The sequence below is a fragment of the Psychrobacter sp. Arc29 genome, assembly GCF_041431175.1.
Taxonomy (GTDB): Bacteria; Pseudomonadota; Gammaproteobacteria; order Pseudomonadales; family Moraxellaceae; genus Psychrobacter.
The window spans coordinates 370,461-428,131 of record NZ_JASMRR010000002.1 but is presented as its reverse complement, the minus strand read 5'-3'; the positions used below and the strand labels follow the sequence as shown (position 1 = coordinate 428,131).

The window sequence follows — 57,671 nt, the reverse complement described above, 5'->3', positions numbered from 1 at the left end:
GACCTGCCGCGATACGCTTTAGAATATCTTGGCTGGTGGTGATGCAGACATTCTCTGAAATCGCAAAAGAAGACGCCCATTCAGGCTGACCTGTATGCAGCACAAAGCCCACCTCAGGATACATAGGGCCACCTTCTAAAGCCACATCTTCCATCACTTGCGGATCGGTCACCTCAATATCCAAATCTTCTAGCAGTTTACCCACTCGCGCCTGCTCTAACGGACGATTGACCATTAGACCTAGTGCACCGTGATTGTCATGGCGACAAATATAAATGAGTGCCTGTTCAAACCTTGGGTCTGACAGCTCTGGTGCCGCAATTAAGAAATGATGGGTCAAATTGGTTTTAGACATAGAAACAAACGCAACCGAATAATAAGGGTGAGAGACCACTATATGGTGATAACCAATAGAAAAGCAAGATTCACGCCAACTGCTATTGATAGCCACAAAGATTTAACAAGTACTTTTTTTGATTAATAGTGCTGGATAATTTAACGACAATTAATATGTTATTTGACATCAGATAGCAAGCTACGAGCATGATCGCGAGTCACATCAGTGATCGTAACGCCACCAGACATACGCGCCAGCTCATCTACCTGCGCGCTGTTGGTCAGGATGATCAGCTCACTTTCGGTCTGTTCTTGATGGTGCTTTTGTACCAGGATGTGCTGGTGCGCTTGCGCCGCGACTTGTGCTTGGTGAGTGATCGCGAGCAATTGCTGCGTTTGCCCAAGCGCGCGTAGCAACTCGCCAACCACTTGCGCAGTACCGCCACTGATACCGACATCGACTTCATCAAATACCAACATAGGCTTGGCGGCATTGTTATCAGCGTTAGTTGCCTGCAAGACTTGCATGACCAACGCCATTCGTGACAGCTCACCACCTGAGGCGATTTTATGTAGTGGCTGCATGGGCATACCGACATTGGCACTGAATAATAAATCAATATCGTAGCAGCCGTGTGCATTGTACTGGCTAGACTCTGTCTTTTTGGTAAAAACAAACTCGCAGCGCGCATTGGGTAGCGCAAGCGGTTGTAGTTGCTCGATAAGCTGTTTGCTAATGGTTGGTGCCGCTTTTGTACGCTCTTGATTTAGCTGGGTGGCCAGTGCTAGATAATTCTGCCAAGCTTGCTCAATTTGTGCGGCCATCGCATCACTGCTCGGCTCGTTTTCTAACTGCTCTAATTGCTCTTGCCACGCTTTTGCTTCATCAATCAAATCGCTCGCTGGCAAGTTGTGCTTACGTGATAAGCGATGACCCAAACTGATAAGATTGTCTAGTGCTTGCAAGCGCTCAGGGTCAGGTAGTTGCTGCTCGGCATAATCTGACAGTAGCGCCGTCACCTCGGTGATTTGTTGCTGTGCCAAATGTAGCTGCTCAGAGGCTTGCTCAAAGGTTTGGCTGACACCAACTTGATGATCGCAAAGTTTGATTGCTTGCCCGAGCAAGGTCATCACATCTGGCTCATCAGTATCATTGTCGAGCAGATGCAAGCCATGGCTGGCCTCTTGCATTAAGGCTTCAATATTAGAGAGCTCTTCGTGCTCAGATTCAACTTCTGCATAGTCCACGGCCAATAGAGGGGTGATGTCTGCTAGTTGGCTTTGTAAAAGTTGAATACGGTCTTGACGCTGAGCCTCGCGACTTGCAATATCATCAGCGCGACGCTTTAGCTGCTGATACTGCTGATAGCTACTGGCTGTCTGACGCGCGAGCGGCGTTATTTGTGCCATCTCATCGAGCCAATTCACCACAAATTGCGGCTTAAGTAAGGCTTGCTGAGCATGTTGGCTATGAATATTGACCAGTAATGCGCCCAAGCTTTTTAGCTCAGCCAAACTGGCGGGCGAACCATTCAACCATGCTTTTGAGCGACCAGTATTGCTCAGCTGCCGCCGAATAAGTACTTCAGGCTCGTCTAGCGCCCGATCGTTTTTGGCAAACCATTCGACAATGACGTTGTTGTTGTCTACATCAAACTGAGCATAAATGTCTGCATTTTCTGCGCCATGTCTGACCATCGCGCTGTCTGCGCGTGCGCCGACACACAAGGATAGGGCATCTAGCAATAACGACTTGCCAGCCCCTGTTTCACCAGTGATGACATTGAAGCCTTCAGCGACACTCAGCTCATGCTGAGCGATCAACGCAAACTGATGTAAAGTTAATGATACTAGCATCAACGCCTCTCATGACAGACAATGAACTTCGTATAAATATTAAGAAGCCATCTATAAAATAAGGTAAATAAAGAAATGAATTTATCTATTTAACGACACTAAATAGATAAATATTGTAGGCAAACAGTATGGTGCTAAATGTGCTTAAATACAAACGTTAAGGGAGTGTATAATCGAATTCGTGGTTGGAAGATTACCACAAAATCATCAAAAACTGGCAATGAGTAATCGCTGTAATATCAATCATTAAGAGGGTTGATTATAGCAAAACCATGTCTATATACTAAGCGCGATTTCGGACAAAATTCATAAAAATAGATTCAGTATCACGATGCGTTAATGGTACAAAAGCAGATAAATAAGTCCATTTGAGCTCAGCATTAAACAGTATTTTCCTAGTCGCTTTAACAAACTTTATAGAGATAATGTGGTAGCATAATCTCACATAATGATAAACTCTTCTTGTTATATTGATGAAATACGGTGCATGACAACGAGTCATGATTTTGTAAAATTACAGGCGTATAGTGAGAAGAGTATGCCAATCAATCATTATTCCAAAGCGTTTTCATAGAACCTGTGGCTACTCTTAGCACGCAGATATCTAGTAGAGAAGGATACCGTACTTAGTGCAGAGAGGTGTGTCGATGATGCAGCTCTAGCGGTAACCAGTTACTTATTTTTTAGTTTTACCATAATTATTTGATAAGGAAGCCACTATGACAGCGGCGCAATTTACTAACGTAACAGTTAATGCCCAAGCGACAGTATCTTATGATGGTCGCTGTTCCAGCCATACCATTATGTTTGAAGACGGTCGTCATAAAACCTTGGGCGTGATCTTACCTTGTGATAACTTGGTTGAGCATTATCACTTTAGCACCAATACATCCGAGCGTATCGAAATAACCGGCGGCGAGTGTGAAGTGAAAATCAATGGTGATGACGAGTTCAGCTACTACCGTGCTGGTCAGTCGTTTGTCGTCGAAGGCAATAGCGGTTTCAATCTACGTACCGAAGAAATCGTCCAGTATGTCTGCCATTTAGAAGGTTGATATTATCAACAATGCGATTAAGTTCAAATTGGGCGTGGTTAAGCTAGTACCATCAGTGAACAGCTAACGCCATCAAATATTAATGACCAAACAATAAACAATATCAGATTGATATTGTTTATTTCTGTTTTTAGTGCTGACTTAATCGCTCCCTTATTGGCAACGAGTTGCAGTACTCAACGTCGATAATATTCTTCTTATTCCATCGCTTAGCGCGATATCCACCTGATATTTAATAGGCCTATTATGGCAAAACCCATTTATTTTTACGGCATTCATGCCATTGATGCGTTACTTAAACACCGCCCTTTGGATGGTCTTAGCTTGTTTGTGCAACAGGGACGCGAGAGTGACAGCCATGTACAAGCCATTATGGCTGAGGCGGAAGCTAATGGTATCAGTATCCAGCCGACCCAAAAAGATAAGCTGACACAGCTATGTGGTAGCCCGCAGCATCAAGGCGTGGTACTCAATGCTCGTCCGCTAGGTTTTGCTGATGAAGGTCTACTTGATACCATTATTGGTCGCGAACAGTGCTTATTATTAGTGTTAGATCAAATCACAGACGCACATAACTTTGGCGCTTGCTTGCGTACAGCCGTAGCAATGGGTGTGGATGCCGTGGTTTGTCCGAAGCATCATGCAGCAAGTCTGACGCCCACAGTCGCTAAAGTATCCGTTGGTGCCGCAGAAATGATGCCGATTATTAGTGTCACCAATTTGGCACGTACACTTTCGCAAATCAAAAACGCAGGAGTATTTGTGTTTGGTACAGCACTCAATGCCGATGCTAAGCCTATACACGCCGCTGATCTGACTGGTAAAACCGCCATCATTATGGGGTCAGAAGGAGAAGGGATGCGTCGCCTGACAATGGAGAGCTGCGATGAGCTGGTCTATATTCCGATGTCAGGAAACGAGCACGGTAACCTACAAAGCCTAAACGTAAGCGTCGCTACTGGTATGGCTCTATATGAGGTTAATCGCCAGCGAACTTTAGCTGCTGGGCAAGCGTAAGGTACTCTTGGTGTAAGGGTTCTAGCTGTGAGTATAGAGAGGCAAGGTCGCTCTCGTTGAGTATGACATCATCTGCATGACGATTGCGCTCTTCACGACTGAGTTGGTTGGTCATAATGGCTTTGATTTTTTGAATACTTTGATCATCACGCTGACTGGCACGCGCAAGTTGCGTGTCTTCGGTGGCATCCATCACAAGGATACGTTGGCATAAATTGGCAAGACCCGCTTCAGCTCCCTCAATGAGTAGAGGTGCGGACAATACCACATAAGGTGAGGTACTAGACTCTAACTGTGCTTTCGCTGTCTCACGTATCGCTGGATGCGTGATCGCCTCAAGCTCAATAAGCGCTTCAGGGTTTGCAAATACATGCGTGCGTACAGCGGCTCTATCCATTGACCCATCACTATTTAATACCCAATCACCGAATCTTTTTTGGATTTTGCGCAGCGTATCGCTGCCTTTAGTAACGATCTCATGAGCAATCACATCGGCATCGATAATATCGATCCCTTGCTCAGCAAACCAAGTACTAGCAGCGGATTTGCCACTACCGATCCCGCCTGTTAAACCAACGACGAGTGTCTTGTTTTTTGTCTGTAGACTTTGTGATTGACGCGAATAAGATTGTGCGGCTTTATTTGACATAATGATGGCTTATTTGACAGAGATAGTAAAAGCAGTGACCAGTAAAGAAATTGCTTATTAATAATTGTGCTTATAGATTAGGGTAAAAAACTTACTATCAAGACTTAGTAAGTATACATACCAAGATACCAGCTGACGATATCTGAGCCGTATAACAAAGCAACAATGCCTGCGATAGCAATGTAAGGACCAAAGGCAAAAGGCCTGCTCTCACCTTGTTTTTTCATCAAGATTATCCCGACGATTGAACCAAGCAAGGATGATAATAAAATAATTAATGGCAACATCATGGGTCCGAGCCAAGCACCTAATACTGCTAATAATTTAAAATCACCTTGTCCCATCCCATGTTTCTTAGTGATTAAATAGAATACTTTGACGACGATCCATAGTGATAAAAATCCAAAGAGTAATCCCCATATCGACTGCGTTGGTGAGACAAACCAGCCTTGTGAGTTGACCGTCAATCCTAGACCTGCTAGTGGAAAAGTTAGGCGATCGGGTAATAGCTGCGTATCAAAATCAATACCGGTTAGAGCCACTAGTGTCCACACTAAAACGAGCGCTGACAATCCAGTTGCATTGACGCCGAATTTGTAGATCACGAGCACCGATAGTAAGGCGGTTACTAGTTCAACTACAGGATAACGCAGACCAATCGCAGCTTTGCAGTTTGAGCAGCGCCCTCTTAATGCCAGCCAGCTGATTAAGGGTATGTTTTCATACCATTTAATCTTATGGGCGCAATGGGGGCAGCGTGAGGCAGGTCGACTCAAAGTAATAGGTTGGTCAGCAGCTACGATATTCGCTATGGGTAGCGTATGCTCGCGTGGCATATCTGCCTGTTCAATCATAAATTGGCTACATTCTTGTCGCCAACCATAAATCATCATCAGCGGTATACGATGAATCACAACATTTAAAAAACTGCCAATACAAAGACCTAATAAACCAAATACGACCAAGGCTAAAGTTATATTTTCTTGTAGTAACGCTATAAATTGCATCAAATCATTATCCTACTACTGAGCCCATTTGGAAGATTGGTAAGTACATTGCAATGACTAAGCCACCAACCAATACACCCAATACTGCCATGATCATAGGTTCCATTAAGCTGGTCAAACCATCAACGGCGTTGTCGACCTCATTCTCGTAATAGACAGCGACTTTATCTAGCATTTCTTCCAAGCTACCAGACTCTTCACCGATACCGACCATTTGAATGACCATGCTTGGGAATAAGTTGGTTGAGCGTATTGAGAACTGTAGCTGCTGACCAGTCGAGACATCGTTTTTAATTTGCTGAGTGGCATTGTAAAACACGACATTGTTGGTCGCACCAGCAGTAGAATCTAGCGCATCAATGAGAGGTACACCAGCGGCAAAAGTTGTAGATAGGGTACGAGCGAAACGCGCAATAATTGCTTGATAAGCAATATTGCCAAAAATTGGCGCTTTTAATACCGCACGGTCTAAAAAGTCACGGAATTTTTTTGAGCGTTTTTTGGCTTCTGAAAAACCAACAATCGCCCCACCGATCAAGATAATTAAAATAAACCACCAAGACTGCATCCATTCAGACATACCCACTACCATTTGTGTAAAGGCAGGCAGCTCTGCACCAAATGAACTAAATAAGTCCGAGAACACAGGAACCACTTTTATTAATAGAATCATAGTAACAATAATAGCCACCACGATAACAGCAATGGGATATTTCATGGCTTTCTTAATCTTTGCTTTGAGTAGTTCGCTTTTTTCTTTGTAAGTCGCTACACGCTCGAGCATCGTCTCTAGCGCACCAGATTGTTCGCCAGATTCGACGAGTGAGCAGAATAGATCATCAAAGTAACGAGGGTGTTTGCGCAAAGCGGAAGCAAAGGTACCACCTGCTTCGATATCGGCTTTGATTTGTAGCACCAAGTCCTTCATACTTGGGTTATCAAGCGAATCTGCCACAATTTCAAAGGACTGAGTCAGTGGTACACCTGCTTTCATCATTGTTGCCAACTGCCGAGCAAAAATCGCAATATCAATGGCTTTGATGGATTTTTTGAAGGTATAGAGCGGTTTTGGTTTCTTTTTAATACCTTTAACCGTGATCCCTTGCTTGCGTAAAGTTGCTTTGGCTAACTCTAAGCTACGACTAGTGGTTTCACCTTTCACCTTTTGCCCGCGTCGGTTCACGCCATCATAGACAAAGTCCAACAGCATGTCAGTCTTAGCTTTTGCCATATTACTACCCTCGAAATTGCCTAATATAGATATTGCAAACATAAAGCAGGATACCAGACAAAATCATTGGCTGGCATACTTTATTTTAGCGCAAAAAACCAGTGCCTATCTGTTTTATTTTTAGATATATCTATTAGATAATATTTCTAATTTTGGAGTTTTCAGAAAGCAAAATACTAGAAGATTAACAGTTTCATATACGGCTTAATATTTATACGGTTTATTCAGAAGTAACACGCATCATTTCTTGAATACTGGTGACACCTTGTAGAACTTTTAAAACCCCAGAACGGCGCAGATCTCGAAAACCGTTTTTGAGCGCCGCATCTTTGATATCTATGGCATTGCCATCTTCCATAATGATACGTGAGATGTCGGGGCTGACCTTCATCACCTCATAAATACCCACACGACCTTTATAACCTTCACGGCATTCATTGCAGCCTACTGGCTCATAAATTACATTGTCTGAATTGTCCAAGTCTGTATCAGTAAAGCCGATCTCTAGTAGGCTTTGCCGTGGAATATTAATCGGTTTCTTACAGTTTTTGCATAACCGCCGCGCCAAACGTTGGGCAATGACTAAGTTGACTGACGTTGCAATGTTAAAAGAAGCCACACCCATATTACGCAAACGCGTCAACGTCTCGGGTGCTGAGTTGGTATGTAAGGTCGAGAGTACCATGTGTCCTGTTTGTGCCGCTTTAATAGCGATCTCGGCAGTCTCCAAGTCACGAATCTCACCAACCATGACAATATCAGGATCTTGACGCAAAAAAGACTTGAGCGCATTAGCAAAGGTTAGACCCACTTTAGCGTTAACATTGACCTGATTGATACCCTCAAGGTTAATCTCCACAGGGTCTTCGGCGGTTGAGATGTTGGTGGCACCAGTGTTTAAGATATTGATACCCGTATAAAGAGAGACTGTCTTACCAGAACCAGTGGGACCAGTAATTAGCAGCATACCTTGCGGCTTGTGCAGTGCCTCTAAAAACATCTCCTGCTGATCAGGTTCATAACCTAATGCATCAATGCCAAGCATCGCTGATGAAGGATCTAAGATACGCAAAACAATTTTTTCACCGAACAAAGTTGGTAACGAGTTCACACGGAAGTCAATGGCTTTAGTTTTAGAGATTTTGAGCTTGATACGTCCATCTTGCGGTACTCGGCGCTCTGAGATATCCATCTGTGACATGACTTTTAAGCGAGCTGCGATTTTGTTGGCCAGTTGGACTGGCGGATTGGCTATCTTTTCCATCACGCCATCAACACGAAAACGTACTCGGAAAGATTTTTCGTAAGGTTCAAAATGTAAATCGGAGGCACCCATGCGAATGGCATCGACCAGCATTTTATTGACGAATTTTACGACAGGCGCTTCATCGATACCATCACTAAGCTTGGTTTCGTTCTCTTCTTCTTGGCCATCATCAAAATCAACATTTAAATCACTGTTGGAGAAGCTGTCAAAGCTCTGCATCGTATCAGCGTAAACGCTTTCGATACGCTTTTTTAGCTTGTTTTCTTCAACAACAATCGTTTCAATAGATAAGCGAGAATTAAAGGCAATGGCATCAATAGCATCAACACGAGTTGGATCACTGAGCGCTACAAATAAGCGTTGTCCGCGCTTAAATAGTGGCAATGCATTAAACTTACGGACGATTTTCTCATCGACTAAATCCTTTGGAATGACATCAGTGCTGAGCGCATCAAGATCGAACAAGGGATCGCCAAAGGCTTGTGATAACATTTGGGCAAGGTGATAAGAATCAGCCAGTTTATTGTCTACAAGGTACGGCACCAATCCTATTTGCTGCTGCTGCGACTCAATCTGTGCCGTTTTCATATTTGCTTCGCTAACGACACCATCACTGATGAGCTGCTGCGCCAGACCACCATATTTACTGGTTGTAATAGACATTATGACCTCTCCTTGATAAAGGGTTTGCACACCGCTTTAGAATACAGACTACTATATATGTTTTAATATATTTGCGGTAATCGATACGTATTTTGATTCAGCAAGTTATTTTTACTTCTTTCGTAATAACTTAGAAAGCGTTTAATAATATTTAATTTCTGTTGAACACAATATACGACTTTACTTGATTTTAGTTTAAAGGCTTTCTACAAATGATTAAACAATCAATACATCAAAATCTCTGCTTTTAGCTGTCATTTTTGAACATAGGTATTGAAAAGCGCTGCTGCTTCTGGCAGCACACTACTATAGCACTTACGAATTATTTGTTATACTGGCGCGCATATGAGCCGAATTGGCGCGAATACATGAGACAAGGTAAATAAGTATGCAAGCTTGGGTGATCGGTAATTGGAAACAGAATCCAGCAACTAGCCATGATGTTGATGCGCTGTTAGATGACCTGCTGACTAAGGTTGATGCTAAAAATCAAGCTAAAACGCCAACCTCTAGTAGTCAATGCAAATTGATGGTAGCACCAAGCTGTATCCATTTGGCCGCAGTCAGTGCACGCTTAGCAAATAGTTCAATAGTCAGCGCTGCTCAAGACGTGAGCGCTCATAGTGCAAGCACAGGCGCTTACACCGGAGACTGCTCAGCGCAGCAAGTCGCAGATACAGGAGCCACTTGGACGATACTTGGTCACTCTGAGCGTCGCCAGTATCATAAAGAATCTCATGACTGTCTAATAAATAAACTGTCTCATGCGTTTTCTCAGAATCTTGGCGTGGTGTTCTGTATCGGCGAAACGCAAGAACAGTATGATAATGGCCAAACACTTGACGTTATCAATGAGCAACTCTCAGTGATTAAAGATATGCTTGCTCAGCAACCAGATTTAGCAGCATCGTTATCTGAAAAGCTACTCGTCGCTTACGAACCTGTTTGGGCAATTGGTACAGGTAAAGTGCCGACTGTGGCAGAAGTCAGTAAGACTCATCAGCATATCAAGCAAACCGTTGCGGGATTTGCTGACATAGCAGGTGCGATTACCGTACTGTATGGCGGTAGCGTTAATGCTGGTAATGCCGATAGCTTTGCTGCTGACGCTATGATTGATGGTGCTTTGGTTGGCGGGGCCTCATTGAAAGCAGATAGCTTCTTAGCGATCGCTGATGCTTTTAGTCAAGCGAATGCTGAATCAAATAAATAATGCTCAGATATCAGTATCATAGCTGACAGGTAGTATGGTTTTATCAGTTGGTAAAAGTAGGTTTAACAGTACCCTTGCAATCGTGTACAATGCGCCTTATTTATATAATCGATTTGGCATCATGAGATGTTAGTCATTATTTTTATTAACTTTACGTTTTATTTTCCGTTATCAGTCGTCATTACGCGGCAAAAGAGGCCACCATGTTTACGTTTATATTAGCCCTGCATATTATCGTGGCCATTGCCATGATCGGCTTGATTTTGATACAGCATGGTAAAGGGGCAGATGCTGGGGCTTCTTTTGGTGCCGGCTCATCAGGTACGGTATTTGGTGCAGCGGGAACCGCCAACTTTTTGACGCGTGCGACTGCAGTATTGACGGTCATATTCTTTATTACCAGTATGACGCTGGCTGTTCATGCGCGTAAGCAAGCAGAAGATCAATTTCGTTTAGATGCACCAGTATCAGTACCGCAAACGCCACGTCCATTGACACAAAATCCTGAATAAGTGGCTTTTGAGTAGTCAGCGCTTGCTATTTTGGTAGGTTACATTTACAATGCTTTTCTGTTTTCGCAAGTCCTTATCTATTAATGCCTACCTTACGCATTATATATAGTAGATAGGAAGTTAGAAAACAGAGTAGCAAAATGCGATTGTGGTGGAATGGTAGACACGCCATCTTGAGGGGGTGGTGGCGAAAGCTGTGGGGGTTCAAGTCCCCCCAATCGCACCAAGTTTCACAGACGCAGCATAGCGTCAGGTTGGATTTTTAGTAGCAACCACTTAATTTATAATTATTTTAAATAAAGTGTTGACACTTCTATATTATCTCCCTATAATATGCGTTCTAGATTGATGCGGGGTGGAGCAGTCTGGTAGCTCGTCGGGCTCATAACCCGAAGGTCGTTGGTTCAAATCCAGCCCCCGCTACCACTTTTTATACTGATGTTTTGTACACTAAATTTGTCAGTACCGATTAACCCACCATAACGTTTGTGGGTTTTTTTGTATCTGAAGGTCAGTGTTATCGCGGTATCTATCCTACTTATGCTAAGCTCTAGGTCTATAGAGTACGATATTACTCGTCACTGGTCATCATCGGCCGCCACTGGCACGATGCTCCTTAAGCAACACTATCTTTTATTCCTCACGCTTTTATCGATAGTAGTGCTTTATAACTAATAAAAGCATTGTTTGGCTGAGCTTGATGTTTTTTAGGCTCGTCCCTATATAAACGCACAACACCTGTTATATGTTTGTGGTTTACCATTATATAATGACCGTAATTCTTACTATATATAAGTACGAAAAGAGCAAAGCTTTGATACGGTTTACTAAATACGATAGATAAGCGAATAGGAAAATACAAAGAGATTATGAAGCTTTCGACTAAAGTTGCAGAACTGACTAATATTATTGCCCCTGCTGTGGCCGCTTGCGATGTGTCGCTATGGGGTATAGAATTTGCGCCACAAGGCCGCCGCTCTTTATTGCGTATTTATATTGAGGCATTGCCAGAAGAGCAAGCCCAAGATAAGCACGTCACTATCGAAGACTGTGCCGCAGTGAACCATCAAGTAAGCGGTATTCTCGAAGTCCATGATCCTATCGCTGGTGAATATATTTTAGAAGTGTCTTCACCTGGTTTTGACCGTGCATTTTTCTCAGATGAGCAGATGCATGCCTATGTTGGTCAAACAGTAAGCTTGCGTTTGATTCAAGCTATCGGCACAGGTGATCAAAAACGTCGCAAAGCAACAGGTACATTAGATAGTATCGATGAAAACGCTTTAAAACTGACGTCAAGCGATGGTGAGCAGTTTGAGATTGCATTAAGTAATATCGATAAAGCCAACTTAGTTTACGAAGATGCCTAAATATATGATGCCTAAATATATGATGCCTAAATATATATTGTTAGGCAGCTGCTCATAGATTAGCAGTGTCATCTTCAAATAGCTTATGTGGCTTATAGCAACTATATAATAGCAACACCCAAATTATAAAATTTAAGTCAATTAAAAAATGATAGGACAGGTATAGCATGAGTCGTGAAATCTTAACGGTAGTAGAAACTGTCAGTAATGAAAAGGGCTTAAATCCTGAAGATATCTTTGAAGCCATAGAAGACGCTTTGGTGGTATCGACCAAGAAAAAAGTATATACCGAGCAGCCAGAAGTGGCTGTGCGAGTAGCCATCGACCGCGCAACTGGCGATTATGATACTTATCGTTACTGGACCGTGGTTGCAGACGAAGATCATGAAATGCCTGCTTGTCAGCTTGCTATCACAGATCTTGATCAAGAAGAATGGTCAATTGGTGATATCAAAGAAGAACAAATTGAATCGATTGAATTTGGTCGTATTGCAGCCACTCAAGCAAAACAGGTCATCATCCAAAAAATCCGTGAAGCTGAGCGCGCACTTGTTGCAGACGCTTTTGAGCCACGAGTTGGTGAAATGATGTATGGCGAAGTCAAGAAACAGACACGTGATGGCTATATTATTGACTTGGGCGACAATGCTGAAGGATACTTGTCACGCGATCAAATGTTGCCACGTGAGCAGTTACGTGCAAAATCGCGTATCAACGCTATCTTATATCATGTAAACCGTGAAAACCGCGGTGCACAATTATTGTTGTCTCGCACGCATTCTGAAATGCTATCAGCATTGATGCAAAAAGAAGTACCAGAGATCGCAGAACAAATTATTGAAATTCGTAACGTCGCTCGCTTGCCTGGCACCCGTGCTAAAATAGCCGTGAAGACCAACGATCATCGTATTGATCCAGTCGGTGCCTGTATTGGTATGCGTGGTACACGTATCCAAGCAGTACAGCAAGAGCTAGATGGTGAGCGTATCGATGTCGTGGTGTGGTCAGATGATCCTGCTCAGTTCATCATCAGCTCTTTAGAGCCAGCTGATGTCAGTAGCATCATCTTAGATGAAGACACTCAAACAGCAGATATTATTTTTAGCACCAATGATCAGTTGGCCCGTGCTATTGGCTCTCAAGGTCAAAACGTACGTTTAGCTTCTGAGTTGACTGGTTATAAGCTAAATATGATGCTTGAAGAAGAGTACAAACAGCGCCAAGAAAACGAATCAAAAGCATTCATCGAATTATTTTATGAGCGCTTAGAAGTTGATCAAGACTTAGCACAGGCATTGGTTGATATTGGTTTCACCAGTATCGAAGAAGTCGCCTATGTGCCAGTTGAGACCTTCTATGATATCGAAGGCTTAGATGATGAAGCAATCGATATGATTCAAGAACGTGCTAAAGATGTCGTCATCGCTGACGAGTTGGTCAAACAACAGAACATGAAAGAGCCAAGTCAAGAGCTCCAAGAGCTTGAAGGTATGACAGTCAGCTGGGCCTATAAAATGGCACAAAAAGACATTATTACCGTTGATGATTTGGCAGAACAAGCCGTCTTTGATCTAGAAGATATCGAAGGATTAGACTCTGAAACTGCAGGAAAACTCATCATGAAAGCTCGGGAATCTTGGTTCGATGAATAAGCGGTAACTGCATATCGCTGTCTTTTGGTGATATGCTATTGAGAATAAAGCGCTGATATCTATTTATAAATATCAGCCTTAACCCAATCATTTGTAGCCAACAACTGAATTGAACATATAGCAAATAATAGACAGTAGGTGATAATAAATGGCAGATAAGACCGTCAAAGAACTGGCAGAAATGGTAGGCAAAACTACAAGTGCTGTAAAGCAGCAATTAGTAGATGCTGGCCTGCCTGCTCGCGCAGAGGATGACTTAGTCACCGAGCTTGAGCAAGAAAAGCTGGTGACGTATTTAAAACAAAGTCATGGTCAACAAGAAAAGCGTCGTATTAGTCTGAAGTCTAAGACCACTAGTACCGCGCGTGTGACTGGCTCTTCGGGCAAATCTAAGAGCGTCAATGTTGAAGTGCGTAAAAAGAAAGTATTCGAAAAGCCTGATCCAGAAAAAATGGCTGAAGAACTAGCAGCGCGCGAGCAGGCTCTCATTGAGTCTCAAGAACGTGCAGCGAAAGAAGCCGAAGAACGTGCCGCTACTAAGAAAAAAGCGGAAGAGCGTCAAGCAGCAACTTTAGCAGCGATGCGTGCAAGCCTAGGCTCTAGCAAAAAATCAGACGACAAAAACGATGATGTCTCTACCTCAGTTGTCGTTAAAAAAGGCGGTAAAGCGAGCAAAGCCACTGTTGAAGTTAAGCCTAAAGAGCAGCCAAAGAAAAAAGTTGCTGCTACGAAGCCTAAAGTGGAAACCGCTGCTGAGCGTAAAGCTCGCGAGACTCGTGAGAAAGAAGAAGCGCGTTTGCGTGAAATCGAATTAGAGACTCGCCGCACTCAAGCTGAAGAAGCACAAAAACGTACACTTGAGCAAATGCGTAAAATGGCTGGTAAATATACTGACCGTGAGCCTGTTACTGAAGTGCGTAAAGATGAACCATTGGCTGAAGGTCTGGTCGGTGATGCATTAGAAGAATCATTTGAAAAAGAACGTCGCGAAATCAAACGTGGTGCAAATAGCACGGGTACTCGCGGTCGTCGTCGTAAGAATCAAGATGAGCGTGAGATCAAAAACCGTAAAAATGGTTTGCGTTCAACACAAGCATCACAGCATAAGTTTGAAAAACCAGTCGAAAAAATCGTCTATGATGTTGAGATTAGTGAGCAAATTACAGTTGCTGATCTTGCTCAGCGTATGGCGGTTAAAGCTCGCGAAGTCACTAAGCTACTCATGAAAATGGGCGAAATGGCTCGTGAATCAGACACGATTGATCAAGCAACTGCAAGTTTACTGGTTGAAGAGATGGGTCATAACCCAGTACCAGTCAGTGATACTAAAGTGGAAGACGATCTACAAGATGCCGTTGATGAGCGTAGCAGTAACGTTCAAACTCGTCCGCCAGTAGTGACGATCATGGGTCACGTCGATCATGGTAAGACATCACTGCTTGATAAAATTCGTGAAACGAAAGTTGCGAATGGGGAAGCGGGTGGTATTACTCAGCATATCGGTGCTTACCACGTAAAAACCGAGCGCGGTGTTATTACTTTCCTTGATACCCCAGGTCACGCGGCCTTTAGTGCGATGCGTTCACGCGGTGCTCAGGCAACTGATATTGTTGTACTTGTCGTCGCAGCTGATGATGGCATGATGCCACAAACGGCAGAAGCGATTGATCATGCACGTGCTGCTGGTACGCCGATTATTGTCGCTATTAATAAAATGGATAAGCCAAGTGCTGATCCTGACCGTGTTCTCAATGAATTGACAACGAAAGAAGTCATCTCAGAAGAGTGGGGCGGTGACACACCAATGGCACGTATCTCTGCCAAAACTGGTGAAGGTATTGACGACTTACTAGAGTTTATTAGCTTACAAGCTGAGCTAATGGAGCTAGAAGCGCCACTAGACGGTGCTGCACAAGGCGTGGTTATTGAATCAAGACTTGAAAAGGGTCGTGGTCCTGTTGTTAGTGTCCTAGTTAAGAAAGGTACATTGAAACAAGGCGACTTGGTTCTAGCTGGTGAGCATTATGGTAAAGTTCGTGCACTAACTGACGAGCATGGCCAACGTATCAAGTCGGCGGGTCCGTCTATTCCTGTAGAGATTTTGGGCTTGCCTGAAACACCTGCTGCTGGTAGCGAGTTCCTAGTTGTGACGGATGAGAAAAAAGCTCGCGAAGTTGCGGACTTTAGAACCAACCGTGAGCGTGAGCGTCAACTGGAACGTCAGAACGCCATGCGTCTAGAGAGCATGTTCGATCAGATGGGTCAAGGCGATGTGTCATTTTTGAACATCGTATTGAAAACAGATGTGCGTGGTTCACTTGAAGCTCTACTAGCTGCCCTAAATGAATTGTCTACTGATGAAGTAAAAGTCAGAGTCATCAGTTCAGGCGTTGGTCCTATCTCTGAGTCTGACGTAACACTTGCAGAATCTAGCGAAGCGGTATTGTTAGGCTTTAACGTTCGTGCAGATGCCACCGCACGCCGTAAAGCAGATACTGCTAACATGGATATTCGTTACTATAGTGTCATCTATGGTTTGATCGATGATGTGAAATCTGCAATGAGCGGTATGCTGGCTCCTGAACATCGTGAGAAAATCCTTGGTGTTGCAGACGTTCGTGAAGTATTCCGCTCTAGTAAGTTTGGTGCGGCTGCTGGTTGTATGGTGGTTGAAGGTACAATCTATCGCAACAAACCTATCCGCGTATTGCGTGATGACCAAGTTATCTTTACTAGTCAATTGCAATCATTACGTCGCTATAAAGAAGACGTCAATGAAGTACGTACTGGTATGGAATGTGGTCTGGCCGTTCGTGGCTATGATGTCGAAGCTGGCGATAAGATCGAAGTCTTTGAAATTCAAGAGTTCGCCCGTACTATCTAAAGCCGCTGTTCGATAGCAGAGTATGTAGCAATGCAATATGCCAAATGTGCTGAGCATGCTAAATACTCTGTCGATATTCAGCTGTACTTAGGCCTATCAGGTACACCCTGCTAGGCCTTTTTTAGCAAATATCATTACTACATTTTTTAGCAAACAGTTCTATATATTAATAACAATAAGCCCATTAAAGTAAGGTAACAACATGAACCAACGTCTACAACGCTTATCCGATCAGATCCAGCGTGAGCTTGCTGTTCTTATTCGTGATGAAGTCAATGATCCTCGTCTGACAGGTTTTGTCACAATCTCCAGTGTCAAAGTTAGCCCAGATTTAGGTTATGCAGATATCTATGTCACTATCATGGAGCCTGAGCTCAATGATGCCATGACTAAGACCAATCACGAAGAAAGCGTCAAAGTACTGAATAAAGCCGCAGGGTTTTTGCGTACTGAGTTGAGCCATAGTCTAAAAACACGTACTACGCCGCGTCTACGCTTTCACTATGATGAAGTGACTGCTCGCGGTAACTACATGATGGACTTGATCAGCAAAGCCGTCACCAAAACTGAGCAAAACGAGAATGACGAGTAAGTTATTATTATGTCTATAGCGTCTAAGCAACCTAACAAAAAAGCCAGCAAAGCACCTGAAAAAATAAAAGTTTCAGGGGTTATCTTGGTGGACAAACCCAAAGGTATGACTTCACAGCAAGTTGTGTCAAAAGTGAAGTATTTGTTTAAGTCACCGATACACGATAGCAAAAAGGCTGGTCATACTGGTACGCTTGATCCGATGGCAACTGGTTTACTGCCGATTTGCCTAGGGGAAGCGACCAAGTTTAGTCATTATCAACTGGATGCTGACAAGTCCTACCAAGCAACGATTTTGCTGGGTAGTCAAACCGATACGGGTGATGCAGACGGTCAAGTGGTGGCACAATCATCTATTCCAACATTTGATGATGCTTCATTGGTTACTATTGCACAGCAGTTTCTGGGCCCTCAGCAGCAGATACCACCGATGTATTCAGCATTAAAAAAAGATGGCAAAAAACTGTATGAGTATGCCCGTGCTGGTATTGAAATCGATAGGCCACCGAGAGATATCACTATTAAGGCTATCGAGCTGCATGCGATTGACGATATACAGATTCGTTTGACAGTCACTTGTACCAAAGGGACTTACGTACGTGTGTTAGCAGAGGATATCGCGAAAACATTGGGTACGCTTGGACATTTAACGGCATTGCGTCGCACGCAAGTCGGTAATTTTAGTATTGATGAGTCTATTGCCCTATCGACTTTAGAAGAGAAAGACTTAGATAGCCGACACTCTCAGTTATTGCCTGTCGATGCGTGCATTGATATCGACGCTGAATTGATATTGACTGAAGAACAATGCGCGCGCGTACATATGGGACAGCGCTTAAACGTATCCGATAGCTTGACAGGTAAGCTTAGAGATTATGTTGCAAGCAATGCTGCTTATCAAATATCCAATGCCAGTGAAGCAGAAACTAGTACTGTTGGTTCTGATATTTGTAATGAAGGCAGCATTGATATCTCGCAGCCTTTAGAGCACGAGCTACCTGTTGATATACGCTTGCTAAGTGAGCAAGGAGCATTTCTTGGATTAGGGGCCGTTAGCCTTAATGGTCGATTACAGCCTAAAAAATTGATTCAGCGCTGATAATAGAGTGATTGCTATAGCTAATCTGTTAACTGAGTCCTATTCAATTTACTAATAGTTTACACTAATCACATACCGTCACATTTTATTGCAGGTTTCACCTATGGTGAAACCTGTTTTTTCTGTACAGTGGTTACACCAGCTAGGGAAGGCTGGATCAAAAATAAAGTGGAAGAATGATATAACAATAGAAAATAAGAATAAAAAAGCATGTAGAAAGGATATTCTTTAATAAGAAAAAATACGTCAGAGGATGACTATTATTAACGCAACAATCATTTATCAAATAATAATAAATAACAAAAACTATAGAATAATAATAAATTCGATTATAAAAACTCAAATGTAAATAAACAGAAACAAGTATAAATAGAAAAGGAATATCATGAAAACGATCGCTTTTTTACTACACAATAACTTTGAGCAAGCAGAATACGAAGACGTTAATAATCAGTTAAAAGACAAAGGTTATAAGACCCTTCTGATCACTACTAATAAAGACAAAGAAGTGCAGGCTATGCAGCAGGATGTAGATAAAGGTGATACCTTTACTGCTGATATTTTCGTAAAAGATGCAAATGTTTCTGATTATGATGCACTGGTATTACCAGGTGGCACGGTTAATGCGGATACGATCCGTGGTAACAAAGAAGCCCATAACATCATCAATGCCATCAATGATGCAGGTAAACCATTAGCTGTCATATGCCATGCTTCTTGGGCACTTATCAATACAGGTATTGCTAAAGGCAAAACACTGACCGCCTATCACACGCTGCAAACCGATCTAGAAAATGCTGGTGCAACGTACGTCGACAAGACTGTACAAGTCGATGGCAATTTAATTACTTCGCGTAATCCAGATGACATCAGTAACTTCGTCGATGCCATTGATAAGGCATTATCTTAATTTTTTCTTCATCTATTAAAAGATGAGGTATCCAAACCTTTCAACTATTTATAACTACAATTAAGGAAAATATTATGTCTAACTCTAACCCAAACGATACCAAACTTGAGCAACAACGTGCTGAATCGGCAACCGCCGCTCTTAAGAGTCAAACTGAAGATAACCATACTGAAAACAGCGAAGCAGCAGCAGACCGCATTGCTAGCAATGTAGAAAATGCTAAAGAAGAAAAATAGTATTTCTGTGTGTCATTCACTTTAGGATGGCACAGCTGCATTTGGTTTCAGCTTAGTAGCAATAATTATCTTAGTATCAGCAACTGTAAAGTAGATATCTCGAAAAATAATAATGTAGGAGCTAACATGAGTAACTCAACAGATAATATGGATGCGCAAGAAAAAGAAATTCAGCAATTATCAGAAGACATTAATCCTAGTGAGGATGCTACTCCTGATAGTTTGGCAGAAGTCACTACAGCGTCACCGCTTGACGATGATGAGTTAGGTGGCAATGCAACACAAGACGATGTCAACAAATAAGCAAATCTTATGATCTGTTGATGAATTGCACTCCTATTAGTACCAAAGCCAAATTTACAAGTATTATGAAAAACTGCTGCTAGTTCAGCAGTTTTTTGTTATAATTGCCCTCACATTTAAATCAGGTTTTGGATAATGTATGTTGGTTAGATCGACACCTTAACTAGGTATTGGCTTTGACTCATATAATGCATACGTTCAAACGTGTTAAATGGTCGTTATCTTTAACTGAATTTGTCGTACACTAGGTCAACTCTAGTAATGCAGGGTTGTCCTGAATGGCGCGCAAGTTATTTTATTTATTATTCTATTGCTTTTAATCTGACTCAAATTGTAGTCTGTTTTTAAAGTTTTTAGCATTGCCGGAGATATTTATGCTAACTAATACCGATCGTGAACAAATCATCGCTCAATACCAACGTGGCGAAAATGACACTGGCTCTCCAGAAGTTCAAGTAGCTTTGTTGAGCGCTCGTATCAACGATTTGCAGAACCATTTCAAAGCACATAAAGCTGACCATCATAGCCGTCGCGGTCTTATCCGTATGGTTAACACGCGTCGTAAATTGCTTGATTACCTAAAAGGTAAAGATCTTGGTCGCTATACCACTCTTATCAGCCAGTTAGGTCTACGTCGTTAATCCAACGACAATAGTACGAGTGGGTGATAAAACAAAATATGCCATTATATGGCAGAATTTTAAAATTTTTGCTAACCGCTTGGAACTTGTTTGTTGTTATCGATAAAATAGATTTTTCTAAAAACGGTGTGGAATAGTTTCACGCCGTTTTTTTATGCTTATTCATTTTGAAAGCTATGTTTAGATAGCACCATTTGTCTAAAACACATCAAGGTCGACAAACATAAGCTACCAAAAATAGTGATAATGATGCTGATTAGGCGTTAAAATCAGTATTTCCTATCGATAACAGCCCTGTTCTGCAATTAATTGGTCAATGGCTATAAATCACTGTAAAATAATGCCTTGTGAGTTCGATAGTATATCTACTGAATATATAGCGACTACTGATAAAGTACTTGTCTCTTAGCTTGCTGCGTAAATCTCTGATTCTTAAAAGCGTAGAAATAGCCTAGACGGTTTTTAGCGCCGAAGTCTTTTGACTTAATGTCTGTTTGATAGTATTTATAGTAAAGCCAAAATTGAACGACCAAATATACATAATAGTACGATGTCTAGCACGAAAAGATATATGAAATAATTAGGTAAAGTTATTGGCATTGATTGAGATGATTTCTAATAGAGAGATTGTCAGTTAATGATCATATACACAGAATTTTAATGACAGATATCAGGTTTTTTGAAGCTGATATCACTTTTGTCAGTCAACATTAGGAAGATTATATGACAATGTTTAATACCATTAAGCGTAAATTTCAGTATGGCGACCAGCAGGTTGTTATCGAGACAGGACGTATTGCTCGTCAAGCAAACTCTATTTTAGTACACATGGGCGGCGTGACCGTACTTGTCGCAGCAGTCGTAAAATCAGAGGCCAAAGAAGGTCAAAACTTCTTTCCATTGACCGTAAACTATCAAGAAAAAATGTATGCAGCGGGTAAAATCCCAGGTGCTTACGGCAAACGTGAAGGCCGCGCGAGCGAGTTTGAAACGCTGACCTCTCGCTTAATCGACCGTCCGATTCGTCCGTTGTTTCCTGAAGGTTATGTAAACGAGATTCAAATCACTGCCACCGTTGTATCATCAGATAAAACGCAGTCTGCAGACATCGCTGCATTAATCGGTGCTTCAGCCGCATTGGCTATCTCTGATGCGCCATTCAATGGCCCTGTCGCTGCCGCTCGTGTTGGTTTTATTAACGGCGAATACGTACTAAACCCAACGACTGAGCAGCTTGAAACCAGTGATCTAGATTTGGTCGTGGCTGGTACTAAGTCAGCGGTATTGATGGTTGAGTCTGAAGCAGCTGAGTTGTCAGAAGATCAGATGTTAGGTGCGGTATTATATGGTCATCAGCAGCAGCAAATCGTTATCGATAATATTGCATCCATGGCAGAAGAAATTGGTACTGCTAAGCAGCAGTATTCTGCGCCTGAGCGTGATCAAGCACTGACTAGCAGCATGAAAGAGCAGTTCGGTGAACAAGTTGCGGATGCATACACCATCACTGATAAGCAAGAGCGCTACACGAAGCTTGATGAGATCAAACAATCAATCATTGACACGCTTGCTGGTGATGCTGAGTCAGAAACTTATGCCGATACTGTGTCTGAGCTAAAAGAAATCTACAACGACCTTAAATATCGTACCGTTCGTGACAATATCTTGTCAGGTAAGCCGCGTATTGATGGTCGTGACCTTGAGACGGTTCGTGCGCTTGACGTACAAGTGGGTGTATTACCATATACACATGGTTCAGCGCTGTTTACCCGCGGTGAGACGCAAGCACTGGTTACTACCACGCTTGGTAACAGCCGTGACGTCAACATGATTGACTCATTAGGTGGCACGATTCGTGACCATTTCATGTTGCATTACAACTTCCCGCATTTCTCAGTGGGTGAGACAGGCCGCGAAGGTATTCCAAAGCGTCGTGAAATCGGCCATGGTCGCCTTGCACGTCGCGGTGTCCAAGCGATGCTGCCAGATAGCGAACGCTTCCCATATGTGATCCGTGTGGTATCAGAAATCACTGAATCAAACGGTTCATCTTCTATGGCGTCTGTTTGCGGTGCAAGCTTGGCGTTGATGGATGCAGGCGTACCATTAAAAGCACCAGTTGCTGGTATCGCGATGGGTCTGGTTAAAGAAGGTGAGCGCTTTGCTGTCTTGTCAGATATCTTGGGTGATGAAGATCATCTAGGTGACATGGACTTTAAAGTAGCCGGTTCTAAAAACGGTATCACTGCACTACAGATGGATATCAAGATTGAAGGTATTACCCCTGACATTATGGAGCAAGCGCTTAAGCAAGCCCACGCTGGTCGTATCCATATCTTGGACGCAATGAATCAAGTATTGCCTGAGAGCCGTACTGAAATCAACGCTCATGCCCCGAACTATGCTGTTATCGAAATCAACCCAGACAAGATTCGTGACGTTATCGGTAAAGGCGGCGCAACCATCCGTCAGCTAACCGAAGAGACTGGTGCGGTTATCGATATCGATGACGCTGGTACTATCCGTATCTTTGGTGAAAACAAAGCAGCGACCAAAGCCGCTATCGGTAAAATCGAAGCAATAACTGCTGAAGTTGAAGTTGGCAAAACTTATGAAGGTACGGTTGCTCGTATCGTCGACTTTGGTGCATTTGTGAATGTTTTACCAAACACTGATGGTTTAGTACATATTTCACAAATCGCAGAAGAGCGCGTAGAAAATGTATCTGATTATCTGAAAGAAGGTCAGGTCGTTAAAGTGCTTGTGCAAGACGTTGATAACCGTGGTCGTATCAAGCTAACTATGAAAGGTGTTGAGCAGAACTAAGGCTCAGTATTTGATATAGTTTACGTAATAAAAAGCCGCCTTGGGATGCTCTTATGAGTGCCCAAGGCGGTTTTTTTATGGGCGCAAAAAAATGATGATGATCTAGCCAAAAGTCACTTATAAATCGATATTTTTGGGCACATGTATATCGATACGCAGCTTTGGCAGACCTTGTAAGTGCTCGGTCAGTAATGGCAATGTATCAGTCTGCCAATCTAGAGGCAGCGAGTTTATACTCTCATTTGTATTAGATATAGCATCACGCGGATTGTCGGAGATAAGCGGACGAGCGAGTAGCGCAACTCTGCGTATGCCTTGGTAGCGTATAAGCGGAATTAATTGCTGCTGCAGGTCAATCAAAGCCGCGATGAGCCAACGCGACCGCGCAGGATGGTATGGGTGGTTTGATATAACGAGGTTGGCGATATAACTTGGTTGATTGCCGTTACTACTGATGCCAAGACCAGCTTGCTCACGTATGCGCTTATGCAGTAAGCAGCTACCAACACTCAGACTGCCATCACGGCAAGCGCTATGATAACGATGATAGTTATCAGGAAATAATGTTTTGGCTCGCGCGAGCACAGGGTCTAGAATGACACCAGCGTTATTGACAGGTAAAACAAGCAGCTGTGCATTGCTATTCAAAATAGAGGCATGCGTAAGTTGGAGAATTGCCATTATAGACCTCTTTTTGAAAATCCTGCGTTTATTGTGTCGCTGTACTAGCAGGGCTATCCACTTCTAACTGTGCTATTTGCTGTTCAAGTAGAGCGATTTGTTCTGCTTTCATATCGGTTAGCTGTTTATTCATTGCCAATTGCTCAGCAGCCAACTTTTCTTGTTCAGCTAAGCGTTTACGTTCGTCCTCTAAACGATCAATTTCTTCTTTGGCTAAACTGTCCGTCTTTGGCAGAGGCGCATTTAAAATAGCTTTAGGATTTGGCTTTTCAACACGCTTATCATCGTTTGCATTGGCGCTTTCATCAGTGACACTGCTGTCAGTGAGTACAGTGTCAGGCTCATCAGTTATGACGTCTGGAGTCGAAGCCGCTTGAGCCGCCTCGGTTTGCTCATTCATCGTAGGTGGTTGACTGACAGGTAAAACCACTTTTGGCTCGGGTTTTACCCAAAGTAAGTAACCAATAGCAATGAGTATCACCGCAATAACAAGCACTACCCAAACGCGTCGACCTGCTTGCGCAGTTTTTGCTTTAGAAGACTTGGTCGATACAGGGCGCATTTTTTTACGGTTCATATTGTGATCAATTGATGGCAAGAATATAAGTAGACCTACTATAGCAAACTCAAAATAAAAAGCCTATCTATTGATAGATAGGCTTAAGTCAGTGTTAAATAGTGAGTTGCTTAGGTGGTAGTCTAGAGACAACACTGGATAACTAGGGTTTGAACTTGACTGTACCACTGGTGCCTGTTGTCATGGCATCGCGAGCAAGCTTATCCTCAAGATGGTTTTTGGCGCTGATGGCATCAGGGTCAGGGCGATGTTCCGAATGTCCACACTTTGTGCATTCGATGTATTCATCTGGCGCCGGCGTGACAATATTTACTTGTACCACAGCATCCATTTCTTGGCATTTTGGACAGCGCACCCCTGCTAAAAATCGACGCTTAGGGCTTGATGACTGATAGCGCATTTAGATAGCCTCGCGTGTCGTTTGAGCATTGGCAGCATCAGTATTTTTTGCATCAGTGAAACCGTTATGGCGTAGCAACGCATCTATGCTCGCACTACGGCCACGGAAGTTTTCGAAATTGGTTTTGGCTGGAAAACTGCCTCCAACAGACAAGATCAACTCACGAAAGGCTTTACCCGTTGCTGGGTTAAAAATACCATCTTCTTCAAACTTACTAAACGCGTCAGCTGATAGCAGCTCAGCCCATTTATACGAGTAATAACCTGCGGCATAGCCACCTGCGAATATATGGCTGAAGCCATTGGCAAAGCGGTTATAATCAGGTGTTTGCATGATAGCGATATCGCTACGCACAGCATTTAGTGTCGTCAAGATACCTTCATAATCAAGTGCTGGTGTATGGGCATGAATCAGCAAATCAAACAGTGCAAACTCAATCTGGCGCAGCGTTTGTAAGCCGCTTTGGAAGTTTTTGACGGCCAATAGTGCATCAAGTTTGTCTTTAGGCAATGGCTCGCCAGTGTCGACATGACTGCTAATAAGGGCAATGCCTTCAGCATCCCAAGCCCAGTTTTCCATAAACTGACTAGGAAGCTCGACGGCATCCCATTCGACACCATTGACACCCGCAACATCACCGACTGTCACTTGCGTTAGTAGATGATGCAGACCGTGACCGAACTCGTGGAACAAGGTCAACACTTCGTCATGGGTCAATAAGCTTGGCTTGCCATCAAGTGCGGGCGTAAAATTGCCAACCATAAAGCAAACAGGTAGCTGCTGATGGTTTTGTTGCTCATAGCTATAACGAGATTGAAAACCACTCATCCATGCACCGCCGCGCTTACCGCTGCGCGCAAATAAGTCAAAGTAAAACCCGCCAATCAAGCGATCATCAGCGTCAAATAGCTGATAAAAGCGCACATCATCGTGCCAGCGTGATACGGAATGGCCATCTGCACCCTCATAGCTTTGCTCTTGTACTGTAATACCGTATAGACGTTCGACGATGGCAAACAAACCGCTAATCACTTTTGGCAGTGGGAAGTAAGGACGAATCTCCTCTTGCGACAAGCTAAATTCACTTTGTTTTACTTTTTCAGCGATATAAGCGCTATCCCAAGGCTGCAATTCATCAATGCCATAGTGCTGCGCACATCTCTGTAACTGTGCTAAATCTTTCTGCGCGGCTGGGGTCGCTTGGGCTGCCAAGTCACGTAAGAATGTCTCTACTTCCAAGACACTGTCTGCCATCTTAGTCGATAGAGATACTTCAGCATAATTATCAAAGCCCAATAATTTGGCCTTTTGCTCACGTAAGGTGAGAATTTGGCTCATGATGTCGGCATTGTTTAATGACTCACCTTTAGCATTGGTATGCGTGTCAAATTCAGAGGCGCGCGTGACATAAGCGTGATATAGCGTTTCCCGTAAGCTGCGGTCATCAGCGTGGGTCATCACCGCTAGATATACAGGAATGTTCAAGCTTGCCACATAATAAGGCGTCGGAAGCGCATCTATATCGGTTTGACTCAGAGTGCCATTAGCAAGCTCACGAGTCTTGTACTGTTCACCTGCATCTGCCAACAATGCCAAACCGCTCTCCGTTAAGCCTTTTAGCTGACTTTCTTCTAAAGGCAATGCAAAGGCTTGGGTTGCATCCAAGATATGATCTGAGAATGTCGCAGATAAGGTAGATAGCTCACTTTGAATAGCAGCAAATTTCTCTTGCTCAGCCTTAGGTAGTGCCACTCCTGATAACTCAAAGCTACGTAGAGCCAGCTCGATCGCCCGCGCACGTGCAGGCTCAAGTGCCGCAAAAAACTCGGTATCATCAACGATCGTTTGATAGCGGGTAAAAAGTGGCTGATGTTGACCAACCCGTGTTCCGTAAGCCGATAATTTGGGCAGCAGCTCGTGGTGGATATGACGAATCTCATCGTTACTCATCACGCCATTGAGATGCGATAAGATTCCCCAGCTACGATCTAGCGCTAGATTGATATGATCAAACTGCATCACATCTGCCAGTGCTTGCTCAGCGTTTAATTTTGCAATGTCAGTGCTACTGTCAGCCACCGCCGTCAAGTTATCTAAGAAACTATTGGCATCGTCGATAGCATTGATGACTTGGGTTTGTAATGTACTTGGCGCAGCATTGGTAAAGTCAACAAGGCGCAAATCTGAAGAAGGAAGAGTCATAAAGGTATCCGATATTAATGATTATTATGAAAGAAACATTGGGCGAACGTAGCTTTTAAATCGCGCTTGATACGAGCTAAATTTACGACGTACTACGATTCGCGCCATTTAAAATTTATATTTAGTTATATAAAAGATGGGTTCATTTAGCCAAAATACAACCTGAGTGCTTATAAACTAAGAGTGAACGCTTAAACTAAAAGTGAATACTCAAAGGAAACAATAAATAATATAGTAAGCTGAGATAGTAGAAATATTTAACAATACAGATTGCTCTACTTACAAAGCGCTATCATTTGCTTGCAAATTAACCCTATAGCGAATGTGGGGGAGCTGTTAGCATCAATGTAAAGGAATTCAAAAATTGTACGCCGACTAGGTGTGCAAATAAAAGATGGACAAAAACTATAGATGAATTGATAGCATGATTTGTTGTTTACAAGCAATGATCAGAGCTGCTATTAATAAAAAATAAGACAAGATGCCCTAATATCGTACTCATAAAAGAATGTATAAAATCGAAAGTAAATGATAATAAAACAAGGAGCAATATATGAAAGCGACTCTTAAAAGCTTACGTGAAACCAAAGCCAATCCAGCGGTAAGTATCTTTGTTAAGACTCACCGAGCACATCCAGCCAACGAGCAAGATCCTATCGCTCTAAAAAATCAGTTGAAAGTTGTCGAAGACCGCCTAAACAAAGAATATGATAAGAGCACAGCGACGACCATCTTAGACAATATTTATGCAAAGACTAAAGAATTAAACCATAACTATAATCTTGATACCTTAGCGATATTTGCTAGTACAGATGATGTGCAAATCGTTCGTATGCCAATCGATACGACCGAGCGCGTTGTGATATCAGACAGCTTTGCCACTCGTGATTTGGTGCGTGATATGGCCAGTGCGGTACATTACTACACGGTCGTCCTAACCCGCGATAATTCTCGTCTGATTGAAGCATCGAATGATCGCGTCATTAGAGAGTTTGATAAAGACGATGACATACAAAACAACATGGAAAATATCCAGTTCCCTATTGAGAATAACGGGCTATATACCACGGGTGACGGTGGGTCAGATCGCTCATCAAATAATGAAAGTAGCCACTTAAAAGAATACTTTAATCAAGTCGATAAAAGCGTACAAGAGCTATGGGGTGAGCATAAGATGCCACTCGTGATCGTCGGTGACGCCAAAAACATCGGTTACTATAAAGAAGTCTGTGATCGTCCGGATAACATCATTGCTACCGTATCGAATGCCACCAACCTAGAAGATGGTAGCGCTCAACATATCGTTGATAGTGTACAAGAAGCGGTAGAAGAATATCGTACATCATTACATCATGCTGCTTTGGGCGAAATCGATAAAGCCCGCGGTGCAAATATGCTGCAGACTGATCTACAGGAAGTATATCGTAGTGCATTCCAAGGCGCTGGCGAGACCCTTTATGTACGTCGTGGCTATATCCAATCTGCTAAAATTGATGAAAAAGCGCAAACTCTAAGCCTTGCAAGCGACGCTAGCGCAGAAGGCGTGACTGATGATGCAATCGGTGAAATCATCGAGCATGTTATCCATAATGGTGGTGAGGCTGTATTTATGCCACAAGATATCATGGGCGAAGATCAACCAATCGCCTTGGTTACTCGTTACTAATTCGGTCATATACTGATGAGTATCATTTGATTAAATGAATTTATAAGTCGAGTCACTGATACCTTATAACTGACATCGTATAAATATAACAAAAAGCGCTGGTTCATATTGAACCAGTGCTTTTTTAGTGTCTGTTATTTGTATGGTATAAGATAGAAGAGAGCTTACGTAAGTTTTGTAAGATTCAGAATAGGGCATTGTTTATCACTATGGTGCACAATGTTTCAATGTAGTGCGTGCCTTATTTCTTCTATAAATTCATTTATGATTGATCTGTAGGGTTACTATATACCACGTCGACTCTCTATTTTTAGTACTGTATAAATATCACTAATGTTTGGTACAGCCTATATATATCAGTCTATGAGCGAACCAATAGGATAAATTGTCAAATAACAAAATGCAGCTAATGCTATCGGATTTTTGATAAATAGCGCTTATTTTTATGAAATATAATAAACAATTGGAGAGCTATCAATTCTGCTTGGCATAAGGCTTGCACTATAGATAATACACGGTTAATTACCGTTTATTACCAATCTAAGAGCTGAAAAAATGCCGTCTAGGGTTCCGATATAGTAGAGGGAGCACATCTTCCTATACTGTATGACTGGTCCGAGAGATGGCGGTTCGAAAGAACTACACGGAGGGATAAAAGCCCGGGAGACTCTAAGTGACACTGATCACTTAAGCTCATAACTGTGGAGTTTTTCTTATGTCATATCCTGCAAGCACTACTGCCAATACGCCGTCTTCAGATCGCTTCATCACGCCACTACCAGGTGGTCATCATTGGTGTGGCCGCATCAACAAAAACCATGTACTCACACTCAAGTCATTGGCAGCTAACGCCAATGCCAGCCTATATGTGGTCAATGCTGACGAGAAGCTTGAACGCTTCAATATGCCAGATAGCCTAAAAGCGCAGTACACGCTGTACTTATCTGAAGGCCATGTACTGTATTCTGACATGGGCCGAGTGATGGCTTCTATCATCAGCGATGACCATGGCTGGAATGATGCTATTTGTGGTCCTAGCACCGCTGCGATGGTCAGCAGGCAATATGGCGAAAAAACCTTTCAAGATGCTCGCAATGAGCGCTATCAAAACGGTCTTGACGGACTACTAACAGAGATGTCGAAGTTTGCGCTAAATGAGAGCGATCTTACGGCAACTGTCAATCTATTCTCCAAAGTCACCCCTGATTTACAAGGGCAGCTGTCTTATATCACAACTGACAATACTGACCAGTCCATTGCCCTACGCTTTGAGATGAACTGCTTAGTATTTATCTGCAATGCTCCGCACCCCCTTGATCCCTCACACATTTACGATCCAGCCGACATTGAGCTTACCATCAGTCAGGCAGCCCCTATTTTGCCAAAAGGCAAATCGGATATCTGCCGCGACTCTTGTGAGCAAAACCAGCGTGGGTTTGAAAATAATGCCCGTTATTTTGGTGACTATGAAAATGCTTAATCAGCGTTGTGTTTAGTAGCCGCATACGCTGATTTAGTGATTGTAAATTCCGAATTTTTGACTGACAAAACGCTTTTATATAGATCCATTTGATTTATATCTGGACTCATCATGTTTAAAAACAGTCATACCAACTAAGATAAGAGAGCACGCTCATGACAACAAATAATGACATCAAGAACAAAAATGAATCTACGCAGAATTCAGCGTCAATTGATCTCAAGCACATCAAACAGCGCGAAATTTGCGCGGCTGGAGAGGGCTGGATGGCAGAGGTCAAACAAGGACAGACATTACGTATTGTAGATACCAAAGGCAATCAGGCAGTTGATACGTTATTTATCAGCTGTGCGGATACGGCCGAGCGCTATAGCGCCACGGACACGTTGGCACAAAACCAAAAGCTGTTTTTGGAAAAAGGCAGCCAGCTGTTTACCAATAAAGGGCGCGTTATTGCCACCATTACCGATGATACTTGTGGTCGCCATGACACTTTGGGCGGTGCTTGTTCATGCGAGAGTAATACCGTGCGTTACGCGCATGACACTTATCCCATGCATAGCTGCCGCAACAACTTTATGCACACCATAGCAACGCACCCAATCGCCCAAAAATATGATCTGACCCTACGTAATGTTGGACCCAATATCAATTTTTTTATGAATGTACCCATCACTCCAGATGGCAGTTTGGCATTCGATGATGGTATCTCAGCACCAGGCAAATATGTTGATATCACCGCGCACATGGACATGATTGTCCTCATATCGAATTGTCCTCAGCTCAACAATCCCTGCAATGGCTATAACCCCACACCCATTGAGCTTGTGATCTATGAGTAAATCGTTTGTAGAGTGAACGACCCTGTATACGAATAAAAAATTGAGGAAACTGTGATGTTTAATAAAGTATTGATTGCCAATCGCGGTGCTATCGCTTGCCGAATTATACGCACGCTAAAAGAGATGGGTGTTGGTTCAGTCGCTGTCTATACCGATGTGGATCGTGGCTCACTACATGTCAGTCAGGCTGATGAAGCCATAAATATCGGCTCTGGACCTGCCAGTGACAGCTATCTCAATATGGATAAAGTATTGCAAGCAGCGATCGATTCAGGTGCTGAAGCGATTCATCCTGGCTATGGGTTTTTGTCAGAAAACGCCACCTTCTGTGACCGCTGCAGTGATGCTGGGATCGCTTTTATTGGTCCGACATCTGAGCAGCTACTGAGCTTTGGACTCAAGCATACGGCTCGTAAGCTGGCTATTGAGAGTCAAGTGCCCTTATTACCGGGTAGCGAGCTGCTACAAGATATAGACGAAGCATTACGTGAGGCTGAGCGCATTGGCTACCCTGTGATGCTAAAAAGTACGGCAGGCGGCGGTGGTATAGGTATGCGTCTGGTATGGAATGAGACTGAGCTAAAAGATGCTTATGATTCTGTGCATCATTTGGCGCAAAGCAACTTTAGTGATGCCGGTCTTTATCTTGAAAAGTTTGTAGAACATGCTCGTCATATTGAGGTGCAAGTATTCGGTGACGGGGCAGGTAATATCATCACTTTGGGTGAGCGTGATTGCTCTATCCAAAGGCGGAATCAAAAGGTCATTGAAGAGACGCCAGCGCCGCTATTATCAGATGCACAAAGACAAAACCTGCAACAGGTGGCGACCCAGTTGATGCAGCAGGTCAACTACCGCTCTGCTGGTACCGTTGAGTTTGTGATGGATGTATCGACCCAAGCGTTTTATTTTTTGGAAGTGAATACCCGCTTACAAGTTGAGCATGGGGTTACCGAAGAGATTTATCAGGTAGATTTGGTGCGCTGGATGATTGAGCTGGCAGCAGGCGAGTTTGTATTGCCAGAACTGCCACTACAGGCGTCAGGACATTCGATTCAGGTACGACTATATGCTGAAGATCCTATCAAAAGCTTTCAGCCGAGCACGGGTATTTTGACGGACGCTTATTTTGATACAGCAGCGCGGGTTGAGACTTGGATAGAAACGGGTAGCGAGATATCAGCCTTTTACGACCCGATGCTGGCAAAAATAATTGTGACAGCCCCTGATCGCACGCAAGCACTGACGAAAATGAGTCAATGCTTATCAGTGTCACGTATGGCGGGTCTTGAGACCAACCTTGAGTATTTGCAGCAGATCGTAGCCTCAGAGACGTTTGGTGAAGGCACGCAAACGACTCGGTTTTTGAATAGCTTTACTTGGCTGAGCCAAAAAATCGAAGTGATACAGTCAGGGGTACAGACAGCGGTGCAAGATGTGCTTGGTCGTCAGGGCTACTGGGATGTGGGCGTACCGCCATCAGGGGCGATAGATGGTTTGAGCCTCAACACGGCCAATCAGCTTCTGGACAATCCATTTAATACCGCGGGTCTTGAATGCGTGGTCACCGGACCGACACTTCGGTTCCATTGTGACAGTCAAATCGCCATCACAGGCGGTGAAATGGCATGTACGCTGGATGGTGAAGTACAGCAAATGTGGCAAACCATCACAGTGAATAAAGGTCAAACGCTTGTTTGTGGCAATATTACCTCAGGCTGTCGCAGCTATATTGCTATCAAAGGAGGAATAGGGGTCCCTAAATATTTGGGCAGTCAGGCGACCTTCAGCTTAGGTCAGTTTGGTGGACACGCTGGTCGTAATTTGCTCATCGGCGATATGTTACCGATTAAACAGTACGACATAGCTAACGATATCAACGTATTACCTATTGCTCAGCGACCAAAGTTCGATGGAGTATGGCAAATCGCCGTAATGTATGGGCCACATGGCGCGCCAGATTTCTTTACCGATGCTGATGTGACGCAGTTCTTTGGACATGAATGGGAGGTGCATCACAACTCTAGCCGTACTGGTATCCGTCTGGTTGGGCCTAAACCTGAATGGGCGCGTGAAGATGGCGGTGAAGCGGGGTTACATCCATCAAACATCCATGACAATGCCTATGCGGTTGGAGCGATTGACTTTACTGGTGACATGCCGATTATTTTGGGTCCTGATGGGCCAAGCCTCGGCGGGTTTGTTTGCTTGAGCGTCATCGTCGCCGGTGAGCGTTGGAAAATGGGACAGCTAAAAGCGGGTGATCGAGTACAGTTCGTCCCTATTAACTACGAGCAAGCCGCAAAGCTCCATCAACGCTATGACGATATGCTGCGTGCTGATCATTGTGATTTGGTGAACTATGATTTACCCATCACGGCAGATGAGACCACCTTACAGACCGCCATATTAGACACGCTACCTATCGATGGTGAGCAGCCCAAAGTGGTCTACCGCCCTGCAGGCGACAGTTATCTGCTGGTTGAATATGGTGAGCAGGTGCTTGATTTGCAATTGCGTTTTCGCGTTCAGGCATTAATGGAATGGCTACAAGCGCAGCAGATTGATGCCATCATCGATTTGACCCCGGGCATTCGCTCATTGTTGGTGCATTACCACTCATTAAAATTGTCACAAACCGACCTACTAGCGATGCTCAAAGACGCAGAAAACGCGTTACCTGATATCAAGCATATGCAAGTACCTTCTAGAATCGTCCATCTCCCCATGGCATGGGCGGATTCACAGACCAAACTGGCAACGGAGAAATACCAGCAACTGGTCTACCCTGATGCGCCTTGGTGCCCTGACAATATCGAGTTTATCAGACGTATCAATGGTTTGGCCTCTGCTCAAGCGGTCAAAGACATTGTCTATGACGCCAGTTATTTAGTCATGGGACTCGGCGATGTTTATCTCGGTGCGCCTGTTGCCACGCCACTTGATCCAAGACATCGCTTGGTCACCACCAAATACAATCCAGCCAGAACGTGGACACCAGAGAACGCCGTAGGCATCGGCGGTGCTTATATGTGCATCTATGGCATGGAAGGCCCAGGCGGTTATCAGTTCGTTGGTAGAACGCTACAAATCTGGAACCGTTATCGCTCGCACCCGAGTTTTGAAGCCGAAAAACCCTGGCTACTGCGATTTTTTGATCAGATTCGCTTTTATGAAGTCAGTGAAGAAAAGTTGCTATCAATGCGTACGGCATTCAAAGCAGGTGAGCTGGCGATTGAGGTCGAGGACAGCGTTCTCAATCTCGCTGAGTATTACGACATGTTGCATGAGAACAAAGACAGTATCCAGACATTTAAAGATCAGCAGCAGGCTAACTTTGATGCTGAACGACAACGCTGGAAACAACAAGGGCTGGATCAGTATATTGGCGAAGATATTGACACAGTGGAGGTGTTATCAGATATCACCGTGCCCGAAGGCGGCATAGTCGTCAACGCGCACATGATGGGTAGCGTCTGGAAGATCTCTTGTGCGGTAGGTGATGTCATCGAGGAAGGCCAGACTCTGGCGATCATAGAAGCGATGAAAATTGAGATACCGATTGTCTCACCTGTTGCCATGCAGGTCGTGAGTATCGAGATTGAGATTGGCATGACGGTGAAACCCGAGCAGCCTTTATTTGTACTGGCACCCATTGCTGTTAACGAAGCGCAGGTAACAGACATCGCGATCTAGCAGGTTTTGTAAGAAGGCATCTGGTCGATAGTCAAAAAATACCGACAATCATATTTGAGAATAAGAGAGAACACTCATGCAAAAGAATTGGACGATTAACGATTGGCAAAGCGGCTATTGCAACGGTCACATTCAGCTCAGTGACTTGCTAGAGTACGTGGCAAGCATCGACAATGATGACAACGCTTGGATTGAGATTGCAACGCCTGAGCAACTTACCGCGCAGCTCGATAGTATCGCAGCGCAAAATGCCAAAGACTTACCGCTATACGGCATACCTTTTGCCGTGAAAGACAACATCGATGTAGCAGGATTTCATACCACGGCAGGCTCATCATCCCCTTTGTACATGGCTGAGAACGACGCGCATGTGATTGCCAAGCTTAAAGCTGCAGGCGCAGTGGTTATTGGCAAAACCAATCTTGATCAGTTTGCCACAGGGCTGGTAGGGACACGCTCTCCTTATGGTGCCGTGAGCAATAGTTTTAATCCTGATTATATCAGTGGTGGCTCAAGCTCAGGCTCCTCCGTCAGTGTCGCCAATGGAGTAGTACCTTTTGCGCTAGGTACAGATACGGCAGGCTCTGGACGAGTACCAGCTGGGCATAACAATATCGTAGGTTTGAAGCCTACTAAAGGCTGGTTTTCCAGTACTGGTCTCATTCCAGCTTGTCGCTTGCACGATGTGATCTCTATCTTTGCGCTTAGCGTTAATGATGCGTGGCAAGTAGCTCAGATAATGAAAGGCTACGATGCCAAGGATGATTATAGCCGCGTCCATCCTGCCACTGCGCCAGTTGCCTTTAGCCTTGGTAAAATCGCGATTCCTGATACCCTAACATTCTATGGTGACAGTCAGTCACAGCAAGCTTTTGAGCTGGCTATTTCAAAGTTACAAGCCATAGGTTACGAGGTCACGCCAATAGATTTTACAGTTTTTGATGCGTTAGCGGATACCCTCTACAACGACAGCTGGGTCAGTGAACGTACCTTTGCAGTCGAGCAGCTTGTGGCGCGTGATGAGCTGCTACCCATTACCCGTCAAATCATTAGCCAAGCCGATAACTATAGCGCCGTTGATGCGATGAACGCTGAGTATACGCGCGCTGCACTCAGCCGCCAAATTCAGCAAGTGCTGTCTGAGTTCGACGCCTTAATGGTTCCTACCGCACCGACCATCTATACCATCGATGCCGTCAATGCGGATCCGTTAACCAAGAACAGTCACATGGGCGCGTATACCAATTTTGTGAATTTGGCTGACTTATCGGCATTGGCCTTACCAAATGTGATTGCGGATGATGGATTACCACGCGGCATCACCTTTATTGCGCCCGCTTGGCACGATGAAGCATTGGCCAATTTCGGTCATCAGTGGCAAACCGCTCTCGATATACCGATGGGCACGTCAGAGCATCACTATCAATCTGAACCAGCTCAAACTACTCAATCGCCATCGCTTATACCGCTTAGTACCGTCTTTGCTAATGACAGCAGTGTGGAGTTAGCAGTGGTTGGGGCGCATTTGAGTGGTATGCCGCTCAACTATCAGCTGACCGATCGCGGCGGTGTGTTGTCCGAACAAACTCAAACGGCAGCGACCTATCAGCTGTTTGCCTTAGCAGGCGCAACACCTGCCAAACCAGGACTCATGCGCCATAGCGACGGACGCGCCATCGAGGTAGAAGTCTGGCGTATTCCTACCGCAAGGTTTGGCGAAATCGTTAACGAGGTACCTGCGCCATTAGGTATTGGCAACGTTGAGCTGGCAGACGGTCGCTGGGTGAAAAGCTTTATTTGCGAACCATACGGCTTTGAAGGCGGTACAGATGTCACGGCATTTGGCGGCTGGAGGGCGTACATAGCCAAGCAGTCAGAATCTATTACTTAGACCAGATAGTAGACGCACAAATTTACGCATGATCTAAAACAGCAGCGCTTGCCATGTCATTTTCCCTAATGGCATCGCAAACACTTATCAGCAGACACTCTCATAATGAGACTGTCTATATTCAAGGAGTAAGACTCATGAATCGACGCTTATTTACTTTTGCCGTTCTCTCAAGCTTTATGCTATTTGGTTGTGACAATACTGCCACCGTATCTGCACCTGAAGGCGAGGCGGCATCAGAAAAAGTCACTGCCGCAAATGATGATCCGATTTCTATCGGTTACAGTGATTGGCCTGGCTGGGTGGCTTGGCAGATTGCGATTGATAAAGGCTGGTTTGATGAAGCTGGTGTGAATGTTGAGTTTCAGTGGTTTGATTACTCGGCCTCGTTATCTGCTTTTGCCTCCAACCAATTAGACGCTATTTCTGTGACCAATGGTGACAACCTTGTCAACGCAGCGAGCGGTAGTGAAGGTATCATTATCTTGGTCAACGACTATTCGGCAGGTAATGATCAGATCATTGCAAAGCCCGGTATCACGAGCATAGCGGACCTAAAAGGCAAATCGATTGGGGTTGAAAAAGGCTTGGTTGATCATCTACTGCTCAATAGTGCGCTGACTGACAACGGCCTCACGGAAGCGGACGTGACACTGGTGAATGCCACCACCAACGAGCTGCCACAAGTTTTCACCAATGACAGTATTGATGCAGTTTCTATCTGGCAGCCCAACGCCAATCAAGCGCTAAAAAACGTACCGAGCGCAAAGGCTATCTATACCTCAGCGGACAAGCCAGGGCTTATTTATGACACTTTAGCGGTCAGTCCCGCCAGTTTATCTGCGCACAAAGCTGAGTACGCCAAAATTATCCAAGTGTGGGGCAAAGTCGTTAACTATATCAATGATCCTGCTACCAGAGAAGATGCGATTGGCATTATGTCTAGCAAGGTCAATGTCCCTGCCGAACAATATAAAGACTTTTTGAATGGGACGAAGCTAATGAGCTTAGAAGACAATAAAAAGGTTTTTGAAAAGTCTGATGCGTTGAGCTCTATCTATGGCTCAAGCTATCACGTCAATCAGTTCAATATCGACAATCAGATTTATGATCAACAGATAGATATCGATAAATTGATCTATCCCAACCTAATCACTCAGTAAGGTTAATCGATATTTAGTTTAGTCGTTACGGTGTCGTCATCATCATCTTAGAGGGTCGCTCATGAGTCATATCAATAAACATCTCACCAAGAAAACCAAGCTTGGGCTCAATGTGCTCTCATTTTTGATTCCAATCTTATTATGGTGTGCGGTCAGCTATCTGCCTTTTATTTGGCATCCGCAAGTTGAAATCACTGAGGCAGGTGCGAGCACTTATTTGCAAGAAGGCAGCCGCATTGATAGGTCAGTATTCTATCAAGAAGCGCAGGACGCGATGGCATCTGATGCGCCGTCGCCTCAAGGCAAGCTGGTCAATCCAATCTATTTGCCTGCACCTGACGAGGTGGCCACAGCAATGTTTACCGCTTTTGTCACGCCGCCTGCCCAAGCGGATGGTCCTTGGTTACATGAGAGCCTTTGGCAAAGTATACGTACCGTATTTATTGCTTTTTTTCTCTCGTCGATCATTGGTATCCCACTAGGGCTAGTGTGTGGGTTTTCTCAAAAAATCGCCCAGATCACGCAGCCGTTTGTCGAGTTTTTTCGCTACCTGCCAGCACCTGCGTTTGGCCCCTTAGCGGTCGCCATACTGGGTATTTACGATGGTCCCAAAATTGCCATCATCGTGATTGGGACATTGTTTCAGCAGATTTTAATTATTGCCAATACCACACGCACGATGGATCTGAGCTTGATTGAAGCGGGATATACCCTTGGTACTACCAAGCTCAAAAGCTTCTTTTATGTGCTACTGCCTGCCGTACTGCCTGATGTTTATCGAGACTTGCGTGTGCTATTAGGCTGGGCATGGACGTATCTGATTGTCGCCGAGCTGATAGGGACGACCTCAGGCATCACATGGTTTATTGTGCAACAAGCCCGTTATCAGCAGTTCGATAATGTCTATGCAGGTATTCTTCTCATTGGGTTTATTGGGCTAGGGACAGATATTTTGTTGTACCAGCTTGGTAAAAAACTCTTCAAATGGAAAGCGAGTATTTAAATGATGATTAATAATATGACCGCTTCAGACTCAGTAGACAGTGCTTCAATAAATAGTGCTTCGATAGACAAGGCCCACACTAGCCCTCACAGCACAACTGATGAGTATTTCAAAGCGCTCTACCAGCGAGACGTGGTGTTACAGGTAGATAAGCTAACGCAATCATTCGACCAAGGCGGCAGTAAAAAGGTAATCCTACAAGATGTCAGTTTGCAGATTCATGAGCGTGAGTTTGTTTGCGTGATTGGTCCATCAGGTTGTGGCAAGTCGACGTTAGGACGCATCATTGCAGGTTTGGACGCTTATCCAAGTGGCAAGGTAATCGTTGATAAAGAAGTGGTCAAAGGGCCGAGCGCTAGCCGTGGTATGGTCTTTCAGGGTTATACCTTATTTCCTTGGAAAACCGTCAAACAAAACGTCATGTTTGGTCCCATTATGGAAGGCCGTAGCAAGTCAAACGCCGAGCGTAGCGCCCGTGAATGGTTGGATATCGTGGGTCTGAGCAAATACGAAAACCATTACCCGCATCAACTGTCAGGAGGCATGAAGCAACGTGTCGCCATTGCACGAGCGCTTATCAATGAACCCAAAGTACTCATCATGGATGAGCCCTTTGGCGCGCTTGATCCGTATACTCGCCAAAAGATGCAAAAGCATCTGCTAGATCTCTGGCGCAATATCGACATTACTATTGTGTTTATCACGCATGATATGGACGAGGCAGTGCTGCTCTCAGATCGCATTGTGGTATTAAAAGCCAATCCCGGTGAGGTACAAGACATTATCGAAGTACCACTTGCACGGCCGCGTGACCCTGATATCGTCACGGACAGCCGATTTTTGCAATTGAAAGCTCGTATCAACAATATCGTTCACAATCCGCAGCCACAGCCGGACTTCGATCCTGCTTTGGCTGAGATGCCAGATATCCCGCGTATGGTACCTTTGGATAAAAAAGATCAGCAGATCAATCATTAATATTAACGGCTAAAAAATCATATAGTTACTAATTATCATTGTTGTCAGTGATACCGTGCCACGGTTATGTATTCTCTTTATTGTGCATGACCGCGTCATACGATATCAGTCTCATTTAGCAAGACGATTACCGATTATATTTGATTAACTGCTGCTGATAAATACGACTGCTGTTATACTCAGTAGAGTATTCATTTGCTTATCGACCTTTTTATGACTACCACCTCTTTTGTTTTAACCAGCTACAACATTCACAAAGGCATGTCACCACTGAACCGTCAGGTGAAAATGCAAGGTATTGCTCAAGCGCTAGAAGCTGTGGGTGCAGATATATTGTGTTTGCAAGAAGTGCAGGGACAAAACCTCAAACGTAATATGCAATATAACGAATATCCCAACCAGTCTCAGCATGAGTGGTTTGGCGAGTTTTTAGATCTAGAAAATAGCTATGGCAAAAATTCAGAATACGAGAATGGTCATCACGGCAATGCCGTATTAAGCCGATTCCCGTTAGACCCAAAACACAATGTCAATATTACCGTCAATAGGCTGGAGCAGCGCGGCGTCCTACATTGTGAAGTGCAGCCTATCGGTTGGGAGCGCCCAGTCGTGGTGTTATGTGCGCATCTGAATTTATTTGAGCGCGATCGTATCAAGCAATATCAGGCCATCAGCGATTATGTAAAAAATGAGATTGCACCTGATCAACCGCTCATCTTGGCAGGCGATTTTAACGATTGGAAAAAAATGTCTTGCGACAAACTGGCTACTGAGCTAGGAATGATAGAAGCATTTAAACATTGTCATGGCAAATTACTACCGACATTCCCAGCAAAACTGCCAGTGCTCAGTTTAGATCGTATCTATCTGCGTAATTTGGTCGTCAAAGACGCGTGGGTACATAGTGGAAAGCCGTGGTCATCACTGTCGGATCATTTGCCGATTAGTGCAGAACTGATGCTGCCATAATACTTTGTGTTGATTTGCTCGGATGCGCTGCCTTGATAATCTATCGAGACTAAAACATTTTTTTAGCAAAAATACTATCGACTAAAATCGTCCCTTATGAAATAGTCATCTAACGTAAGATAAATAGTAACCATGCCCTAATAAACAAAATATAAGGATATTCTGCAATGGCAACGCCAGCTACTAATAACAACAATCAGCAACCTCAACTCCCCAATACCCAGCACGCTGCGCTGATACGTGAATTCGGTGAACCAGAAGTAATGATATATCAGGATGGTGTCGATATCCCTGAATTACAGGACGATCAGGTATTGGTCAAAGTCGCCTACGCTGGTATCAACCCCGTCGATTATAAAACCCGCCAAGGCAAAGGCTGGGGCGCAGAAAATATCCAAAAACAAAAATTTGATAACGACCAGCCAGCTATTTTAGGGTTTGACGTATCAGGTACAGTGGTCAGTAGTAATAGCGATGCGTTCGCTATTGGAGATCGCGTCGCCGCTTTGACCTTTACTGGTGGTTGCTATGCGCAATATGTGGCGGTAGACACCAAAATGCTTGCGAAAGTGCCAGAGAGTGTCACATTAGAGCAAGCAGGGGCATTGCCATGTATCGGACAAACGGCGATACAGTTTGTAGATTTTGCTGACATTCAAGCAGGTGAGCATGTCGTAATCAATGCACCAGCAGGCGGCGTCGGTCACTTACTGATACAGCTATTAATGGACAAGGTGAGTCGTGATGATATCAAGGTCACCGTTATTTGCTCACCAGAAAAATATGCCAAGCTCGGTGAGCTTATCGATACCGACAAGCTGGCAGGCTGGATTGATTATACCAAAGACGAAGCGTTCTCTGATTTGCAAGCCGACGTGCTGCTTGACTTAGTTGGCGATGAAGCAGGTGTTCGCGCGCTGAGTGTGCTCAGATCAGGCGCGCGCGTGAATGTGTTGCCAACCATTTGGGTTGATAAGCTCAAAGAAGCTGGCAAGGAGAAAAATCTAGAAGTATCAGGTTATAAAGCGCAGCGTAGTGGTCAAGATATGTCGCGTGTTTTACAGCAAGTCGCTGATGGTCAATTAATCTTAAAAATCCAAAAAATATATCCACTCTCTGAGGTTGTGGCTGCTCATCATGAATTACAAAAGGGCGATGCATTCGGCAAAATCGTCCTTGCTGCTTCTGAATAAGGGGCGTTAACCGGTTTTTTAAAAATCATAGGATTCTTTACGTACTTCATAAAACTCTACAAGAATAGTGTCTCTGACAACACAACAGGCCTACTCTCTAATGTTGTCTGCTGTAGGATAGTGAGAGACACACTGATAAATGAAGTAATAACAAAGGATGTTATATGACTATGAATAAAGACATTGAGAATAAAGATACAGAAAATAAAAAAACAGACGAAAAAGTAACGGATCATGTCGCCTATGAAGCGCAGGTACGTGAGGAGATAGAAGCATGGAAAAATCCTGATAAAGGCGTTTTGGATAAAGCTTTTGCGGTCCTTAATACGCCTCTTGTCGCGGCAGGTGATGCATTAATGGATATGCCGCAATTTGGCGATGCCTTGAAAAAAGCAACTGAGCAAACCATCAGTACTTTGAGTAATGCTGCCAATTGGACATTGAACACTCAAGACATTATTGATAGCTATCAAGAAGAGCCTGATATTGAAGGCTCGTCAATCAAGACGCTTTCTGATATCAAACATCTACCAATTGCGGTTGTCGATAAACAAGTCAAACTGTTCAAAAGTAAATATGTCGCGCTCACCAGTGCGCAAGGCGTGACGACAGGGGTGGTTGGCTGGGTAGGTATTCCTGCCGACGTCGTTGGTCTTATCACTGCCAATCTACGTGCCATTGGAGAGTATGCGACTTATTATGGCTTTGATATCAATGATAAAAGTGAGCAGTTATTTGCTATGTCTCTATTGGCGGTGGCTACTTCTGCCTCTGCTGAAGCGCGCAAAGCAGCACTGGATGATACCCGTGCTATGATTAAAGATCCAGAAACGCAGGCATTTAATCAGATTAATGAAGAGGTCATGTCGCGGGTACTGCGTCAAACAGCAACCAAAGTGGCGACCAATATGGTCAAAACGAAAGCCGCGCAAATCATTCCTGCGGTGGGTGCAGTAGTGGCAGGCGGTGTTAATGCCAGCTATACGGCCAGTGTCTGCGAAGCGGCGCATCAATGCTACCGTGAACGTTTTTTAGATCGCCTTGCGTAGGTAGTCGTTTACTCAACATGACCATGGTAGTTTTAGCGTGCAAGCATTCGGCGAAATGTTAGGCTGATTCGACCAGTATCGACAGTTTTTGTTTTAGTGATAGTATGTTTCCAAAAGGTTTGTGTATCACCGTGCATGACAATTAATTGACCAGACTCAAGATAAAGCGCGACTTTGTCTTGGGTTTTTCTGTGCTTAAAGACAAACTTGCGGGTGGCACCAAGGGATAGAGACGCAATGATTGGTTGATGACCGAGCTCTTTTTCATCATCGGCATGATAGCCCATACCATCAGTGCCAGTTGGATAATAGTTGAGCAAGCAGGTATTGAAGTGAGCCACAATACCCATTTCTGCTAACGCTTTTTCTACATGTTGTTTCACGTGGAACACTATATCTGACCATGGAACTGTCTGTCGCGTGTGCCCTGAATACTGGTAATCTGCATCCGTGTCTCCCATCCAGACAATTTGGCGAGTCGTCACATGAGTTTTACCAAACAACGTCACCATATCTGATTGCCAAGGTAACTCATTTAGCAATGTATTGTAGAGGACACTGGCATCGTCTATGACTATGCCTAAATCGTTTACATCACCATCATAGGGCAATATATTATCTGTGGGTGCAGGCGCAAAAAGGTCAGTCATAGGTTAATAGTCATCTCTCATTATTTGCTGCGTTGATAGTGCTCTTGAATGATCTGAGCACACAGTTTGGGCGCTTCCATTGGCAGCAGGTGACCATAATCTAGCAATGAGATGATGCTGCTATCAGGCACAAATTTTTGCCATTGCTGTCTTACCTTATCATTAATGAATAAAGTAGGCTTACCGGTAATCAGCGTGTAAGGACAGCGCAGTTTTTTGAGTGCGGCATCGATATGAGGCGCACCAAAATAGTTGGCCAGCTCTTGCTCTGGAGCAAACATCAAGCTGTAGCTTCCATTTGGATTTTTGCTCAAGCTCTGTTCGGCAAATACCTGCAAATGCTCGTCACTGATACGTCTATAAGCACGCTGCGCACGCAAGTTTTCATAATAAGCATCGACACTCGGCCACGTAGATTGCCGATTTACTGTGCTTTTGAAAGGCTCACGGCTCAGTAGGATAGAACGCGGTAACAGATTATATAAGGGGGCTTGGTTTTTAGTGAATGTGACAGGCTCTATCAGATAAAGCCGCGAGAACAGCTCTGGACGTTTGGCTGCTGCCATGGCTGTGGCGGTTGCGCCTTGTGAATGTCCGATACCGACGACAGGCTTATCTTGTGTTTTTTCTAAAAATTCAATGAGCATATCAGCATCTTGCTCACGCGTCAGACGACGGCTGTGCGGTTTGTCATACCAATAGCCACGCAGGGCAAGGGAGCTGATGTCAAACTCAGTCGCCAGCTCATTTAGCAATGGCGTATAGGTGCCAACGGTGAAACTATTACCACCATAAAAATGCGCGGGTGTGCGGGGATGGTTATCTGTTTGAACTGACTGATTGAGATAGCTAAGAGTATAGTAACGTGCTTTTTTACCATCAAGATTGATGCTGTTTGTAAATGCTTCCATAAAATAAACACTTCCTTGTGGTTTATTTTGATGGGTCTTAGTTGTCTTCACCTAAGAAACCACCGCTTTGACGTTGCCATAATTTAGCATAGACGCCATCACGTGCGAGCAGTGCCTCGTGACTGCCTTGTTCAATGATGCGTCCTTTATCCATCACTACAAGTCGATCTAGTGCCGCAATGGTTGATAAGCGGTGGGCAATGGCAATCACGGTTTTGCCAGTCATCATGTCGTTTAAGCTTTCAGTAATGGCAAATTCGATTTCCGAGTCAAGGGCACTCGTGGCTTCATCAAGCAGCAAAATTGGTGCGTTTTTCAGCATTACGCGGGAGATGGCGATACGCTGGCGCTGACCGCCTGAGAGTTTGACGCCGCGCTCACCGACCTGAGTATCAAGGTCAGTGTTGCCTTTGTCATCGCTTAAGTCTTTGATAAAGTCCCAAGCTTGTGCTTGTTTTGCAGCTTTAATGATGTCTTCGTCAGTAGCATCTGGGCGACCATAAGCGATGTTTTCACGAATGGTGCGGTGCAACAGTGAGGTGTCTTGGGTTACCATACCAATTTGCTGACGCAGAGATTCTTGGGTGACCTCATCAATCGCCTGTCCGTCAATACAAATTTTGCCACTATCGACATCAAAGAAGCGTAGTAGTAAATTCACCAAGGTTGATTTGCCAGCGCCTGAACGTCCGACCAGACCAATTTTTTCACCTGGTTTGATGTCCAAATGAAAGTCGTCTAACAATTTGACGCGATTGGTTGCCAATGCAGTAGCTGCGGTTTTTGCCTCATCGACACGCGCCCCTTCATCATCAGCAATGCCAGCATCATCTTCATAGCCAAAATCGACATGATCAAAGACGATATGACCATCGCTGACCGTTAATGTTTGCGCATTAGGCTTATCGACGATTTTTTGCGGTGCTGATAACGTACGCATGCCGTCTTGTACCGTACCGATACTCTCAAACAAGCTGGTGGTCTGCCACATGATCCAGTGTGTCAAACCATTTAAACGCAGCGCCATAGCAGTCGCTGCGGCAATCGCACCGACACCAACATCGCCCTGTTGCCACAAATACACACCAATAGCTGCAGTCGAGCCAATCAAAGTCACACTGATGGCATGGTTGACCACCTCAAGATAGCTGACCCAGCGCATCTGTGCGTGTACGGTGCCCAAAAACTGATTCATGGCGTATTTGGCATAACCTAGTTCGCGCTGCGAGTGGCTAAACAGCTTGACGGTCATGATATTGGCATAAGCATCGGTGATGCGCCCAGTCATCAAGGCACGAGCATCCGCTTGCACAATGGCCGTACGTTTGAGTTTTGGAATAAAGTACCACATGGCAAGCCCAAACAGCACAAACCAAACCGCAAACGGAATGAGCAGCAAGCTGTCCAGATTAAATAAAATCACCCCAGTAGTGACAAAATATACCACCACATACATCATCATATCCGTGATGGTCATCACCGTATCACGCACCGCAAGTGCAGTTTGCATTACCTTTGCTGAGACACGTCCTGAAAACTCATCTTGATAAAACTGCATGGATTGTCCGAGCATGCGGCGATGAAAACGCCATCGCATTTGCATCGGAAACACGCCCTGAATGACCTGAAAATGTATCAAGGAAGACATGGCAATCCAAAATGGACTGAGGATTAAGACGGCAAACATTAGCAGCAGCATATCGCTTTTTTCTGCCCACAACGTCTGCGGGGTATAAGCACCCAACCAATCCACCAAGTTACCAATCCATGCAAACAGCATGGCTTCATAGACCCCGACGCCAGCGGAGAGGATCATAAATAAGAATAGCCAGCCGCGCAAACCATGCGTACAGGCCCACAAAAATCTCAATAACCCCTTACGAGGTAGTGGCATGGGCGTTTCAGGAAAGGCGGGGAGACGGGATTCAAAAAAGCGAAATAGAGCGTTCATAGGCGGCAATAATACGTCAAACCAGAGCGGTTTTGAGTCGTTACTTATGTTAATAAAATAGCAGGGTATTTTAGCAAAACTTGGCAATCAGGCATGCAGTAAATTGTAATTTGCCAAATATGAAATTCATCAATTCGGCGTTGATAGGCATGATAGCTGTAGAGATATTGACAAATAGATTGCTGTAAAAAATATATTTTGTTACCTTCTAGACCTCAACTTCCTTAGACATTCAAATATTATCTTTACAATAATATTTCTCCAAAAATCAGTTGGATAAAAAGCGACTTGATTAGCACTGTATCGCCAATATATGAGCAATAAACACCCAATATCGAAATCCAAAAGGTAGAAGTTAATGATGTATTTAACCATTGCGGTGTTGTGTAGCGTCGCTGTCTCAGTACTTTTAAAAATATTGCGCCAAAAGAAAATGGATATTCGTCAGACCATCGTCGCGGGTTATCCGGTCGCTTTTTTACTGACTTGGTTTTTATTGAATCCTGATGTCGGCGCCATACATGCGCTTGATAATGCTTGGAATATTATCATTGCGCTTGGCATTTTACTGCCATCAGTATTTATCATTCTTGGACGCGCTATTGAGGCGGTGGGAATGGTAGCAACGGATGCCTCCCAGCGCTTATCACTTATTATTCCGATCATTGCCGCTTTTTTGCTATTTGGTGAGGTGCTGACAGGTACTCGTGTGCTGGGATTGGTGCTGGGATTTTTGGCGCTAGGAGCACTGGTTTATCGACCACAGCAACAAGATACTCCCAAGCAAACAAAATACACACCGCTCTGGTTGTTCGGTGTATGGGCGGGTTACGGCATTATCGATATTTTGTTTAAGCAAGTTGCCAAGCAGGGCACCGCTTTTCCTTTGACACTATTTGTGAGCTTTGGTGTCGCAGGTATATTGTTGTTCGTCTATCTACTCGTTACTCGGGTGCGCTGGCAAAGAGACGCCCTCGTCGCTGGGCTACTGCTTGGCGCGCTCAACATGGGTAATATTTATGCTTATGTCAGAGCTCATCAGATGCTGCATGATTCACCCAGTATTGTGTTCACGGGGATGAATGTGGGTGTCATTGCCGTGGCGACATTGATCGGTGTAGGGGCGTTTAAAGAACGACTCAATCGCATCAATATATTGGGGCTATTACTCGCAGTATGTTGTGTGGGCGTCTTATTTTTAGCATGAGATATTTTGTCCAAAGAAGAATTCAGTAGAATTTTTAGTGATGTTGTCACGTTTTCTATATAGGCATACTTATCATCCTATGATAAGGTCATCTACAAATAGCAGACCTTATATAGGTCATAAAAAGCTTGGTTTATAATGTCCAACTTCACTCAATAAAAATAGGATGTACTTTTAATGGAATACGACAATCAGTTACAGCGCATAAAAGACGGTTCAGGATTTATCGCAGCGCTCGATCAAAGCGGCGGCAGTACACCAAAAGCACTAGAGAACTATGGTATTAGCGGTGAAGCATACGATAGTGATGAGGCAATGTTCGATTTGGTGCATGAGATGCGTGCCCGTATCATGACCTGCGACTGTTTTGACAATGAGCGTGTGCTTGGTGCGATCTTATTTGAAGATACCATGGAGCGCGACGTCAATGGTAAGTCGACCGCCAACTATTTGTGGGAAGACAAGCAAATCGTCCCATTTTTGAAAGTAGATAAAGGTTTGGCGGAGCAGATGAGCGGCGTACAAGTCATGAAGCCGATGCCTAATCTAGACCTGTTGCTAGACAAAGCAAAAAACTATCCGGTATTTGGTACCAAGATGCGCTCAGTCATTTATGAGCCAAACGTCGATGGAATCGAGCTCGTTGTACAACAGCAATTTGATGTGGCAAAGCAAATTATCTCAAAAGGTTTGATGCCAATCGTTGAGCCAGAAGTTAACATTGATAGCGCTCAAAAGCATGATTGTGAAGTACTGCTAAAAGTCGATATCCTACGTAATCTGGAACGCTTAAATGACGATCAGCAAGTGATGCTCAAGCTGACATTGCCCGAAGAAGCAGGGTTTTATCAGGAACTGGTTGACCATCCAAAAGTGCTCAAAGTAGTAGCGCTATCAGGCGGTTACAGCCGTACTGATGCGTGCGCGAAGCTCAAAAAAAACCCGGGTATGATTGCCAGCTTCTCGCGCGCCTTTACCGAAGGGCTGAGTAAGCAGCAAAGCGATGAAGAGTTTGCTGATACTATCAATACGTCGATTGAAGAGATTTATCAGGCGTCGAAGGTTTGATATTACTAAATACATAAACTTAAAAAGCCCGAACCTGACTATCAGGTTCGGGCTTTTCTTTGGTAGAGCTATTCTTCGAGAGAGCTAAAAAACTTACACCTCTTTATATAATTGACGTCCTCCCTTATTGTATTTTTCCATCATCTCAGCCATCCCTTGTCGGACTTCTTCAGCACTGGCTTCTCCAACTTGTCCCACCAGTTCAGTGTCGACTTTTTTAATCAAATGATCCGAATCGCTTAAGTCGCCTGATTGCGGTGTGACTTTTTTATTTACTGCGTCTTTGTCCAAACCTGCTGCATACTCACGCACATTTTGGGTGATTTTCATGGAGCAAAATTTCGGACCACACATGGAGCAAAAGTGCGCCGATTTGTGTGCGTCTTTTGGCAAGGTCTCATCGTGATATTCGCGTGCGGTATCAGGGTCGAGCGCTAGATTGAACTGATCATCCCAGCGGAATTCGAAGCGCGCTTTGGACAAGGCATTGTCACGCGCCTGCGCACCGGGATGACCTTTGGCAAGATCAGCAGCGTGCGCGGCAATTTTGTAAGTGATAATGCCGTCTTTGACATCTTTTTTGTTCGGTAGGCCTAAGTGCTCTTTTGGTGTGACATAGCACAGCATCGCGGTACCAAACCAGCCAATCATCGCTGCGCCAATCGCACTGGTGATATGGTCATAACCCGGTGCGATGTCAGTCGTTAATGGTCCCAAGGTATAAAACGGCGCGTCAGCACACAGCTCAAGCTGCAAGTCCATATTTTCTTTGATACGGTTCATCGCCACGTGTCCAGGGCCTTCAATCATCACCTGTACGTCATGCTCCCATGCGACTTTGGTCAATTCACCAAGGGTACGTAGCTCACCGAACTGCGCCTCATCATTGGCATCTTGCAAGCAGCCGGGGCGTAGGCCATCACCTAGGCTGAACGCCACATCGTATTGCTTCATAATCTCACAGATGTCTTCGAAATGCGTGTACAAAAAGCTCTCTTTATGATGTGCCAGACACCACTGCGCCATGATAGAGCCACCGCGTGAGACGATACCTGTTAGGCGTTTTGCAGTTAGTGGTACATAGCGGAGCAGGACGCCTGCGTGAATGGTAAAGTAATCCACACCTTGCTCAGCCTGCTCGATCAACGTATCACGGAATATCTCCCACGTCAGATCTTCTGCGACGCCATCGACTTTTTCTAAGGCTTGATAAATCGGTACGGTACCAATTGGCACAGGCGAGTTACGGATTAGCCATTCACGGGTTTCATGAATATGATTGCCCGTTGATAAATCCATGATGGTATCCGCGCCCCAACGTGTTGCCCACGTCATTTTGGACACTTCTTCATCAATCGATGAGCCTAGCGCTGAGTTACCGATATTGGCATTGATTTTCACCAAAAAATTGCGCCCGATGATCATCGGTTCAGATTCAGGGTGGTTGATGTTGTTGGGGATAATGGCGCGTCCAGCCGCCACTTCATCACGGACAAACTCAGGGGTGATAATTTTGGGCGTATTGGCACCGAAGCTCTCACCCTCATGTTGACGCATATCGGTCAGTTCATGATGCTTTTGCGTCTCACGTATCGCGATATATTCCATCTCAGGGGTGATGATGCCTCGGCGCGCGTAGTACATCTGCGTGACGTTTTGCCCTGCTTTGGCGCGGCGCGGTTTGTCAATATGAGCAAACCTGAGGTTAGCAGTGCTGATATCACGAGCACGCGCTTGCCCGTATGAGCTAGATAGACCGCTTAGTTGCTCGGTATCATCGCGCTCAGCGATCCAGTTTTCACGCAGTTTTGGTAGACCGCGGGTCAGATCAATCTCGATGTTGGGGTCGGTATAGACGCCTGAGGTATCATAGACATAAAAAGGCGGATTGTGCTCGCCATCTTTATCACCAGTACCGCCAACAGGCGTATCCGCCAAGCTGATTTCGCGCATCGGTACTTGGATATCCGGTCGTGAGCCTTCGATATAGACTTTGCGCGAGGCGGGTAGGATACGATGTAGATCGCGTGCGTCTTCTTCGAAGCGGGCATCACTGGCAGCGCGGTGGGCAGGCGTTTTTAATGCGTCGGCTTTTTTATCTGCTTTGGTGTCTGATATAGGAAGAATGTTATCGGCTGGGTTATGCGTTTGGGCTTTCGGTGCAATTGAGGTGCTGTCTGAAATAGTCATATGCTGTCCTAGCGTGTTGGTTTTTGAATAAAAGCAACACCGCCAGTAGCTGCGGGGGTAAGCAGTCATCATTCAGACAAATTTATATTATCGACAACTAACAGCGGCCAAAAAATATCGTCGCGGCTAATGGTCATCAAATAGTGGACGCAGCTTTCTATCTTCTCCCGTTATCTACTTATGCGACATGCATCGTTAGACAATAGCGATGATAAAAAGGTATTTCTACGCGTCCTTTGTCATCAATAACAAAGTGCTTAAGACTTCCCTGCGTCGGTACTAACCGCATCAGGTTCGGCGGGTGATCTCTCAGCGAATGTAGATAGGCGGCTACTTTTATCAATGTTTAACTATAAACGTTTAATAAAGTAGGCCAATGCTACACCGCACCCCGAGTCTGTCAGTGTTGTAAATCCCTTTCATACTAACAAAATTCTGTGTTAACGGCTAATGATATTTAAATGAAAACATCAGACTTTGAGTTTGCTACTCAGTATGGTTATGAGTATAGATTCTTAGTAATGGTTATCAAAATTACCTGATATTACTGAGACTTAGAGCGCTTATCTGAATATTATGTAAAGCGGATGAAAGATTGTAGAGGTTGTCATTAAACTGTCATAAAGATTTGGCAAGATAGCACGCATATCACAAACAATGCTTTTTTATATCGTTGTTAAACTTCAGGAGTCCTACATGCGTTATTCGTTATTAGCAGTGGCCGTCAGTTGTACATTAATGCTTACGGCGTGCAACAAGTCAACAGAGACGACAGAACCAGCTGCTGATACTAGCAGTAGTGCCGCTACCACGGCTGAAACAACCACTCAGACTCAGGCAACGCCTTCTGCTGACACCGGTTTTAAATCTGCTGAAAATATCGCAATGAATATCACGGGTGCAGGTGCTTCATTCCCGCAGCCTATCTATGCCAAATGGTCTTATGACTATAACGCTGCTACTGGCGGCCAAGTCAACTATCAGTCGATTGGCTCATCTGGCGGTATCAAGCAAATCCAATCAAAAACCGTCGATTTTGGTGCTTCTGATGCGCCATTGACGCCAGAAGAGCTTGAAGAGTCTGGTCTTATTCAGTTCCCAACCGTTATCGGCGGCGTTGTGCCAATCGTTAACATCGATGGTGTTGAGCCAGGTCAGTTGAAATTAGATGGCGAAACCTTAGCAAATATCTATTTGGGTAAAATCAATAACTGGAATGATCCTGCGATCAAAGCCATGAACCCAGATTTGACCTTGCCAGATGCAGCCATTACCACAGTATTCCGCTCAGATGGTTCAGGTACGACGTTTAACTTCACAGATTATCTAGCCAAAGTGTCACCAGATTGGAAAGACACCGTTGGTGTTGATAAAACGGTTAAGTGGCCAACGTCTGCGACTGGTGCAGGTGGTAAAGGTAACGAAGGCGTTTCAAGCTATGTTAACCGTATGAAAAACTCTATCGGCTATGTTGAGTATGCGTACGCCAAACAAAACAATATGTCACACACGGCATTGAAAAACGCAGCGGGTAACGTTGTTCAGCCATCTGCTGAGACATTTGCAGCCGCTGGTGATATCGACTGGTCACAACAAGAAGGCTTTTATAAAGTCATCACCAACTCTGAGACGGATCAAGCATGGCCGATCGCTGCTGCTACTTTCATCTTAGTACACAAGCAACCAGAGAATCCTCAGCAAGTTGCTGGCGTGTTGAACTTCTTTGACTGGGCTTATACCCAAGGTGATGATGATGCCATGGCATTAGATTATGTCCCATTCTCTGATACAGCAGTGGCTTTATTTAAAGAGAAATGGAACGAAGTAAAAGGTAGTGATGGTCAGCCAGTTTATAAGGCTGCTCAGTAATCTCCCGATGCTAGCCATTGTTTACTAATCTCTTTAATTCCCTCTTAAGCCACTATTCTCCGGTAGTGGTTTGAGAGGTTTTATCACAGCAAATTTGACCACGATACTGACTACGATATCGATAGATAGGTTGCTCAAGTTCGTTGTGATAAAACCAAATCAAAATCCTAGTTTTTTGAATTCACCCATTCAATGCTGAGACACTTATGACAGACTTAAGGTCCCAACTGGCTAAACAAAAACGTTACGACGCTTTATTTGTCAACTCTACCAAAGCGTTTGCCATACTCGTCCTCCTATCTTTAGGGGGCATTTTGGTGTCTCTTATTGTTGGGGCATGGCCGAGTATTCAAGAGTTTGGTTTGGGGTTTTATACCAGTAATAATTGGGATACGGTCGCCAATGAGTACGGGGCACTCGCGCCTATTTATGGCACCTTAGTGACGTCATTCATCGCCATCGCTATCGCTGTGCCAGTCAGTTTTGGTATCGCGATATTTTTGACCGAAATGTGCCCAAAGTTCCTCAAAAAACCACTTGGTATTGCCATTGAGCTATTGGCAGGTATTCCTTCTATCATTTATGGTATGTGGGGCTTGTTCGTATTTGCGCCTTTCTTTGGTGAGCATATTCAGCCATGGTTTATCGAGCATGTTGGCCCGCTACCGATCATCGGTAAGCTGTTTACAGGCGCGCCCATGGGACTAGGGATGTTTACCGCATCGTTAGTACTTGCCATCATGATTATTCCTTTTATCGCGGCCACCATGCGTGATGTCTTCTCTGTCGTGCCAGATCTACTCAAAGAATCCGCTTACGGTATGGGTGCGACGACATGGGAAGTCATGTTCAAGATTATTCTGCCTTATACCAAAGCTGGTGTCGTTGGTGGCGTAATCTTGGGTCTTGGTCGTGCATTGGGTGAGACGATGGCAGTGACCTTCTTAATCGGTAATGCGTTCAATATCAGCCCAAGCCTATTTACTTCTGGTGTGACCATCACCTCGGCATTGGCCAACGAGTTTGCCGAAGCGTCGAGCGAGCTACATTTGGCATCTTTACTACATCTAGGCTTAATCTTGTTTGTCATCACCTTCATTGTACTGTCTTTGGCCAAATTGATGCTCATGCGCATGGATCACAAAGCAGGTAATCGATAAGTCTGAGAAGGACTTATGAGACCTTGATAGATATTGATAAAAGATATGGGAAATAAATAGTATGCCTGCAAACAATGTGATGAATGCGCCAATGTCTACGAAGCCAAGCAGTGCTGGGCGTTATAACAAAAGCTTGTACAACAAGCGCCGCTGGACCAACAAGCTGGGTTTAGGCTTTGCCATGTCAGCGATGGTGTTTGGTCTATTCTGGTTGTCATGGATTTTGGTGACACTGTTTGTTGAAGGCTTTCAAGGGATGGTAGAGCTGCCAATCTTTACCGCTGATACACCGCCGCCTATGAGCCCGGGTGGTTTACGCAATGCGATCGTCGGTTCGGTAATGTTGGCGTTTTCAGGATTATTTATTGGTGCGCCTATTGGCCTGATGACTGGTATTTATTTATCTGAGTTTTCTAAAGGCAGCATGCTTGGCAAAGTGACCCGTTTCTTGAACGATATCTTGTTATCAGCACCATCAATTGTCATTGGTCTGTTTATATATGCTTTAATGGTAAAAGGCGAAAGTTTCTCTGGTTGGGCAGGCGCATTGGCATTGGCACTGATTGTCATCCCAGTTGTCGTACGTACCACTGAAAACATGCTGAATCTGGTGCCCAATAGCTTGCGTGAAGCCGCTTATGCACTTGGTACACCCAAGTGGAAAATGGTCACGCAAGTGACGGTCAAAGCTGCCAAAGCGGGATTGACGACAGGGGTGTTATTGGCATTTGCTCGCATCACTGGTGAGACAGCACCGTTGCTATTTACGGCGCTGAACAACCAGTACTTCAGTACCGACATGGGTCAGCCGATTGCCAACTTACCCAATACCATTTATCAGTTTGCGATGAGTCCTTATGATAATTGGCATACATTGGCGTGGGCAGCAGCGCTGCTGATTACAGCATCTGTCTTGGTATTGAATATTCTGGCAAGATTTATCGGCAATCGAGGTCAGGTCAAATAAAGACCGATATTGCTGCATAGATACCAAGCATTTACTTATACTTATATGAAATACACTAAGCTAGGTTGGATAATATTATGAATGATGTCGCAAGCAAGGTCCGCACAGAAACGACTGCTGATCGCTTTAATAATGCAACAGACAGCCTGTTAAATAGAACCATGTCTAAAAGCTCGCAATCACAGCAACCAAATACTGCTGAGTTTAATAAGCAAAGTATTCATGATATTCCCAAAAATATGCCTAAAGCAAAAATGGAAGTTCGCGATCTTAACTTTTATTATGATGATTTTCAGGCATTAAAAAACATCAATATTGATATCGCAGAAAAGAAAGTGACCGCCTTTATCGGTCCGTCAGGTTGTGGTAAATCGACGCTACTACGTACTTTTAACCGTATGTATGATCTCTATCCAGGGATGCGTGCAGAGGGTGCTATCAACCTTGATGGTAAAAACATCTTAGGCAAAGACGTCGATGTCAACTTGCTACGCGCGCAAGTCGGTATGGTGTTTCAAAAGCCAACGCCGTTCCCGATGTCTATCTATGACAATGTTGCCTTTGGCGTCAAACTCTATGAAAAGCTCAGCAAAAGCGAAGTGGATGAGCGTGTGGAGTGGGCACTAAAAAAATCAGCATTGTGGCCAGAAGTAAAAGACAAACTAAAAGCATCAGGTCTGTCATTATCAGGTGGTCAGCAGCAGCGTCTGTGTATCGCCCGTAGTGTCGCGACCAAACCTGAAGTATTGCTGCTCGATGAGCCAACGTCTGCACTTGACCCGATCTCGACAGGCGCTATCGAAGATCTGATAGAAGATCTCAAAAACGACTATACCATCGCCATCGTCACCCACAACATGCAGCAAGCGGCGCGGGTATCAGACTATACCGTCTATATGTATCTGGGCGATATGATCGAGATGGGTGAGACCGATCAGATCTTTACCAAACCGACCCAAACCGCGACAGAAGATTATATTACTGGTCGCTATGGCTAGGGCTGATTAATTAGTACTGAAGTCGGTTCAAATAGAGTGCCGGATAGGATACTTTTAGCCGATTTGTATTACTCAATAAGCACATCGCGTCACCAAAATATAGATTTCAGGGAATCCCTCTTATGCAAAGTGATAAGCATATCTCCAAAAGTTTTGACCAAGATCTTGATGAAGCCATCCGTTTGTTCTTATACATGGGTGATAGTGCTGCCAACCAAGTGGCCAAAGCGATTCATGCACTTATTGATAGAGACGAGACACTGGCGCAAGAGGTCATCGAGATGGACTTTGATATCAACCGAATGGAGGTTGAGCTCGATGAACATATCTTATTGTTGGTTGCTAAGCGTCAACCTGCCGCAGGAGATTTGCGTTTAGTCATGTCGATCAGTAAAGGCGTGGTAGATTTGGAGCGTATTGGTGATGAAGCCGTAAAAATCGCAAAAATGGCAAACAGAATCGCGGCACAAGGCAAATCGTCTTACGGCTATGCTGAGGTACAGCACTTGAGTAATCAGGTAAGACTGATGCTCAACAACGCGCTAGAAGCCTTTAGTCAATCGAATGCTGAGCAAGCGTTTGAAGTCATGCGCAATGACAGTGTGGTCAATAACGAATACCAGTCGGCCATTCGCGCGTTGATGACTTATATCATGGAAGACTCAAGACAAGTCTCAAAGGTCATCAATATCATGTGGATTTTGCGCTCGCTTGAACGTATTGGTGATCATGCACAAAACGTGGCCGAGCTGGTTATTAACTATATCAGTGGTCAAGATGTACGCCATTCAGACTACGCCATGGTCGAAAAAGCGGTGCAAGAAGCCAATGATCGTTTGGCTGCTCGCCAAGTGAGCACGATGTCAGTCGCTGACTTTGAATCACTAGAGAGTAATGACGACTGATAGCGCCCAAATGCTACCGTCTTATCATCAAAAAACGCGCTCTAGTAAGCGCGTTTTTTATGGCTATGGCGTGAGCTAAGACTAGCTTTCTGGTGTCCAGCCTTGGGCGCGCTCATAGTCTTCATTATCCAAAAACTTATCACGCTGCTCGGTTAAGAATTTTTTGGCTTCAGGATCCATCATGCTCAAATGGTTCTCATTGATGAGCATGGTTTGATGTTCTAGCCACTCTTTCCATGCCTTGTCAGATACGGTTTCTTGCAGCTCTTGGCCTTTTTTATTAGGGAAGGGTGGATGCGGCATTTTTGGCAGTTCTTGCTTATATTTGCGGCAAAACACGGTATTGGCTTGGGGGTTAAAAGTCTCAGTCATCAGGTGTTCCTTATTTATTCTATTAAGTGGTGAATTTGAGTAATGATATGAGCCTATGATAACGGTCTTGGTCAATTTAGCAAAGGGTATCTCGTGTCTCTTATTAAACAGACACAAATCTACAGGATGTTATCAGTAGGTCTTACCTTTATTCTGATTTATCGTTTCATATCATGCAGACAGAACAAGCGCGAAAAAGGGCGGGTAGCTGATAATAAGTTATAGTTAATTCAGTTTAAAAGAGATACAAGGCAACCGAGCGCAGATGTAACTGTGATACTTCAAGTGAGGTTAACGCGGTAGCTCTTTTATAG

Annotated in this window: 47 protein-coding genes, 2 tRNA genes and 2 riboswitches (1 of these 51 only partly in view); of the genes, 34 read left to right on the top strand and 15 right to left on the bottom strand. The window is 44.3% G+C overall.

The features are described from left to right. A protein-coding gene (locus tag QO189_RS04750; RefSeq protein WP_058023618.1) for a YqgE/AlgH family protein crosses the window boundary here: on the bottom strand, positions 1–355 show its 5' portion. It extends 209 nt beyond the left edge of the window; the window shows 355 of its 564 coding nt (coding positions 1–355); it begins with the start codon at positions 353–355; its stop codon lies off the left edge, out of view. 158 nt (positions 356–513) lie between these two features. Next, on the bottom strand, positions 514–2,193 hold the full coding sequence (recN, locus tag QO189_RS04745; protein ID WP_371531739.1) for a DNA repair protein RecN: 1,680 nt from the start codon (positions 2,191–2,193) through the stop codon (positions 514–516). A 719-nt stretch (positions 2,194–2,912) separates the two neighbouring features. On the opposite strand from recN, the gene QO189_RS04740 reads away from it, so the two are divergent. Both QO189_RS04740 and rlmB read left to right on the top strand, forming a co-directional pair. After that, positions 2,913–3,248 carry a pyrimidine/purine nucleoside phosphorylase gene (locus tag QO189_RS04740; RefSeq protein WP_058023616.1) on the top strand — a complete coding sequence of 112 codons (336 nt, stop codon included), beginning with the start codon at positions 2,913–2,915 and terminating at the stop codon, positions 3,246–3,248. Between the two features lie 246 nt (positions 3,249–3,494). After that, the gene (gene rlmB, locus QO189_RS04735; RefSeq protein ID WP_075105863.1) at positions 3,495–4,265 is read left to right on the top strand and encodes a 23S rRNA (guanosine(2251)-2'-O)-methyltransferase RlmB; all 771 of its coding nucleotides are present in this window, start codon (positions 3,495–3,497) and stop codon (positions 4,263–4,265) included. Here the strand turns inward: rlmB and coaE are convergent. The 4 genes from coaE to pilB all read right to left on the bottom strand — a co-directional run bounded on the left by coaE (position 4,228) and on the right by pilB (position 9,082). After that, the gene (gene coaE, locus QO189_RS04730) at positions 4,228–4,914 is read right to left on the bottom strand and encodes a dephospho-CoA kinase (RefSeq protein ID WP_371531738.1); all 687 of its coding nucleotides are present in this window, start codon (positions 4,912–4,914) and stop codon (positions 4,228–4,230) included. The genes rlmB and coaE overlap by 38 nt on opposite strands. A gap of 104 nt (positions 4,915–5,018) precedes the next feature. Then, complete coding sequence (locus QO189_RS04725) at positions 5,019–5,921, bottom strand: A24 family peptidase (RefSeq protein ID WP_371531793.1); 903 nt, start codon at positions 5,919–5,921, stop codon at positions 5,019–5,021. A gap of 7 nt (positions 5,922–5,928) precedes the next feature. Further along, positions 5,929–7,152 (bottom strand): type II secretion system F family protein, encoded by a 1,224-nt coding sequence (locus QO189_RS04720; protein ID WP_371531737.1) that lies wholly within the window; start codon positions 7,150–7,152, stop codon positions 5,929–5,931. 220 nt (positions 7,153–7,372) lie between these two features. Next, on the bottom strand, positions 7,373–9,082 hold the full coding sequence (gene pilB, locus QO189_RS04715; protein ID WP_371531736.1) for a type IV-A pilus assembly ATPase PilB: 1,710 nt from the start codon (positions 9,080–9,082) through the stop codon (positions 7,373–7,375). Positions 9,083–9,470: 388 nt separating this feature from the next. On the opposite strand from pilB, the gene tpiA reads away from it, so the two are divergent. The 14 genes from tpiA to pnp all read left to right on the top strand — a co-directional run bounded on the left by tpiA (position 9,471) and on the right by pnp (position 23,319). After that, a complete protein-coding gene (gene tpiA / locus QO189_RS04710) occupies positions 9,471–10,295 on the top strand; it encodes a triose-phosphate isomerase (protein WP_371531735.1) in 825 nt (274 codons plus the stop codon). A 203-nt stretch (positions 10,296–10,498) separates the two neighbouring features. After that, positions 10,499–10,807 carry a preprotein translocase subunit SecG gene (gene secG / locus QO189_RS04705; protein WP_371531734.1) on the top strand — a complete coding sequence of 103 codons (309 nt, stop codon included), beginning with the start codon at positions 10,499–10,501 and terminating at the stop codon, positions 10,805–10,807. A gap of 142 nt (positions 10,808–10,949) precedes the next feature. After that, positions 10,950–11,033 (top strand) — tRNA-Leu (locus QO189_RS04700). Between the two features lie 123 nt (positions 11,034–11,156). Beyond that, positions 11,157–11,233: transfer RNA gene (locus tag QO189_RS04695), tRNA-Met, on the top strand. A gap of 443 nt (positions 11,234–11,676) precedes the next feature. After that, positions 11,677–12,177: a ribosome maturation factor RimP gene (gene rimP / locus QO189_RS04690; protein WP_371531733.1), complete on the top strand. Its 501-nt coding sequence runs from the start codon at positions 11,677–11,679 to the stop codon at positions 12,175–12,177. A gap of 167 nt (positions 12,178–12,344) precedes the next feature. Beyond that, a complete protein-coding gene (gene nusA / locus QO189_RS04685; protein WP_371531732.1) occupies positions 12,345–13,829 on the top strand; it encodes a transcription termination factor NusA in 1,485 nt (494 codons plus the stop codon). Positions 13,830–13,977: 148 nt separating this feature from the next. Continuing rightward, positions 13,978–16,713, top strand: a complete 2,736-nt coding sequence (gene infB / locus QO189_RS04680) for a translation initiation factor IF-2 (RefSeq protein WP_371531731.1) — start codon at positions 13,978–13,980, stop codon at positions 16,711–16,713. A 202-nt stretch (positions 16,714–16,915) separates the two neighbouring features. Then, positions 16,916–17,305 (top strand): ribosome-binding factor A, encoded by a 390-nt coding sequence (locus QO189_RS04675; protein WP_058023606.1) that lies wholly within the window; start codon positions 16,916–16,918, stop codon positions 17,303–17,305. A 9-nt stretch (positions 17,306–17,314) separates the two neighbouring features. Continuing rightward, positions 17,315–18,403 (top strand): tRNA pseudouridine(55) synthase TruB, encoded by a 1,089-nt coding sequence (gene truB / locus QO189_RS04670; RefSeq protein ID WP_371531730.1) that lies wholly within the window; start codon positions 17,315–17,317, stop codon positions 18,401–18,403. A gap of 385 nt (positions 18,404–18,788) precedes the next feature. After that, entirely contained in the window at positions 18,789–19,313 is a 525-nt protein-coding gene (locus tag QO189_RS04665; protein ID WP_371531729.1) for a type 1 glutamine amidotransferase domain-containing protein, read from the top strand. Positions 19,314–19,387: 74 nt separating this feature from the next. Then, positions 19,388–19,549: a hypothetical protein gene (locus QO189_RS04660; RefSeq protein ID WP_371531728.1), complete on the top strand. Its 162-nt coding sequence runs from the start codon at positions 19,388–19,390 to the stop codon at positions 19,547–19,549. Positions 19,550–19,675: 126 nt separating this feature from the next. Then, positions 19,676–19,852, top strand: coding sequence for a hypothetical protein (locus QO189_RS04655; RefSeq protein ID WP_371531727.1), 177 nt, complete (start codon positions 19,676–19,678; stop codon positions 19,850–19,852). 374 nt (positions 19,853–20,226) lie between these two features. After that, positions 20,227–20,493: a 30S ribosomal protein S15 gene (gene rpsO / locus QO189_RS04650; protein WP_045443035.1), complete on the top strand. Its 267-nt coding sequence runs from the start codon at positions 20,227–20,229 to the stop codon at positions 20,491–20,493. Positions 20,494–21,216: 723 nt separating this feature from the next. Continuing rightward, a complete protein-coding gene (gene pnp, locus QO189_RS04645; protein WP_371531726.1) occupies positions 21,217–23,319 on the top strand; it encodes a polyribonucleotide nucleotidyltransferase in 2,103 nt (700 codons plus the stop codon). Between the two features lie 117 nt (positions 23,320–23,436). On the opposite strand, the gene QO189_RS04640 is transcribed toward pnp, so the two are convergent. The 4 genes from QO189_RS04640 to QO189_RS04625 all read right to left on the bottom strand — a co-directional run bounded on the left by QO189_RS04640 (position 23,437) and on the right by QO189_RS04625 (position 27,179). Next, on the bottom strand, positions 23,437–24,000 hold the full coding sequence (locus QO189_RS04640) for a hypothetical protein (RefSeq protein ID WP_371531725.1): 564 nt from the start codon (positions 23,998–24,000) through the stop codon (positions 23,437–23,439). Between the two features lie 28 nt (positions 24,001–24,028). Further along, on the bottom strand, positions 24,029–24,577 hold the full coding sequence (locus QO189_RS04635; protein ID WP_371531724.1) for a hypothetical protein: 549 nt from the start codon (positions 24,575–24,577) through the stop codon (positions 24,029–24,031). Between the two features lie 142 nt (positions 24,578–24,719). Further along, entirely contained in the window at positions 24,720–24,977 is a 258-nt protein-coding gene (locus QO189_RS04630; RefSeq protein ID WP_371531723.1) for a YheV family putative metal-binding protein, read from the bottom strand. Further along, a complete protein-coding gene (locus QO189_RS04625) occupies positions 24,978–27,179 on the bottom strand; it encodes a M3 family metallopeptidase (protein ID WP_371531722.1) in 2,202 nt (733 codons plus the stop codon). A gap of 553 nt (positions 27,180–27,732) precedes the next feature. Here QO189_RS04625 and QO189_RS04620 point away from each other — a divergent pair. The 11 genes from QO189_RS04620 (at position 27,733) to QO189_RS04570 (ending at position 43,109) form a co-directional block, all read left to right on the top strand. Then, positions 27,733–28,845 carry a hypothetical protein gene (locus QO189_RS04620; RefSeq protein ID WP_371531721.1) on the top strand — a complete coding sequence of 371 codons (1,113 nt, stop codon included), beginning with the start codon at positions 27,733–27,735 and terminating at the stop codon, positions 28,843–28,845. Between the two features lie 551 nt (positions 28,846–29,396). Then, positions 29,397–29,513: riboswitch (guanidine-I (ykkC/yxkD leader) on the top strand. A 47-nt stretch (positions 29,514–29,560) separates the two neighbouring features. Continuing rightward, complete coding sequence (locus tag QO189_RS04615; protein WP_371531720.1) at positions 29,561–30,325, top strand: urea amidolyase associated protein UAAP1; 765 nt, start codon at positions 29,561–29,563, stop codon at positions 30,323–30,325. A gap of 155 nt (positions 30,326–30,480) precedes the next feature. Beyond that, a complete protein-coding gene (locus tag QO189_RS04610) occupies positions 30,481–31,167 on the top strand; it encodes an urea amidolyase associated protein UAAP2 (protein ID WP_371531719.1) in 687 nt (228 codons plus the stop codon). 54 nt (positions 31,168–31,221) lie between these two features. Then, positions 31,222–34,863 (top strand): urea carboxylase, encoded by a 3,642-nt coding sequence (gene uca, locus QO189_RS04605; RefSeq protein ID WP_371531718.1) that lies wholly within the window; start codon positions 31,222–31,224, stop codon positions 34,861–34,863. Positions 34,864–34,939: 76 nt separating this feature from the next. After that, positions 34,940–36,754: an allophanate hydrolase gene (gene atzF / locus QO189_RS04600; RefSeq protein WP_371531717.1), complete on the top strand. Its 1,815-nt coding sequence runs from the start codon at positions 34,940–34,942 to the stop codon at positions 36,752–36,754. A gap of 137 nt (positions 36,755–36,891) precedes the next feature. After that, positions 36,892–37,917, top strand: coding sequence for an ABC transporter substrate-binding protein (locus QO189_RS04595; RefSeq protein WP_371531716.1), 1,026 nt, complete (start codon positions 36,892–36,894; stop codon positions 37,915–37,917). Between the two features lie 61 nt (positions 37,918–37,978). After that, positions 37,979–38,920, top strand: a complete 942-nt coding sequence (locus QO189_RS04590) for an ABC transporter permease (protein ID WP_371531715.1) — start codon at positions 37,979–37,981, stop codon at positions 38,918–38,920. A 15-nt stretch (positions 38,921–38,935) separates the two neighbouring features. Next, complete coding sequence (locus QO189_RS04585) at positions 38,936–39,898, top strand: ABC transporter ATP-binding protein (RefSeq protein WP_371531714.1); 963 nt, start codon at positions 38,936–38,938, stop codon at positions 39,896–39,898. Positions 39,899–40,111: 213 nt separating this feature from the next. Beyond that, on the top strand, positions 40,112–40,867 hold the full coding sequence (locus QO189_RS04580) for an endonuclease/exonuclease/phosphatase family protein (RefSeq protein WP_371531713.1): 756 nt from the start codon (positions 40,112–40,114) through the stop codon (positions 40,865–40,867). A 167-nt stretch (positions 40,868–41,034) separates the two neighbouring features. After that, positions 41,035–42,060, top strand: a complete 1,026-nt coding sequence (locus QO189_RS04575; protein WP_371531712.1) for an NADP-dependent oxidoreductase — start codon at positions 41,035–41,037, stop codon at positions 42,058–42,060. Positions 42,061–42,224: 164 nt separating this feature from the next. Beyond that, complete coding sequence (locus QO189_RS04570) at positions 42,225–43,109, top strand: EcsC family protein (protein WP_371531711.1); 885 nt, start codon at positions 42,225–42,227, stop codon at positions 43,107–43,109. Positions 43,110–43,141: 32 nt separating this feature from the next. Here QO189_RS04570 and QO189_RS04565 read toward each other — a convergent pair whose 3' ends face one another. From QO189_RS04565 to QO189_RS04555, 3 genes are read right to left on the bottom strand one after another with little or no spacing between them, the layout of a single operon-like run. After that, positions 43,142–43,759, bottom strand: a complete 618-nt coding sequence (locus QO189_RS04565; protein WP_371531710.1) for an alpha-ketoglutarate-dependent dioxygenase AlkB — start codon at positions 43,757–43,759, stop codon at positions 43,142–43,144. A gap of 20 nt (positions 43,760–43,779) precedes the next feature. After that, a complete protein-coding gene (locus tag QO189_RS04560; RefSeq protein WP_371531709.1) occupies positions 43,780–44,670 on the bottom strand; it encodes an alpha/beta fold hydrolase in 891 nt (296 codons plus the stop codon). A gap of 37 nt (positions 44,671–44,707) precedes the next feature. Continuing rightward, on the bottom strand, positions 44,708–46,621 hold the full coding sequence (locus tag QO189_RS04555; protein ID WP_371531708.1) for an ABC transporter ATP-binding protein: 1,914 nt from the start codon (positions 46,619–46,621) through the stop codon (positions 44,708–44,710). Between the two features lie 358 nt (positions 46,622–46,979). Between QO189_RS04555 and QO189_RS04550 the strand changes: the two genes are divergently transcribed. Together QO189_RS04550 and QO189_RS04545 are read left to right on the top strand one after the other, a co-directional pair. Further along, positions 46,980–47,828 (top strand): EamA/RhaT family transporter, encoded by an 849-nt coding sequence (locus QO189_RS04550; RefSeq protein WP_371531707.1) that lies wholly within the window; start codon positions 46,980–46,982, stop codon positions 47,826–47,828. 177 nt (positions 47,829–48,005) lie between these two features. Continuing rightward, the gene (locus QO189_RS04545; RefSeq protein WP_371531706.1) at positions 48,006–48,896 is read left to right on the top strand and encodes a fructose bisphosphate aldolase; all 891 of its coding nucleotides are present in this window, start codon (positions 48,006–48,008) and stop codon (positions 48,894–48,896) included. Between the two features lie 93 nt (positions 48,897–48,989). Here the strand turns inward: QO189_RS04545 and thiC are convergent, their stop codons facing one another. Continuing rightward, positions 48,990–51,086 (bottom strand): phosphomethylpyrimidine synthase ThiC, encoded by a 2,097-nt coding sequence (gene thiC, locus QO189_RS04540; RefSeq protein ID WP_371531705.1) that lies wholly within the window; start codon positions 51,084–51,086, stop codon positions 48,990–48,992. Positions 51,087–51,334: 248 nt separating this feature from the next. Continuing rightward, positions 51,335–51,490: riboswitch (TPP riboswitch) on the bottom strand. 292 nt (positions 51,491–51,782) lie between these two features. Here thiC and pstS point away from each other — a divergent pair. The 5 genes from pstS (at position 51,783) to phoU (ending at position 56,985) form a co-directional block, all read left to right on the top strand. Next, on the top strand, positions 51,783–52,955 hold the full coding sequence (pstS, locus tag QO189_RS04535) for a phosphate ABC transporter substrate-binding protein PstS (protein WP_201601696.1): 1,173 nt from the start codon (positions 51,783–51,785) through the stop codon (positions 52,953–52,955). A gap of 206 nt (positions 52,956–53,161) precedes the next feature. Further along, positions 53,162–54,115 carry a phosphate ABC transporter permease subunit PstC gene (gene pstC, locus QO189_RS04530; protein ID WP_201601698.1) on the top strand — a complete coding sequence of 318 codons (954 nt, stop codon included), beginning with the start codon at positions 53,162–53,164 and terminating at the stop codon, positions 54,113–54,115. Between the two features lie 61 nt (positions 54,116–54,176). Next, a complete protein-coding gene (gene pstA / locus QO189_RS04525; RefSeq protein WP_371531704.1) occupies positions 54,177–55,082 on the top strand; it encodes a phosphate ABC transporter permease PstA in 906 nt (301 codons plus the stop codon). 161 nt (positions 55,083–55,243) lie between these two features. Continuing rightward, positions 55,244–56,080 (top strand): phosphate ABC transporter ATP-binding protein PstB, encoded by an 837-nt coding sequence (gene pstB / locus QO189_RS04520; RefSeq protein WP_265089540.1) that lies wholly within the window; start codon positions 55,244–55,246, stop codon positions 56,078–56,080. Between the two features lie 122 nt (positions 56,081–56,202). Beyond that, complete coding sequence (phoU, locus tag QO189_RS04515; protein ID WP_201601702.1) at positions 56,203–56,985, top strand: phosphate signaling complex protein PhoU; 783 nt, start codon at positions 56,203–56,205, stop codon at positions 56,983–56,985. Positions 56,986–57,066: 81 nt separating this feature from the next. Here phoU and QO189_RS04510 read toward each other — a convergent pair whose 3' ends face one another. After that, on the bottom strand, positions 57,067–57,357 hold the full coding sequence (locus tag QO189_RS04510) for an oxidative damage protection protein (protein WP_062843543.1): 291 nt from the start codon (positions 57,355–57,357) through the stop codon (positions 57,067–57,069). Between the last annotated feature and the right edge of the window lie 314 nt (positions 57,358–57,671).

Excerpts from the sequence above, each read along its gene's own strand:
- coaE (WP_371531738.1), bottom strand. The coding sequence starts at position 4,914 with ATGTCAAATAAAGCCGCACAATCTTATTCGCGTCAATCACAAAGTCTA.
- QO189_RS04620 (WP_371531721.1), top strand. The coding sequence starts at position 27,733 with ATGAAAGCGACTCTTAAAAGCTTACGTGAAACCAAAGCCAATCCAGCG.
- QO189_RS04585 (WP_371531714.1), top strand. The coding sequence starts at position 38,936 with ATGACCGCTTCAGACTCAGTAGACAGTGCTTCAATAAATAGTGCTTCG.
- tpiA (WP_371531735.1), top strand. The coding sequence starts at position 9,471 with ATGCAAGCTTGGGTGATCGGTAATTGGAAACAGAATCCAGCAACTAGC.
- phoU (WP_201601702.1), top strand. The coding sequence starts at position 56,203 with ATGCAAAGTGATAAGCATATCTCCAAAAGTTTTGACCAAGATCTTGAT.
- QO189_RS04665 (WP_371531729.1), top strand. The coding sequence starts at position 18,789 with ATGAAAACGATCGCTTTTTTACTACACAATAACTTTGAGCAAGCAGAA.
- rlmB (WP_075105863.1), top strand. The coding sequence starts at position 3,495 with ATGGCAAAACCCATTTATTTTTACGGCATTCATGCCATTGATGCGTTA.
- pstC (WP_201601698.1), top strand. The coding sequence starts at position 53,162 with ATGACAGACTTAAGGTCCCAACTGGCTAAACAAAAACGTTACGACGCT.
- rpsO (WP_045443035.1), top strand. The coding sequence starts at position 20,227 with ATGCTAACTAATACCGATCGTGAACAAATCATCGCTCAATACCAACGT.
- secG (WP_371531734.1), top strand. The coding sequence starts at position 10,499 with ATGTTTACGTTTATATTAGCCCTGCATATTATCGTGGCCATTGCCATG.
- QO189_RS04570 (WP_371531711.1), top strand. The coding sequence starts at position 42,225 with ATGACTATGAATAAAGACATTGAGAATAAAGATACAGAAAATAAAAAA.
- QO189_RS04725 (WP_371531793.1), bottom strand. The coding sequence starts at position 5,921 with ATGCAATTTATAGCGTTACTACAAGAAAATATAACTTTAGCCTTGGTC.
- atzF (WP_371531717.1), top strand. The coding sequence starts at position 34,940 with ATGCAAAAGAATTGGACGATTAACGATTGGCAAAGCGGCTATTGCAAC.
- pnp (WP_371531726.1), top strand. The coding sequence starts at position 21,217 with ATGACAATGTTTAATACCATTAAGCGTAAATTTCAGTATGGCGACCAG.
- QO189_RS04660 (WP_371531728.1), top strand. The coding sequence starts at position 19,388 with ATGTCTAACTCTAACCCAAACGATACCAAACTTGAGCAACAACGTGCT.
- QO189_RS04740 (WP_058023616.1), top strand. The coding sequence starts at position 2,913 with ATGACAGCGGCGCAATTTACTAACGTAACAGTTAATGCCCAAGCGACA.
- QO189_RS04560 (WP_371531709.1), bottom strand. The coding sequence starts at position 44,670 with ATGGAAGCATTTACAAACAGCATCAATCTTGATGGTAAAAAAGCACGT.
- QO189_RS04635 (WP_371531724.1), bottom strand. The coding sequence starts at position 24,577 with ATGAACCGTAAAAAAATGCGCCCTGTATCGACCAAGTCTTCTAAAGCA.
- pilB (WP_371531736.1), bottom strand. The coding sequence starts at position 9,082 with ATGTCTATTACAACCAGTAAATATGGTGGTCTGGCGCAGCAGCTCATC.
- rimP (WP_371531733.1), top strand. The coding sequence starts at position 11,677 with ATGAAGCTTTCGACTAAAGTTGCAGAACTGACTAATATTATTGCCCCT.
- QO189_RS04630 (WP_371531723.1), bottom strand. The coding sequence starts at position 24,977 with ATGCGCTATCAGTCATCAAGCCCTAAGCGTCGATTTTTAGCAGGGGTG.
- QO189_RS04545 (WP_371531706.1), top strand. The coding sequence starts at position 48,006 with ATGGAATACGACAATCAGTTACAGCGCATAAAAGACGGTTCAGGATTT.
- QO189_RS04580 (WP_371531713.1), top strand. The coding sequence starts at position 40,112 with ATGACTACCACCTCTTTTGTTTTAACCAGCTACAACATTCACAAAGGC.
- QO189_RS04595 (WP_371531716.1), top strand. The coding sequence starts at position 36,892 with ATGAATCGACGCTTATTTACTTTTGCCGTTCTCTCAAGCTTTATGCTA.
- QO189_RS04575 (WP_371531712.1), top strand. The coding sequence starts at position 41,035 with ATGGCAACGCCAGCTACTAATAACAACAATCAGCAACCTCAACTCCCC.
- pstS (WP_201601696.1), top strand. The coding sequence starts at position 51,783 with ATGCGTTATTCGTTATTAGCAGTGGCCGTCAGTTGTACATTAATGCTT.
- QO189_RS04675 (WP_058023606.1), top strand. The coding sequence starts at position 16,916 with ATGAACCAACGTCTACAACGCTTATCCGATCAGATCCAGCGTGAGCTT.
- nusA (WP_371531732.1), top strand. The coding sequence starts at position 12,345 with ATGAGTCGTGAAATCTTAACGGTAGTAGAAACTGTCAGTAATGAAAAG.
- QO189_RS04625 (WP_371531722.1), bottom strand. The coding sequence starts at position 27,179 with ATGACTCTTCCTTCTTCAGATTTGCGCCTTGTTGACTTTACCAATGCT.
- QO189_RS04655 (WP_371531727.1), top strand. The coding sequence starts at position 19,676 with ATGAGTAACTCAACAGATAATATGGATGCGCAAGAAAAAGAAATTCAG.
- infB (WP_371531731.1), top strand. The coding sequence starts at position 13,978 with ATGGCAGATAAGACCGTCAAAGAACTGGCAGAAATGGTAGGCAAAACT.
- uca (WP_371531718.1), top strand. The coding sequence starts at position 31,222 with ATGTTTAATAAAGTATTGATTGCCAATCGCGGTGCTATCGCTTGCCGA.
- QO189_RS04615 (WP_371531720.1), top strand. The coding sequence starts at position 29,561 with ATGTCATATCCTGCAAGCACTACTGCCAATACGCCGTCTTCAGATCGC.
- QO189_RS04510 (WP_062843543.1), bottom strand. The coding sequence starts at position 57,357 with ATGACTGAGACTTTTAACCCCCAAGCCAATACCGTGTTTTGCCGCAAA.
- pstB (WP_265089540.1), top strand. The coding sequence starts at position 55,244 with ATGTCTAAAAGCTCGCAATCACAGCAACCAAATACTGCTGAGTTTAAT.
- truB (WP_371531730.1), top strand. The coding sequence starts at position 17,315 with ATGTCTATAGCGTCTAAGCAACCTAACAAAAAAGCCAGCAAAGCACCT.
- QO189_RS04555 (WP_371531708.1), bottom strand. The coding sequence starts at position 46,621 with ATGAACGCTCTATTTCGCTTTTTTGAATCCCGTCTCCCCGCCTTTCCT.
- QO189_RS04610 (WP_371531719.1), top strand. The coding sequence starts at position 30,481 with ATGACAACAAATAATGACATCAAGAACAAAAATGAATCTACGCAGAAT.
- QO189_RS04550 (WP_371531707.1), top strand. The coding sequence starts at position 46,980 with ATGATGTATTTAACCATTGCGGTGTTGTGTAGCGTCGCTGTCTCAGTA.
- QO189_RS04565 (WP_371531710.1), bottom strand. The coding sequence starts at position 43,759 with ATGACTGACCTTTTTGCGCCTGCACCCACAGATAATATATTGCCCTAT.
- pstA (WP_371531704.1), top strand. The coding sequence starts at position 54,177 with ATGCCTGCAAACAATGTGATGAATGCGCCAATGTCTACGAAGCCAAGC.
- QO189_RS04640 (WP_371531725.1), bottom strand. The coding sequence starts at position 24,000 with ATGGCAATTCTCCAACTTACGCATGCCTCTATTTTGAATAGCAATGCA.
- QO189_RS04590 (WP_371531715.1), top strand. The coding sequence starts at position 37,979 with ATGAGTCATATCAATAAACATCTCACCAAGAAAACCAAGCTTGGGCTC.
- recN (WP_371531739.1), bottom strand. The coding sequence starts at position 2,193 with ATGCTAGTATCATTAACTTTACATCAGTTTGCGTTGATCGCTCAGCAT.
- thiC (WP_371531705.1), bottom strand. The coding sequence starts at position 51,086 with ATGACTATTTCAGACAGCACCTCAATTGCACCGAAAGCCCAAACGCAT.
- QO189_RS04720 (WP_371531737.1), bottom strand. The coding sequence starts at position 7,152 with ATGGCAAAAGCTAAGACTGACATGCTGTTGGACTTTGTCTATGATGGC.